The organism is Holdemanella porci, assembly GCF_009696075.1.
Classification (GTDB): Bacteria; Bacillota_I; Bacilli_A; order Erysipelotrichales; family Erysipelotrichaceae; genus Holdemanella; species Holdemanella porci.
The window spans coordinates 1-52,067 of sequence record NZ_VUMR01000008.1 but is presented as its reverse complement, the minus strand read 5'-3'; the positions used below and the strand labels follow the sequence as shown (position 1 = coordinate 52,067).

Below are 52,067 nucleotides of genomic sequence, written 5' to 3'. Positions count from 1 at the left end.
AAGTAGGGAAAGGATAAGCGCTGAAAGCATCTAAGCACGAAGCCTACTCCAAGATGAGATCTCCCATTCGCAAGAAGTAAGACCCCTTAAAGACGATAAGGTAGATAGGCCAGGGATGGAAGTGCAGTGATGTACGGAGTTGACTGGTACTAATCGGTCGAGGACTTAATCAGGAATATGGAATTTCTTCAGAATAGTTGTTCGGTTTTGAGGGATCGAAAGAGAACTCAAGATCCGGTGGCGATAGCAAAGTGGACACACCTGAACTCATCCCGAACTCAGAAGTTAAGCACTTTCACGGCGACAATAGTTGGGCTTGCCCCTGCGAAGATAGCTAGCTGCCGGGTCCTTTTTTTTTAGATTGTTGTTGATTCTTATATATAAATTTGATATTTTCTTTACTAAGGGATATTGTATTTTGGCATTTAAGGAGGCCGTTCATGTATAAAGTGAGTATATTGATTCCAGTATACAATGTGGAAAAATATTTATCGAAATGTCTTGAATCTATTCTTTTACAGACATACAAAAATATAGAAATCATTATTATTAATGACGGAACTACAGATTCATCATTGGATATTGCCGAATTATATGCTTCTAAATATGATTTTATTCATGTATATAGCTATGAAAATGCAGGTATTTCTACAACTCGAAATCGTGCATTAGAAAAGGCAACTGGGGATTATTATTTGTTTGTTGATAGTGATGATTATTTAAATCCGCATATGATCGAAACAATGATAAATGAAGCTATTAAAACGCAAAGTGAGATTGTTACTTGTGGATACTGTATTGAATATAAAGGATTATCAATTCCAGTGAGTCCGATGCGAAAAAAAACTATGGATTCTTTATCTGCATTAAGAGCATTGAGTCAAAATAAAGGTATTAATAATTATCCTTGGGGAAAACTATATGCGGCTTCTTGTTTTAAAGATGTTAAATTTCCAGATGAGAAAAAGGGATTCGAAGATACGTACACAGTTTTTAAAGCAATCTATAATGCAAATCGCGTTTCAATAATACCTAACTGTTATTATCATTACGTTAAACGTCCAGGATCTTTAACAGATCACATGGATCTTGTACAGGCGTATGAAATGCGTGCAGCCTATGAATATCAGGAGCTTTGTTTACATCAATGGTTTCCAAATGAAAATTTTTATTATGATATTAACTTTTATAATAGTGATATGGTAATTCTATATACTTTGATTTTTTTCTATTCTAGAAAAGATCAACCTGTCTATGTACCGGCTGTAATTGATTGGTCAAAAATTAACATATTCTATCGTATTGGATATGTTGTATGGCGTTTAATCGCATGTGTAAAGTTTGGATGGTCTTTAAAATGGCAAGAGAATTAATTCGTAAGGCAACTCTAGAAGATATGCCTGTTTTATTAGAAATCTATGAACGAGCTAGAAAATTCATGGTTTCTACAGGAAATACAAATCAATGGACAAATGGATATCCATCAAGAGAAATATTGACTGAGGATATTGAAAAAAATGAAATGTACGTTTTAGAAGATGAAGATGGCATTCAAGCAAGTTTTGTGTTTTATTGTGGTATTGATCCTTGTTACAATAAAATATATGATGGCCAATGGCTAAATGATGAACCGTATGGTGTTATTCATCGTATCGCAACACGAGGTTTAAAAAAGCATATGGCTGACATCATTTTAGAATATTGTGAATCTAAGATTGATAATATTCGTATGGACACACATATGGACAACAAGCCTATGCAAAATTTCATGTTGAAGCATGGATTTAAACATGTAGGTACAATTTATTTAAAAAATGGACAAAGTCGATTGGCCTTCCATTGTAATTTAAATAAAAATTAGGTAAACTTATATCAGTTTGGGGAGATTATAATTTATGGCATTTGAATCATTAAGTGAACGTTTAAATAAAGCATTTAAAAATATTTCAGGACAGGGAAAACTGACTGAGAAAAATATGAATGACATGTTAAAAGAAGTGCGCATGTCATTATTAGAGGCAGATGTTAATTACAATGTAGTAAAGAGCTTCGTTGAAAATGTAAAAGAAAAAGCACTAGGACAAGAAGTATTAGATTCTTTAAATCCTAGTCAAATGGTTGTTAAAATCGTACATGATGAATTGCAAGTATTATTAGGTGAAGAAGATGCTCGTATTCACTTTAAAAAGCAAGGCATGACTACGGTTATGATGGTTGGTTTACAGGGTACTGGTAAAACTACAGCAAGTGCAAAAATTGCGAATTACTGCAAAAACAAATTAGCACGTCGTGTTTTATTAGTCGCATGTGACGTTGTGCGTCCTGCAGCTATTGAACAGTTGCAGACATTAGGAAAAAGTATTGATGTAGAAGTGTTTACTTGTGGACCAGAAACATCTGCGGTTGAAACAGCAAGACAGGCATTGGCCTATGCGAAAGATCGTCAAAAAGATTTAGTGATTTTCGATACGGCTGGTCGTTTGCACATTGATGAAGCATTAATGCAGGAACTTCAACAAATGAAGGATCTTGTTGTTCCTGATGAAATTTTATTAACTGTAGATGCGATGACAGGTCAAGATATAGTGACTGTCGCAAAAGAATTTAATGAACAATTATCTGTAACAGGATTGATCGTTACAAAAATGGATGGCGATGCACGTGGTGGAGGATTGTTGTCAGTTCGTTCTATCACAAATGTACCTGTATTATTTGTGTCAAATGGTGAAAAAGTAGATGACCTAGAAGAGTTCCACCCAGATCGTATGGCAGATCGTATCTTGGGAATGGGAGATATCGTCACTTTAGTTGAGCAGGCTCAAGATAAATTAGATATTGAAGTTCAGAAAAAAACGGCTGAACGTATGAAACAGGGTGTTTTTACATTCAATGATTTATTAGCACAATTAGGCCAGGTTTCTAAAATGGGATCTATGCAGAAAATGATGAATATGATTCCTGGTATTAATAAGGTAGCTAAAAATTTAGATGATGAAAAAATGAATTCACAGATGAAAAAGAGTGAAGCCATTATTTTATCGATGACAGAATATGAACGTGAAAATCCATCATGTTTAAAAGCATCAAGAAAGAATCGTATTGCCAAGGGTGCAGGAGTTAAAGTCATGGATGTTAATCGTTTGATTAATCAATTAGAACAGATGCAAATGATGACAAAGATGATGAGCGGTAAGGCAAAACTTCCTGATATGTCTGCACTACAGAATATGCAGCGTGGAGGCGGAATGCCTGGAATGTCAAAGCATTCTGGTAGTAAAAAACAGAAACCGAAAAAGAAAAAGAAGAAAAAATAAAAAAAATTAAGGTGTAAAGTAAAAATACTTGACACATCTTTTTATTCATGTTATTCTTTATGAGCTTTAATAAATTAGAAAAGGTAGGAATTTAAATATGGTTAAATTACGTTTAAAAAGAATGGGTAAAAAGGGAGCTCCTTTCTACCGTATAGTAGCTGCTGATTCACGTAGTCCTCGTGATGGTCGTTTTATCGAACAAATCGGTACTTACAACCCAACTAAAGCTGAAGAAAAAGTAACTTTAGACAAAGAATTAGCAAAGAAATGGTTAAGCAACGGTGCACAACCAACTGATACAGTTCGTTCAATTTTATCACACGAAGGTGTTTTAAAAGAAATGCACGAAGCGAAAAGTTCAAAATAATGATTGATTTAGAAAAAACATTATTAGACATTTGTTTACCACTTGTAGATGATCAAAAAGCATTATCTGTAAAAACAATGGCAACTACAAATGATAATGAAATTTTATTGTATGTATATGCCAACAGCGAAGATGTTGCACGCTTAATTGGCCGTAAGGGTATTATGGCTAGCAGTATTCGTCAAATGATGTCTATTGCGGCGCGTGATGTACACAAAAGAATTTCAGTAAAATTTGAAGCGTATTAGGATGTGATTTCACATCCTGATTTTTTTAGGAGGAACATATGATAAAAGTAGCTCAAATCATTAATACGCATGGACTTAAGGGTGAATGTAAAATGTATCTTGTGACAGATGATCCGCAGCATCGTTTTGAAAAAGGTAGAGTATTACATTTAGAAGATGGTCGTACATTAACCGTTGTGCGTTATCGCGAACAAAAGGGTTTTGGCTATTGTTATTTTGAAGGTGTTGATTCAATTGAAAAAGCAGAACAATTGAAAACAAAAAATTTATTTATTGCCCAAGAGGATTTACCTGAACTTGAAGAAGGTCAATATTATTATCATGAATTAATGCATTGTACGGTTTATAATGAAGAAAAAGAAAAACTTGGAGAAGTTGTAGATATTTTAGAAACAGGTGCCAATCTAGTACTTCGCGTAAAATCAAGAGGAAACAGTTTCTTATTGCCTTTTGTACCTGCATTTATTGTTGATGTGAACAAAGAAGCTCATGAAATCACAATTCGTGAAATGGAAGGCTTACGATGAAAATATCTGTATTAACATTATTTCCAGAATACTTTGAACCTTTAATGACAACAAGTATTTTAAAGCGTGCCAAAGAAAAAGATTTATTTGAGTTTGAAACCATCGATTTTCGTCAGTTCACAAAAGAAAAACATGGCCACGTGGATGATACACCATATGGTGGTGGTGCGGGAATGGTATTAATGTGTCAACCTATATTAGATGCATTAGAATCCATTCGTACAGAAAATAGTACAGTGATTTTATTGACACCTCAAGGTAAGACATTTAATCAATCCATCGCAAAGGAATTATCTTTAAAGGAACATTTAATTTTTATTTGTGGTCACTATGAAGGATTTGATGAACGAATTCGTGATTATGTAGATATTCAAATGTCTTTAGGGGACTTTGTATTAACTGGTGGTGAAAGTGCATGTATGGTCATGTGCGATTGCATATTACGTATTTTACCGGGTGTTATTCGCCAAGATTCCAGTGATGATGATTCTTTCTCAAATGGACTTTTAGAATATCCTCAATATACTAGGCCAGAAATCTATGATGGAAAAAGAGTTCCAGATGTATTATTGAGTGGTCATCATGCGAACATCAAGAAGTATAGACATGAAGAGTCTTTAAAAAGAACAGCGATGTATCGTCCGGATTTATTAGAAAATTTAAATTTAAATAAAGAAGATCAAAAAGTAGTCGATTCAGTATTAAAAATCAAAAAATAATTCTTGCGCAAAATCTATTGTCATGGTAATATTAATGGGCGTTTACGCATAGGTAGTTCCGCTGGCACATTGTGTGAATGAACTGATAACCAAATATTAGAAAAGAAGGAGAAAAGAAAATGAACTTAGGATTAGTTAATGAAGTAACAAAATCACAATTGAAGACTGATATTCCAGCATTCCGTTCTGGAAGTACTGTTCGTGTTCACGTTAAAATCAAAGAAGGGGACAAGAGCCGTATCCAGGTATTTGAAGGTGTTGTAATTGAACGTGCAGGTGGAGGAATCTCTGAAACATTCACAGTTCGTAAGATTTCTAACCAAATTGGTGTTGAACGTAAATTCCCTTTACACTCACCAATCATTGACCACATTGAAGTAGTTCGTCACGGTAAAGTACGTCGTAACAAGTTATCTTACTTACGTAACCGTTCGGGTAAAGCTGCTCGTTTAAAAGAAGTTCGTTAATTGTTAAAAAAAAGTCTGATTTTCAGGCTTTTTTTTCTAAATAGCTTTATAATAGATTTATAACATTTAGGGGGTTAGAGATTATATGAAGAATTCAAAGAAAAACGAACTAAGGTACAATGAGGATGACGAACGTACTTTACTAGAAGATATACTTGGATTCATAAAAGTATTTGTAGTAAGTGCAATCGTAATTTTATTGTTTGTGAACTTTGTTGCTCACCCAGTTCGTGTAGATGGAAGAAGTATGTATCCAACATTGAAAGATGGTGAATTTGGATTCACCAATGTTGGAGGCGTATTATTGAATGGTGTAGAACGAGGGGATATAGTCGTTGTAACCATGGAAGAAGAGGGACAGAAAACACATTGGGTAAAACGTGTAATAGGTTTACCAGGTGATACAGTAAGCTGTGTAAATGATGTTGTATATATTAATGGAAAAGTATTGGATGAGACTAAATATATAGATCCGGACTATCGTCAATCATTGGTAGATAAATTTGGTTACTTTAATAAAGTACCAGATGCCGATAATACGAATGTTGTGGATTTTGAAGAAGTGAAATTAAAAGATGACGAATATTACGTAATGGGGGATAATCGTCCTTATTCTAAAGATTCACGCTATGTAGGCCCTGTTAAGAAATCACAGATCTTTGCCAAGAAGATGTTAGTCTTGTTACCAATTTCAGATATAGGAGTGAAAGATTAGTGGCAAACGTACAATGGTTTCCAGGTCATATGACCAAGGCCAAAAGGCAAATGGAAGAGAATTTAAAAAAAGTTGATTTTGTGATTGAGATTCGTGATGCAAGAATGCCAGATGCCAGTAAAAATCCAATGTTGGATCAATTGATTCAAAATAAACCGCGTTTGATTCTTTTGTCAAAAAAAGATAAGGCTGATAAAGAACTTACCAAACAATGGGTAAATGCCTTAGAAACAGAGAATCAAAAAGTATTAGCATTGGATTTTATTCATGAAAATTTCTCAAAACAATTGATTAAGGCATCGAATGAATTATGTATCAATTTAATTGAAAAACAAAAACGTAGAGGAATGAAGCCTAGAGCTTTGCGTGCCATGGTGTGTGGAATTCCTAACGTAGGTAAAAGCACATTTATTAATACGTTTGCGAAACGTAAAGCGGCTCAAACTGGAGATCGTCCAGGCGTGACAAAGAGTCTTCAATGGATTAAGGTAGGTCAAACACTTGAGCTATTAGATACGCCGGGTGTATTATGGCCAAAATTTGAAGATCAACAAGTAGGTCTAAAACTTGCTCTATTGGGTTCAGTAAAAGATCAAGTTGTAAATATGGACGATTTGGCATTATTTGCGTGTGAATATTTAATGCAGGAAAAACCTGAAATCTTTGATACAGTATATCATGTCAAGATTGTGGATACGCCTTATGAAACATTACAGAATATCGCCATAAAACGTGGTTATTTATTAAAGGGTGAAATTGATGAAAATCGTTTGATGTTAAGTTTTGTCAAAGATATCCGTGAAAATAAGTGTGGCTTGATTACTTGGGAGAAACCACATGTTGGATAGACCTTTGGAGCATGATTACTGGGATCAAAATCAAAGTGTACTTGGTATGGACGAAGCAGGGCGAGGCCCTATTGCCGGTCCATTGATGGTAGCAGGAGTTATCTTTCCAAAGGGATATCAAAATGTGTTAATTGATGATTCTAAAAAATTGAGTGAAAAAAAGCGAGAAAAGTTGTTTAAAATAATTATTCAGGATGCTTTGTACTATCAAATTTTAGTTGTAGATGAAAAGACGATTGATAGGAAAAATATCTATCGTGCAACTCAAGAAGCTATGATGGAAATTGCCAATAAAGCACAATGTGATTTTGTGTTGAGTGATGCGATGCCATTACCAGATATTGATAAACCTTATCAAGCTATTGTGAAGGGAGATCAAAAATCATTGTCTATTGCGGCGGCAAGTATTTTAGCGAAAGTTACGCGTGATCGCTGGATGAAAAAGTTGGATGAAATGTATCCACAGTATGGTTTAGCCAAACATAAAGGATATCCGACAAAAGCGCATATTGAAGCTTTAAACAAGTATGGATTACAGGATTTCTATCGAAGAAGTTATGGTCCTGTAAAAAAACTTGAAGAAATTAGACTTTTTTAGTTAAAAGTCTCTTTTTTTTCGTATATGAGTATATGAGAATAAAAAGAGAAGCTATTTTATGGTATGCCATCCAATATGATGGAGATTGGAAGAAAATTGGCAATGCGATAAAGGCACATGAAAACTATTCCATCATTGCATATCCATATCCTTATCTTACAATCGTTGATGAGATGTATCCTGAAGCATTTAAACATTTAAGATATCCGCCATGGATTATTTTTTATCAGGGTAATGTTTGTTTGTTGAAAGAAAAAGGTGTAGGTATAGTAGGAGCTAGAAACTGTTCAGTGCAGGCACTGCAAAATACGGATACAATCGTACAAAGACTCCAATCAAGGTACGTCATTGTATCTGGGCTTGCCAAAGGTATTGATGCCAGGGCCCATTTGAATGCATCAAAAACAATTGGTGTGCTTGGTTGTGGGATCAATGTGATTTATCCAAAGGAAAACACGTTTTTATTTGAAAGGATGAAAAAAAGTGGATTGATCATTAGTGAATATCCCATGCATGTGAAGCCTTTGGCTTATCACTTTCCATGGCGTAATCGCTTGATTGCCGCTTTAAGCAGCAATTTAGTTGTGATTGAGGCAACCTATAAAAGTGGAACAATGATTACTGTGAATGAATGTCTCGAATTGAGTGTTCCTATTTATTGTGTGCCTACAGCTTTTCAAGATGAAAAGTATCAAGGATGTAACTACTTGATTAGTAATGGAGCCAATATTTTGGTGGATATAAAAGACATTGATGATATCTGAGGATTGACAAATTGAAATTTTTAATGTTTTATATAGCGTGAATATGGGGGAAACAAATGAAAAAACATTTAGTTATTGTGGAGTCGCCTTCCAAATCGAAGACGATTGAAAAATATTTAGGAAAAGAATACAGAGTTGTTTCCAGCAAAGGCCATGTATGTGATTTGGCGACAAGCGGAAAAGAAGGTTTAGGAATTGATGTAGATCATGATTTCGAACCTAAATATAAAATTAGCAAAGAGAAAAAAGAAGTAGTGAAAGAATTAAAAGAGTACGCTTCTAAAGCACAAGATATCTATCTTGCCAGTGACCCGGACCGTGAAGGAGAAGCAATCGCATGGCATTTAGCACGTGTATTAGATTTAAATACAGAAGACAATAATCGTATAGTTTTCCATGAAATCACGAAGCCTGCAATTCTTGAAGCTATGAAAGCACCAAGAAAAATTGATATGGACCTTGTGAAATCACAAGAAACACGTCGTATGTTAGATCGAATTATTGGGTTTAAACTCAGCAAATTGCTGCAGAATAAAATCCAGTCTAAATCTGCAGGACGTGTGCAATCTGTGGCGTTGAAATTGATTGTTGATCGTGAAAATGAAATCAAGGCGTTTAAACAAGAAGAGTATTGGACGATTCATGCACAATGTAAAAAGCAGAATAAAGCATTTGAAGCAGATTTAGTGAAGGTTGAAGGTAAAAAGCCTAAAATCAAAGATGAAGAAGAAGCTAAAGCACTTTTGGAAAGGTGCAATGGAGAATATATTGTTTCATCGATTTCTAAAAAACAGAAAAAGAAACAACCTAAACTTCCATTTACAACATCGACTATGCAGCAGGAAGCCAGTACAAAATTAGGATTTGGTGCAAAGAAGACAATGAGTGTAGCTCAAAAAATGTATGAAGGTATTGATCTAGGCGGAAATATGGAAGGTTTGATCACGTATATGCGTTCGGACTCAACACGTTTATCTGATATTTTTGTTTCAGATGCCAAGAAATTCATCACAAATACATATGGTAAAGAATATGTTGGACATGTACATCAAAAGAATGGTAAAAATACGCAGGACGCACATGAAGCCATTCGACCAACAAACATTAATCGTACACCCGAATCCATCAAAGACCATTTAACGAATGATCAATATCGTTTGTATTCACTAATTTATGCGCGTACTTTGGCATCCTTAATGAAAGATGCCGTATATGATGTGACGAGTGTTAAAATCACAAACAACGATTTAGAATTTAGTGCAAGCGGACAAACTATGACTTTTGATGGTTACTACAAAGTATATTCTAAATATGAAAAACAAAGTGATGCTTTACTTCCTAAGTTGGAAGAAAATGAAGTTTTAAAAAATGTAACTCCAACTTCAAAGCAGCACTTTACAGAACCACCAGCACGTTATACAGAAGCACGTCTGATTAAAGATCTTGAAGAAAAGTCAATTGGTCGTCCAAGTACATATGCGACAATTATTGATACCTTACAAAAACGCGGCTATGCCTCATTAGAAAAGGCAAGTGAAACTTCAAAGACGAAGGTATTTATTCCTAGTGAGCAGGGGATTTTGACAAATGAAAAACTACAACAGTATTTCTCAAGTGTCATTAACGTAGAATATACGGCAGATATGGAAAAAACTTTGGATGAAATTGCCGAAGGAAACGAGGACTCTGTATCTTACATGCACAAATTCTATGATAAATTTGCTCCACTTGTAGAAGATGCCTATGAAAAAATGCCAAAGAAGGAATTAGAACGTGTAGGACGTACTTGCCCTGAATGTGGTGGAGAGCTTGTTTATCGTAATGGTCGTTTTGGTAAGTTTATTTCTTGTATTAACTTTCCAACATGTCGCTACACTGAAAATGATGAAGAAGAACTTCCAGAAGAGGCAAAAGAAGAAAAAATCTGTCCGAACTGCGGAGCTAAGATGGTGATTAAAAGAGGGCGTTATGGCCAGTTCTGGGCATGTTCAAATTATCCGGAATGCAAAACTATCGAATCTTTGAAAAAGAAGGCGAAACCTGAGCCAACAGGTGAAATGTGTCCGGAGTGTGGACATGAGCTTGTCAGAAGAAAATCACGTTTTGGGACAACTTTCATTGGTTGTTCAAATTATCCAAAATGTCACTATATAAAAAAAGTACCTAAGAAAACAGAGGAAGATAAATAATGGAACAAGTTACGGTTGTAGGAGCAGGACTTGCCGGGTGTGAGGCAACATGGCAGCTCGTAAAAAGAAATATTCCGGTTCGATTGATTGAAATGCGTCCTAAAAAGGAAAGTCCAGCCTTTCATACAGATCAATTTGCGGAACTTGTGTGTTCGAATTCACTTCGATCCAATGCGATGAATAATGCGGTAGGTATTTTAAAAGAGGAATTACGCCAAATGGATTCATTGATTATGAAATCAGCAGATATGCATGCTGTACCAGCTGGAAGTGCGTTGGCAGTTGATCGTGAGACTTTTTCACAATATATTACTGATACAATCAAAAATCATCCATTGGTCGACGTTGTCAATGAAGAAATGACAGCTTTACCAGAAGGACCATGCATTATCGCAACAGGACCTTTGACAAGTGATTCTCTAGCGAAGGCTATACATGATTTCACTTCTGAAGATACTTTCCATTTCTATGATGCAGCAGCACCTATTATTGAAAAGGATTCGATTGATTTTAGTAAAGCCTACTATAAGTCTCGCTATGACAAAGGTGAAGCAAGTTATATCAACTGTCCGATGAATGCGGATGAATTTGAAGCATTCTATGATGCATTGATTCATGCAGAATGTGTGAATTTGCACGATTTTGAAAAAGAAACATATTTTGAAGGTTGTATGCCCATTGAGGAAATGGCACGACGTGGAAAGAAGACTATGTTGTTTGGGCCATTAAAGCCGGTGGGATTGGAAAAAGACAAGGATTCACATCCCGTTGCCGTAGTTCAGTTACGCCAAGATAATGTAGCTGCAAGTATGTACAATATTGTTGGTTTCCAGACACATTTAACTTGGCCTGAACAAAGAAGAGTTTTCGCTTTGATTCCTGGATTAGAAAATTTGAAAATTACTCGTTATGGTGTTATGCATCGAAATTCTTATTTATCAAGTCCAATTGTTTTAAAAGAAACATATCAATCAAAGAAACGTGATGATTTATTCTTTGCCGGACAATTAACCGGAGTTGAAGGCTATGTTGAATCTTGTGCATCCGGATTGATTGCCGGAATCAATATGTCGTTGTATATGCAAGGTAAAGAACCAATTTGTTTTGGAAATACTTGTGTGATGGGCTCACAAGCATACTATATTACACATTGTGATCCAAAACATTTCCAGCCAATGAATGCAAACTTTGGCATTATGCATCTAAACGAAAAATGTAAGAAACACGAGCGTAAAGAAAAATTTGCTGCTCAGGCACTTTCTCGTATTCAAGAAATCCAGGAACAAGTCAATGGATGAGTTGATTGATCGTTTTCTAAAATATATATATCGAAAGAATACGCAATCAGATAAAACTATCGAATCGTATAAAAATGATTTGAACCAATATAAAGAATATTTATTAAGTCAATCTATGGATTCTTTTGAATTGTGTGACAGATTGACTTTTATGAATTTTCTAGCCACATTGGATCATTTAAAATCAAGTTCGATTGCACGTAAAATGAGTGTATATCGTTCTTTCTATGCGTATTTGGCAGAGTATATGGGTATCAATGAAAATCCTTTATTAGGGATACAGACACCAAAGAAGTCAAAACAAATTCCAGATTTTTTATTTGTAGAAGAAATTCAGGAATTTTTAAATTCTTATAATGACGCCAAAGAAGATCAATATCGCGATCGCATATTATTTACGATGATGTATGCATGTGGATTACGTGTTAGTGAATGTGTTTCTTTGGAATGGAATCAAATTGATTTAAACAATCGAATCGTGCATATTCGAGGTAAAGGGGATAAAGATCGTATTGTACCTTTTTACCAAGGTTTTGAAAAAGAATTGTTGGAATATAAAAATAGTTTTTGGTCAAAATATGCAGTGGATGATCATGTATTTGTGAATTTAAGAGGTAAACAATTAACTTCTCGTGGTATTCAGTATTTAATGGATAAACATGCCAAAGCCATTGGAATGCATATGAAATTGCATCCACATATGTTGAGACATAGTTTTGCGACACATTTATTAGATAATGGAGCGGATATTCGTGTTGTTCAAGAGTTACTAGGACATTCATCTTTATCAACAACACAAATTTATACGCATGTAACTACAGCACAGTTAGTGAAGGCTTATAAAAAAGCGCATCCTTTTGAAAAATAACAACTTGCAAGTTAAAAAGGTTATTGCTATAATGTAAAAGCGCGTGATTGCGCTTATAACACACATCATGGATTCGTTTGCCCGTGCACATCAGTGTTGCATGCGTCTGAAATGATGGAGGAGAAACGGAAAGGTAGGACTATTATGTCAATCGTATCAATGAAGAAAATGTTAGAGAACGGTGTTCACTTTGGTCACCAGACTCGCCGTTGGAACCCAAAGATGAAACCATTCATCTACACAAGTCGCAACGGGGTTTATATCGTAGATTTAAACCAAACTCAAGCACAAATCGAAGCTGCTTACAATGAATTAAAAGCAATTAGTGAACGTGGAGGAAAAGTATTGTTCGTAGGAACAAAGAAACAAGCTGCAGAAGTTGTTGAAGAACAAGCTTTACGTTCAGGATCTTTCTACGTTAACAAACGTTGGTTAGGTGGTTTATTAACAAACTTCCGTACAATCCAAAAACGTATTAAACGTTTAGTAGAAATCGAAGAAATGGAAGCTAGCGGAAAAATCGAAGTTTACACTAAGAAAGAACAAGCTAACTTACATAAAGAAAAAGCTAAATTGGAAGGTTCTTTAGGTGGAATCAAAGAAATGAAGAAACTTCCAGATGCATTAGTTGTTATTGACCCAAAAGAAGAACACAATGCAATCGCTGAAGCTAAAAAATTAGGAATCCCTGTATTCGCTATGTTAGATACAAACTGTGATCCAGAAGATGCTGATTTTGCAATCGCTTCTAATGATGATGCAGTTCGCTCAATCAAATTAGTTACAACAATCTTAGCAGACGCTATCGTTGATGCTAAGGGTGGTCTATTAGAAATGGCTTACTTAGAAGAAACTGAAGATGATGTAACTATGGAAGACGTAATCAAAAATGTTGAAGCACAAATCGCTGAAAACGAACGTCGTCGCCGTCAAAGAAATGAAGAACGTAGAAAACGTAACTTAGAACGTAAAAACCGTCGTCCTTTCAATAAGAAAAATGATGACGTAAAACCAGCTGCAAAAGCTGAAGAAGCAAAAGCTGCTGAATAATAAAAAAATATAGGAGGATGCTAAAATGGCTATCACTGCTGCTCAAGTAAAAGAATTACGTGAAAAAACAGGTGCTGGTATGATGGATTGCAAAAAAGCCTTAACTGAATGTGAAGGTGACATTGCAAAAGCTGTTGACTGGTTACGTGAAAAAGGAATCGCAAAATCTGCTAAAAAAGAAGGACGTATCGCTGCTGAAGGTTTAACTCGTGTTGCTGTTAGTGGAAACACTGCTGTATTATTCGAAGTTAACTCAGAAACAGACTTCGTAAGTAAGAACGAACAATTCTTAGGTTTAATGGATACTTTACAAGAAGCAATTCTTGCAAACAAACCTGCTACAACTGAAGAAGCTTTAAATGTTCAAACTGCTGAAGGAACTATCAATGATTTAATCATCAACGCTACAGCTACTATCGGAGAAAAGATTTCTTTCCGTCGTGTTGCTGTTGTTGAAAAAGCAGATGATGAAATCTTCGGTTCATACATGCACATGGGTGGATCAATTTCTGCTGTTGTAGTTGTTAAAGGAACTCAAGATGCTACTGTAGCTAAAAACTTAGCAATGCAAGTTGCTAGTATGGCTCCAAAATATGTATCTCAAGCTGAAGTACCAGGTGAAGAAGTTGAACACGAACGTGAACTTCAATTACAAATGATGAAGGCTGATCCTAGCATGGCTAACAAGCCAGAAAAAGTATTGGCAGGAATCTTAAAAGGAAAAGTTGACAAACACTTTAAAGACCAATGCTTATTAGATCAAGAATATTTCTTAGAACCTAAAACTAAGGTTTCTCAATTCTTGAAAGACAACAAAGCTGAAGTAGTAACTTTCGTACGTTTCCAAACTGGTGAAGGTATCGAAAAACGCGAAGAAAACTTTGCTGAAGAAGTTGCTGCTCAAATGGCTAAGTAATTTATCTTTTACTTTAAAACCCTTGGAAATTCCAAGGGTTTTTCTTTTTAAATAGCGTAATATAGTGTATAATTGTTGTGACAATTCAATAAGGAGCAATATTATGTATAAACGTGTTTTATTAAAATTAAGTGGCGAAGCTTTGTCTAGCCCTGAAGCTGCTTTTGATCCAGAAATCTTAAAAAGATTGGCAAAAGAGTTAAAAGAAGTACAAAAATTAGGGGTAGAATTAGCAATTGTTGTCGGTGGTGGTAACTTCATCCGTGGTAAGATGATGGCTGAAATGGGAATGAACCGTGCTCAAGCCGATTATATGGGTATGTTAGGTACTGTAATCAACGCTTTAGCTGTTCAAAATGCATTAGAACAAGAAGGCGTTCAAACACGAGTACAGACAGCTGTTGAAATGCAAAAGGTTGCAGAACCATTCATCTTAAGACGTGCTTTACGTCACTTGGAAAAAGGAAGAATCGTTATTTTTGGAGCTGGTACAGGTTCTCCATACTTCTCAACAGACACAACGGCAGCATTACGTGCATCTGAAATTAATGCAGATGTTATCTTGATGGCAAAAAATGGTGTTGATGGGGTTTATGATTCAGATCCAAAGAAAAATCCAAATGCTAAGAAATACGACACACTAAATTATATGGACGTATTAAACGAGGGATTACAAGTCATGGACTCAACAGCTATTAGTATGTGCATGGATAATGATATTGATTTAGTTGTTTTCAATATGAATGAACCTGGTAATATTGTCAAAGCAGTTCGCCGTGAAGTTAACGGTACAACAATCACTAAAAAGAAATAAGGAGAATTAAAATGAGTGATATTTTATTAAATGCAGAAGAAAAAATGATGGGTGTTATTGATAATTTAGAATCAAATCTTCGTCATATCCGTACTGGACGTGCCAGTGGGCAAATGTTAGAACGTGTACAAGTTGAATATTATGGTGCAATGACACCAATCAACCAGATGGCACAGATTTCTGTTGTTGAAGGTACACAACTTGTTATTAAACCTTATGATCGTTCAATCATTAAAGATATTGCACACGCAATTCAAGCTGCTAACTTAGGATTGAATCCTCAAGCAGAAGCAGATGTCATTCGTATTCAAGTTCCTCAATTAACTGAAGATCGTCGTAAAGAATTAGCTAAAGATGCACAAAAATATGGTGAAGAAGCTAAGATTGCGATTCGTAACGTACGTCGTGATGCGAACGATGCTATTAAAAAAGATAAAGAACTTCCAGAAGACGAACAAAAACAAACATTAGAAGAATCACAAAAATTAACAGACAAATATATTAAAGATGTTGATTCAATTTGTGAAGCAAAGAAAAAAGAAATATTAAATGTCTAAGTCCAAACTTGATTTGGACTTTTTTAAAAAGGAGGTTTTTATGGCACCAAAAACAGTAGCTATAATTATGGATGGTAACGGTCGTTGGGCAAAAAAAAGAGGCTTACCAAGAACGGCAGGACACAAAAAGGGTGCGGATACAATTCGTACTGTGGCTCTAGCTGCACAAGATATGGGAATTCAAAAATTGATTCTATATGCTTTTTCAACAGAAAACTGGAAAAGACCAGAAGATGAAGTTTCCTATTTATGTAAATTACCAGGACTATTCTTTAATAAATATATTAATGAATTGATGGAAAAGAACATTCGTGTAACTTTTGCCGGTGAATTAGAAAAATTCCCACAAGCAACACAAAATGTAATTAATAAGGCTGTAAATATGACTAAGGATAATACTGGATTAGAATTATGCTTAGCCATTAATTACGGTTCGCGAAGAGAAATGTTACTTGGTATGAAAAAATATGCGGATGAGGTTGCTCAAGGTAAACGTGAAAACGATTTAACTGAGGAAGAGTTCTCAAAATATTTATTTGTACCAGAAGACATTGATCTGATGATTCGTACAAGTGGAGAACTTCGTATTTCGAATTATTTGTTGTGGCAACTCGCCTATACGGAATTGATTTTTACACCAGTCACATGGCCTGATTTTGATGAAAAAGAATTAAAAGATTGTCTAGACGAATTTGCTTCAAGAGATCGCAGGTTTGGAGGCTTAACTTCATGAAACAAAGAATAATTACCGCCATTGGTATCATTCTTGTTGTAGCACTACCGGTAGCTTTTGGAGGATATTGGTTAGAAGCTCTTGCCTTATTTATTGTTTGTACAGGTGCATATGAATGGATGCATATTCAGCCAGATTTTAAAAACTGGCCTAAATATGTTCTTCCACTCAGTGCTTTAGCTGTCGTTTTAACAAGAGTTTTACCGGATAAATACTTTTTCGTTGTGATGACACTGATTGTTGTATTTTTATGGAGTCTTGTTGTTTTTGTTGAAAACTTCTCAATCATAGATGCCTTTGTGTGTATTTCATACGTTATAATTTTCTCCCTCGTATATCATGCGGTAGGACAAATCGCAAACGTTCATCAGTACCTATGGACGATTGTTTTTGCAACATACGGAAGTGATACGGGAGCTTATTTTGTGGGTCGAGCTATTGGAAAGCACAAAATGAATCCTAGAATCTCACCTAAAAAGAGTTGGGAAGGTTTTGTAGGAGGAATTGTATTTGGTTTTGCATTAAGCTTTGTGGTTAGTTTTAGCTACGTATCAAACTTAAACCCAGTTTTGAATACGTTCTTATGTTTAGTATGCCCTATTACTGCAGAACTTGGAGATTTGTGCTTTAGTGCTATTAAACGTTATTTTGCTGTAAAAGACTTCTCTAATCTTTTACCAGGGCATGGTGGCGTTTTAGATCGTGTGGATTCACTATTATTGAATATCATGGTATTTAATGTTTTATATACAATCATTCTCTAAGGGGGAATAGAATGGATTTTATTATTGGTATAATAGCATTTGTCGTGATGCTAAGCGTGATTGTCATTTTACATGAGTTAGGACATTTTTTAGTTGCTAAACATTTTGGGGTTTACTGTAAAGAATTTTCTATTGGTATGGGACCATGTCTTTATCAAAAACAAGGAAAAGAGACTGCTTTTTCAATTCGCGCCATTCCTTTTGGCGGCTATGTAATGATGGCTGGTGAAGAAGATGGCTCACAAAGTGAAGAAGATAGCTGGCTAAAGGATGTTCCGGAAAATAGACGCTTAAACGGTATTGAAAAATGGAAACAAGTCTGCATCATGATGGCTGGTATTGTGATGAATATTTTATTGGCATGGATCATATATATGGGTGTGGCCCTAGCTCAAGGCTATGTAATAGAAGATGCAAAACCAGTTGTCTATGTAGTCGAAGAGGACTCTGTGGCACAAAAAGCAGGTCTAGAAAAAGATGATCACATCGTTAAAGTTCAAAGTGAAGATGGAAACAGTATTCAACCTAAAACACAAAATGAAATTTTAGAGTTTATTCAATATCATCATGATACATTGACATTAACTATAAAGCGTGATGGCACAACATTTGAAACTACACTAACTCCATCTTATGATAAAGATATAGAAGGCTATACACTTGGCTATAAGGCGATTGCATATGCGAAGAAGATTCCTTGGTATCAATCTTTATGGATTGGCTGTCAAAATACCTGGGATAGTGCAATAACTATATTTAAATCTTTGAATATGATCATTCACGGACAGGGATTAGAAAACTTATCGGGTCCCGTTGGCATTTTAAATGTCACTAGCAAATCTGTACAATATGGATTGGACATGTATTTTAGTTTGTTTGCGATGATTTCATTAAATATTGGAATCTTTAATGCTATTCCCATTCCAGCACTTGATGGCGGAAGAATCTTGATTTTATTGATTGAAAAACTAATTGGTCGAAAAGTTTCTACAAAAGTAGTAGAAAATATCATCATGGCAAGTTTTGTACTCTTGATGTTGCTGTTTTTATACGCGACATATAATGATATCATACGATTGTTTTAAAAAAAGAACCTATATTTTGGAAAATCCAAGATATAGGTTCTTTTTACATAAAATAAAGAATAGCTAATAAGTGACAAATACTAGCTAAAATGATGAAGATATGCCATACAAAATGAAAATATCTTTTTTGTGGTTTTGAATAAAAGAAAGTACCCATGGTGTACATAAAACCACCTAAGGCAATCAAAATGATAAATATAGGTTGAGTTTCTTTGATTAGCGTAGGTAAGATAAAGATAGCTAACCAACCCATGACCATATAGATTACCATTGAAAGTTTAGGATAACTTTTCGTCGCAATCGATTTCAATAAGATTCCAGCAATTACCATAACCCATTCGATAGCTAAAATTGTATATCCTTTCCAGTTGTTCATAAGATTTAGACAAATGGGCGTATAAGTACCTGCGATAGCCAATAAGATCATGATGTGATCTAATTTTCTAAATACATATTTGTGTGTTGTTTCATGCGGCATGCTGTGGTAAAGACAAGACCCTGTAAACATAAAGAGCAGACAAATCAAGAATACTGCTGTTCCAAGTGTTTTGATTACTCCGCCTTGTAAATAAGCACGAACACTATAGTATGGAAGTGCAAATAGAATCAAAAGTGCCATAACTCCATGTGTGATACAGTTTCCTACTTCTTCACCAAAACAAAGTGGATAAACATACCGCATACTATCTTTCTTGTTCATACACATACTATAATATAATAATAAATAATATACAATCTAGAAAATGATACTAGATATATTTTATGTGATTTTTTTGATATAATACACTAGTTAGAGTGGAGGGTCTTGATGTTTTTAAAACGTATTGAATTACAAGGCTTTAAAAGCTTTGCAGATAAAACAGTGATTCAATTTGATCAAGATATTACAGGCATTGTAGGACCAAACGGATGTGGTAAAAGTAATGTGAATGATGCCATTCGTTGGGTACTAGGTGAACAGAGTGTTAAATCACTTCGTTCAGGTACTAATATGTCAGATATTATCTTCTCAGGAAGTGAATATAGAAAACCTGTAAACATGGCACGCGTTACATTGGTATTTGACAATTCAACACGTGTTTTTGATTCGGATTTTGATGAAATCGAAATAACACGACAAATTTTACGTGCCAATAATGAAGCAAGTTATTTTATAAATAAAACACCATGCCGATTAAAAGATATTAATGATTTAGTCATGGATACAGGATTAGGAAAAGATTCCTTAAGTATTATTACGCAGGGAAATATTTCTTCTTTTGCGGATGCCAAGCCAGAAGATAGACGTTCTTTATTTGAGGAAGCTGCGGGTGTCGCAAAGTATAAAAAGAGAAAAAAGGTGTCATTGTCTAAATTAGAGCAGACAAAAGAAAATCTAGATCGTTTGCAGGATATTCTAGATGAGCTTGAAAGACAAATTGGACCTTTGGAAAAACAAGCTAAAAAGGCAGAAAAATATATTTCTTTAAGAGATAAACTTTCTAAAATTGAAATTAGTGTATTGGTTGAGGATATTGATCAATATAATGATAAAATCAATCAGATCAATAAAGAATTGTTTGATATGCAAGCTATGCATACATCAGAAAATGCGGAGCTTTTAAAGCAGGAAAATCGCTTAGAAAGCATTCGAAAAGAAATGTATGCTCTAGATAAACAAATCAATGAGCTTCAAGGAAAATACACAAAAGCGATGGAAGAAAATTATCAGCTTGAAAGACGTAAAATCGAGCAGGATGAAAAGCGTAAGTATATGTTGCAGGTAGCGGATAAACAAGCTCGTCAAAAAGAATTGCAGGCTATGCTTGAAGAAGCACGATTCGAATATCAGGATCGTCATCAGCGTTTAATGCAGGCGCAACAAGATTTAAATAACCGTCGTAATATTGTGAATGATTTGAAAACAAAAATTTCTAAGGCTCGTTATGAATCGGATAAGGCAAACAATATATTGATACAGCTACAAAATCGTAGACAAGTATTGGAAAATATGATGAAGCAGCCTTTTGCACATCAACAAGGTGTGCGTTCTGTAATGCAGACAAAAAACTCTTTATCTGGTGTTTATGGAGTTGTCAGTGAATTGTTGATTGCACATGCCGATAAAGCATTGGCGGTAAATGCAGCATTAGGTGGAAGTATCTATCAAATCATCACTAAAAATGAGGCAGATGCAAGAAATGCCATTTCATTCTTGAAACGAAACCGTAGTGGACGTGCAACTTTCTTACCATTAAGTGTATGTCATCCTAGAAAAATGAATGAACAAGTGATCACGATTGCTTCAACAAGTCCAGGCTTTTTAGGCTTTGCGAGTGAATGTGTTGACTGTAAAGAGATCTTTGATCCAGTTAAAGAACGATTGCTTGGTAATGTGATTGTGGTGGATACATTGCAGAATGCGAATGAAACTGCGAAACGATTACGTTATGCATATAAAATTGTTACCCTAGATGGTGATATCGTACATACAGGTGGTAGCATGACGGGTGGTGTTACGAAGAATCAAAGTACACCAGTCACAATGCGACAGGAATTAGAAACAATCAATTCAAAAATCGAGGGGCAAAAAATCAAAGCCGACAATTGTTTGGATGAAACAGAGATTCTTACGCAGAAACTTCAAAAAGAAAACGATGCGATTGTAACTTTACAGATTGAATTGGCTAAGCTAGAAAATATTTGTGCGACTAAAAAGGCAAAATATGATTCGATTTTAGCTGAATATCAGGAGTTAGGTGTAGATATTGAAGATAGTGGTGAATTAGCACAAGATGATCTTGTTGTACAAATGTCTAAGATGCATGCTGTATTGGATTCATTGTCTCTAGAGATTCAAAGCTTGCGTCAGACTCGTTTTGATAAAGGAAATGAAGCAGAACAACTTGAAAATCAGATTCGTTTAGTTCGTAGAGAAATGAGTTCTAAACAATCGCAGATCCATAACTATGAAATGGAAGTTGTGAAAATCAAAACGCAGTTAGAGAACGCATTGAATCGCTTAAGCACAGATTATGAAATGACATATGAGTACGCGTTAACTAAAAAAGAAGATGTCGAACTCGAAAGTGCTAAAGAAGAAGTTATTCAACTTCGTCAAGCAATTTCTCGTTTGGGAAATGTGAATTTGGATGCACCAAACGAATATAAAGAAGTCAAAGAACGTTTTGATTTTATGACAAGCCAAAAAGAAGATTTAGAAAAGGCAAGTCAACAAATATTGGCAGCTATTGATGAGATGGATAAGACAATGATCAGTCAATTTACTGAGATGTTTAATAAAATTAATGCTGAACTAGATGGCGTATTCAAGGCTATGTTTGGTGGAGGACGTGCTAGTCTTTCTATGGTGGATCCAGAAGACGTATTGAATACGGGTATTGATATTGATGTTCAGCCTCCTGGAAAAATGGTTAAAAATATCCAGACATTCTCGGGTGGAGAAAAAGCTTTGATTGCGATTAGTGTATTGTTTGCGATATTAAAGGCTCGTACAATGCCTTTATGTATCTTTGATGAGGTAGAAGCTGCATTAGACCAGGCAAATGTTGAGCGTTTTGCTCGTTATTTATCTCATTATCGTGGTCAATCTCAATTTATTGCGGTAACACATAGACCAGGAACTATGGAACAGTGTGATACGTTATATGGGGTTACAATGCAAAAAGATGGTGTTAGTAAAGTGTTAAAAGTGCAATTGAAAGATGCAGTACATATAGCTAAGGAGGAATAGTAATGTCGGTCTTTTCGAAAATAAAAGAAGCTTTCGTAAAAAGTGAAGATAAAGATAAATATTTATCAGGCCTTGATCGTTCAAAGAAAAGCTTTGGAGATCGTATGCGTGCTTTATCCAATAACTTTCATGGAATTGATGATGACCTATTAGAGCAAATTATGGTTATTCTACTTGAGAGTGATGTGGGTATTCATACAGCACAAAAAATTGTGGATGCGTTTGAATCAAATGGAAAACATGTTAAAGAATATGATTCCATGTTAGATTATTTGGTTTCAATTCTTTATGATTTCTATGATGAATCAAACGATGAACCAATTAAAATGAATGAAGAAGGGCCAACTGTTATTTTAATGGTTGGTGTAAATGGTAGTGGTAAGACAACTACAAGTGCAAAATTAATTCAATACTACAAGGAACAAGGTAAGAAAGTCGCGGTTGCTGCAGCCGACACATTCCGTGCTGGAGCTATTGATCAAATTGATACTTGGGCAACACGTTTAGGTGTGCATTGTGTTAAAGGAAAAATGAACCAAGACCCAAGTTCCGTATTAGTTGATGCTTGTCGTTATGCCAAAGAAAATGGTATTGATATTTTGATTTGCGATACAGCGGGTCGTCTACAAAATAAAACAAATTTAATGAATGAATTAAGTAAGATGCACCGTGTTGTACAAAGAGAAATTGAGGGAGCACCACAAGAAGTCTGGTTAGTTTTAGATGCGACAACAGGTCAAAACGGTATTTCACAAGCAAAAGTATTCTTGGAAGCAACTGATGTAACAGGTATCGTTTTAACGAAGATGGATGGTACGGCAAAAGGTGGAGTTGTACTCGCAATTCGTGATCTACTACACTTACCAGTTCGTTTTTTAGGTCTAGGAGAAAAGCCTGCTGATTTAAGACCATTTGATATCAATGCCTTCTTGATGGGAATCACAAAGGGTATGGAAGAATAATGATTTCAAAATTAGATGCGAATGATTTATTAGATGTGTATGGAGACTTGTTGACTAAGCGTCAAAGAGAGATATTATCTCTTTACTATGAGGAAGATTTCTCTTATACTGAAATAAGTGAGGAACTAGAGATTTCTCGTGCAGCCGCAATGGATTCGGTACATCGAGCTACGAAATTACTGGAAAAATATGAAGCAGCGATTGGCTATGTTGCTAAGAAAAAATTATTGGATTCATGGATTTTACATCATGAAGATGTTGAACAAATCGAAATATTAAAAGAAATTTTTTAGGAGGATCAAAAAATGTCGATTGTTATGAGTGTTAATGCAGGAAGTTCATCTTTGAAATTCCAAGTTTTCAAAATGCCAGAAGAAGAAGTTCTAGCACAAGGAAACGTAGAACGTATTGGTTTAAACGATTCTATTTTTGGAATGAAAGCCAATGGAGAAAAAATTGAAGAGATCTTAGATATCAAAGATCATGCAGTGGCTGTAAAAAAATTAATGGAAGCATTAATTGAACACAAAGTTGTAAATAGTTTGGAAGATATCAAAGCGATTGGTCATCGTGTTGTTCATGGTGGAGAATATTTCTCTCATTCAGTACCTGTAGATGCAGATGTTGAAGCTAAAGTAGAAGAATTATGTGCATTGGCTCCATTACACAACCCAGCTGCATTAGTTGGATATCGTTCATTTAGAGATGCTTTACCAGAGTGTAAACACACATTCGTATTTGATACAGCATTCCACCAAAGTATGCCAGAAGAAAACTATATTTTCCCTCTTCCATATGAATATTATACTAACGATAAGGTACGTCGTTATGGTGCTCATGGAACAAGTCATGAATATTTGACAAAACGTTTGGCTGAGCTTCAAGGAAAAACACAAGAAGAAATGAATATCATCACTTGCCACTTAGGAAATGGTGCTAGTATTACAGCGGTTAAAAATGGTAAATCATATAAAACATCAATGGGATTCACACCTCTTGGAGGAATCATGATGGGAACTCGTTGTGGAGATATTGATCCTGCAATCGTTCCATTCTTAGAAAATAAATATGGATATACACCAGATGAAATGGATACAATCATGAATAAAAAATCGGGTATGTTAGGCGTAAGTGGAATCTCTAGTGATGGTCGTGACATTGAAGCCGCTGTCAAAGAAGGAAATCCACGTGCTATTTTAACTCAAAACGTATATGTAAATCGTATTGTTGAAGTTGTATCAGGATACTACGGATTAATGGGTGGTGCTGATGCGATTGTTTTTGCCGGTGGTATCGGTGAAAATGATTGTGCAATGCGTCAAAGAATCTGTGATGGATTATCAGCATTTGGTGTTGTTGTAAAACCAGAAGACAACGATGGAGTTCGTGGCGTTGAAAAATTATTAAGTTCTCCTGAATCAAAAATGCAAGTTTGGTTATTGCCAACAAACGAAGAATTAGTCATTGCACGTGATGCTTACAAGGATTTGATGGCTAATGCCTAATGATATCTTAGAAAGCGTAAAAGATTTTAATACAATCACAATTTTTCGCCATGTTTTTGCCGACATGGATGCGATAGGATCACAATTTGGCTTAAAGTACTATTTAGAAAGTGCTTATCCAAATAAAAAAATCTATTGTTTAGGTAATGATTGTCCAGTTTCACAAAGAAACAACGTACACATGGATGTTGTAGATGATGAAGTAGTAGCTTCCAGCTTGGCAATTGTTTTAGATACTTCAAATGCTGCACGCATTGATGATGACAGGTATCAATTGGCTAAAAAATCAATTCGTATTGATCATCACGTACAAGTAGAAACCATTTGTGATGAAGAATGGATTGATGATAAGGCAAGTGCCACATGTGAGTTATTAGCTTTGTATTTACAAGAAAAAAAGGCTAACATTCCTCTACAAAGTTCTCTGATGTTATATCTTGGATTAACAGCGGACAATATTCGTTTTACGACAAATAATGTTCGCCCAGCTACATTTGATGCCGCAAAATATTTATTCGAACAAGGTGTAGATGTCACAAAAGTGGAACAATTGAACTTTTCAAAATCCATGGAAGACTATAAATATGAAACTGTTGTACGTAATCATACAGTGTTTAAAAACAAGTTCCTTTATTCAATTCTAGAATGTGAAGATTATGAAGAATTTGGTTTAAGCTTTACAGATGCTAAAGACAAAGTCTATTGTTTAGCAGGTATCGATTGTGTTGAAATGTGGGCATTGTTTACGCGTATGGAAGATCGTGTACATTATAGTGCGTCTTTACGTTCAAGAAATATTCCAATTCGTAATGTTGCCATGGAATTTGGTGGTGGTGGTCACGAATGTGCAAGTGGAATCAAAAACTTAACACGTGATCAAGTCAATCAAATTATTGAAATTTTATCAAATCGAGAGGTAGCTTAAGAAGCTATCTCTTTTTCTTATGGTATAATATTTTAGAAAGAAAGGTGGGATTTCATGGTTCACTTACATATGCGAAGTTCATACTCTTTACTTGAATCACCTATTCGTTTAGAAAATATGATTCTTCATCAAAAACAACTCGGATATAATCATGTTTGTTTAACCGATCATAATGTGATGTATGGAACGATGGAGTTCTATCAATTATGCAAAAAGCACAATGTACATCCGATTATTGGTTTAGAAGTTGATTCCATCTATAATGAGGAGCCATTTCATTTTATTCTTCTAGCGAAGAATGATATGGGTCTACAGAATTTATATAAATTAAGTTCGATCATAAAAGGAAATGTATCTTTTGAAGAAGTTACAAAGTATGCCATAGATTGTGTGGTATTAACTTCCAGCGATGGGAAAGATACATTCAGTGCATATATTGAACATCAAGATTTAGAAAAGTTAAGTGCATTTGTAGAATTGTGTAAAAAATCTTTTTCAGATTTCTATATTTCTGTATCTATGAATGATTCGGGTAAAAAAAGAGCCGATAATCGAATTTTAAAACAACTTGATTGTAAACGTGTGGCTCTATCTCGAATTCTGTATGAGAATAGTGAAGACGTAAAATCTTTACAAGTATTAAGGGCTATTGCCAAACAAACGAATATTGAAAATCAAGGTTTGGACGTACAATTTCAAAGATATTTAAGAAGTCAACAGGAAATGGAAGCGTTGTATGATGAAAGTGAATTGATCGCTACAGAAGAAATCGCAAGAATGTGCAATATTCAAATGGCTTTTCAAAAGTCCAAACTTCCTGTATTTAAAAATAAACTTCAGATTGATTCTAGAGACTATTTGATCAAGCTTTGTAAAAAGGGGTTAGAAAAACGTTTAAATGGAAATTTAAACCCTACCTATATCAAACGTTTAGAATATGAATTAAATGTCATAGTCACTATGGGATTTACCGATTATTTTTTGATTGTATGGGATTTTATTCGATATGCCAGAAGTCAAGACATATTTGTAGGTCCAGGGCGTGGTAGTGCAGCCGGTTCTTTAGTAGCTTATTGTTTAGGTATTACACATATTGATCCAATTCAGAATAATTTATTGTTTGAAAGATTTCTAAATCCATCACGTGTTTCCATGCCGGATATCGATACGGATTTTCCAGATGATAGAAGAGATGAAGTGATTCAATATGTTCGCAAACTCTATGGACAGGATCATGTGAGTCATATTGTAACATTCAATACATTACAAGCAAGACAAGCCATTCGTGATGTAGGGCGTGTTATGAATATTCCGGCAAGAATTGTGGATGAACTTTCTAAGATGTTAAAGAATACATCTAAAATTACGTTGATGCAGGCCTATAATGAGAATGTTTTATTTCGAAAAAGGATCCAGTCAGATCAAAAATTAACTGAATTATTTAAGATGTGTGTAAACGTTGAAGGATTACCACGACACACCTCTTTGCATGCGGCAGGAATTGTTCTTTCAGATCAGCCTATTGTGAATGTCTGTCCACTTGTCAGTGTCGATGGAGATATTCAGGCTACACAATTTGCAGCGGAATATTTAGAAGATTTGGGTTTGATCAAAATGGATTTTTTGGGCATACGTAATTTAACGACGATTCATGAAATTGTCACAAATCTAAAAGAACAAAAACATATTTCTTTGGATATGATGAAAATCAATTTAAAGGATGCGAAAACATATCAATTATTATCGTTTGGAAACACTTTAGGTGTATTTCAATTGGAATCTAGTGGAATTACATCTTTACTACAAAAGATACAACCCAACAAATTTGAAGATATCAGTGTTGTACTTGCTTTATATCGTCCTGGAGCGATGCAGCATATTGATACATATATTGAAAGAAAAAAGGATCCTTCAAAAGTCGTGTATCCTCATCCTTTACTAGAACCAATCTTAAAGGAAACCTATGGTATCATGATTTATCAGGAACAAGTTATGCAGACAGCCCAAGTGATTGGCGGATTTAGCTTGGCACAAGCAGATACACTAAGAAAGGCTATGTCGAAAAAGAAAGTGGATGTCATGCAGAATTTAAAAGAGCAATTCATTTTAGGAGCTCGAAAGAATCGTATTAAGGATTCTGTTTCCAATGAGATATTTTCCATTATGGAACAATTTGCCGGTTATGGATTTAATAAATCACACAGTTATGCCTATAGCTTAGTAGCTTATCAAATGGCTTATTTAAAGGCAAATTATCCCTTATATTTCTATCAGAGCCTTTTAAATAGTGTCATTGGTTCAGGTATAAAAACTTCACAATATATTTATGAATGTAAACGAAGAAATATCGTTGTGAATGGGTGTGATATTAATCATTCAAAAGCTTTCTATACGATTGAACAGAATTCAATTCGTATGCCGCTACAAGTTTTAAAAGGTGTAGGGAAAACAATTTATCCAACGATTTTAGAACATGCACCATATATAGATTTATTTGATTTTCTTGCCAAGGCAAGTATGTATAAGATCAATGAATCTACGATTCGAATTTTAATTGATGGCGGAGCATTGGATTGTTTTGGATATAATCGTGCAACTCTTAATGAGAACTTAAGAAAACTGATTGATTATGTAAATATTGTGCGAATTGAAGATCCGAACAATTTACGTTTCGATTTTAGTATTGTCTCTCGTCCAGGCATTCAAAGAATCAAAGAGAATCCAATACAAAAAGCCCAAAAAGAGCAATATGTATACGGTTTCTATGTGAGTGAACATCCTGTGCAGTCTTTACGTATGCATAACTATCCAAATTGTATACCATTGTTAAATGCAGTAAATAAAGATGGATATATGAATATTTTAGTGCGTATTGCGTCTTTTAGAACGCACAAGACAAAGAAAGGTGATTGGATGTGCTTTATGAGTGTCGAGGATGAAGCTGGTAAAATGGATGCGGTTATGATGCCTCGTTTGTATGAACAACAAAAAGAAAACATTCAAAAAGATCGTATTTGTCTGATTCAAGGAAAGAAGGATCGACCATCATCGATTGTAGTGAATAAAATAGAGTGGATTGAGGTGTAAAAAATGATCACAAAACGAAATGATTTATTATCTAAAAAAGTGATTCAAGGCTTAAAAAACAGACATATGAATGGGTATTATGTGCATTCTAAACAAGAAGCTTTGGATTTGGCATTTGAAATAATGAAGCCGGGCTCAAGTGTCGGCTGGGGAGGCTCAGATACTTTAAATAAGATTGGTATCAAGGAAGAGCTTTATAAAAGAAATTTCAAAGTCATTGATCGAGATCAGGCAAAAAATGCCGAAGAAAAGTACAAGTTGGAAAGAGATTGTTTTTATGCAGACTACTATTTAATGAGTAGCAATGCGATGACAGAAGATGGAATTTTAGTCAATATGGATGGGCATTGTAATCGTGTGTCATGTTTATGTTTTGGGCCTAGACATGTCATAATGATCGTAGGTATGAATAAGGTGACAAAAGATTTAGATAGTGCAATTTCTAGAGTAAGAAATGTGGCTGCACCCATTAATAATCAACGTTTTAGTGGAAACAGACCTTGTCAATTAACAGGTAGTTGTGCAAATTGTTTAGCCCAAGGCTGCATTTGTGATCAGCTGGTCATCACAAGAAACAGCATGGAACCCGATCGTATTCATGTCATCTTAGTGGATGAAGTATTAGGATATTAGAATGAAATGGCTAGATAATTTAGCCATTTTTGTATTTTGAAATACATAAATGAAGATATGTATAATTATGGTGATGAATTTCTTGCATTATTTGTAGTTTCATGTTTTAATCTTTATGCGTAAAAAAATTATCCAGAGTTGAAGTAGAGAGTTAGCTCGTTGACTTCACGCCAACCTGACGATATGTTAAGGTGGTCCTGCTAACAGCGATAAGAAGTATAAAGATTTGTAACATACTTCTTAAAGTATGTTTTTTTTATGGATAAGTAAGAGAAGAGGAGACAAAATGAAAGACTATATTTTTACAAGTGAAAGTGTTACTGAAGGTCATCCAGATAAAATTTGTGACCAAATTGCCGACGCAATCGTAGATGCTGCATTAGCTCAAGACCCATATTCAAATATGGCTGTTGAATGTACAATTAAAGATGATTTTGTGTTAATTTATGGTGAATGTAATACAAAGGCAGAATTGGATTATGAAACAATCGCATTGAATGAAATCAAACGTATTGGATACACAGAAGAATATCATGTACATACTGTTGTGAATCAACAAAGTCCTGAAATTCACAATGCCGTAAATCGTGATGAAGTATGTGCTGGTGACCAAGGTATTATGTTTGGTTATGCCTGTGATGAAAATGATGAGTATATGCCATTAACTATCTATTATGCACACCTTTTAGCTCGTCAATTGACAAAAGTACGTCGTGCTCATCCAGATTTATTAAAACCAGATGGAAAAACACAGGTATCTGTTGAATATGAAAATGATGAAATCAAACGTATTGATACAATCGTTGTTTCAACTCAACATTCAAAAGATATTACACAAGAAGAAATTAAAGAATTGATCATGAATGAAGTGATTAAACCTTGCATTGATGAAAAATATTTAGATGAAAACACAAAATATTTAATCAACCCATCTGGAAGCTTCGTTGTAGGTGGATCATGGGGAGATTCAGGAACGACAGGACGTAAAATCGTATGTGATACATATGGTGGACGTGGACGTATTGGAGGAGGATGCTTCTCTAGTAAAGACCCTACGAAAGTAGACCGTAGTGCTGCTTACTACTCTCGTTATGTAGCTAAAAACATTGTTGCCAATGGCTTAGCTCGTCGTTGTGAAGTTGAAGTTGCGTATGCAATTGGTAAAGCACAACCTGTATCTTTATGTGTAGACACTTTTGGAACAGGTAAGTTTGATGATGAAAAACTATTAGAAATCGTTAAGAAAAACTTCAATTTTGAAGTAGGAAACATCATTTCCGAATTGGATTTAAGAAAGCCAGTTTACCACAAAACATCATGCTATGGACATTTTGGTGATCCTCAATTTACTTGGGAAAAGGTTAAAAAATTGGAATATTAATTGTTTAGAACTACAAATCTTGTAGTTCTTTTTTTCACTAAAAAGTGCAAAAAAATGGGACGGACTTGTTAATAATGGCAAATTTAAACAAATTAATATGTTAAATTGTGGGAAATACGGATATTCTTTTGACACTTACGAGAAAATAGTGTAGCCTCTTTAATTGTGTGAGCAATGAGGAGGCCCATAACAATGAAAAAATTAATGCAAGTATTTGCGAGTGTGATGATTGCTACATCTACATTTGGAGGTGTTACAAGTGTTGCAGCAAAAGAAAACACACCAGCTTATAAAATTGAATATCAGAATGCTGATTCAATGCAGTCTGTATTTACAAAAGAATTGCATAAAAAATATGCGAATGTAAAGTTTAAAAAGAAAACAAAAAATGTATCTGTATATGAATCAAAAAACTACAAGGTAAAAGTAAAAGATTTAGATATTGATACGGTTGGTAAACAAACAGTTTCTATTGAAGGGAAAAACAAAAATACAAATGAAAAGCACAGTGCTGAAGTAAGTGTCAAGGTAGAAGATACAACAGCGCCTGTAATTACTTGTGAGGATACAATTACAGTGGAACAAAATGAAGCATTTGATATCAATCGCTATGTTTCATTAAATGAAGAAGGAACTGTGACTTTGACTGAAAATGTAGATACAACAAATACAGGAACTGTTACAACGTCCATTAAAGCGAAAGATAAAGCGGGAAATGTAAGTGAAAAAAATATTACGGTAAATGTAGAAAAGAATTTCTACCAAAGAATTGCCGATGCAGCATTAGCTCAGATTGGTGTATATCAAGACTGTACAATGTTAGTGACAAATTCACTTGCTGCTGTAGGAATTAATTTCCATGGTGCACCAGCAGCTTATTTAAGCTTAGGACCTTTGACAAATAATCCAGTTCCAGGAGATATTTGTGTCTATCAAGGACATGTCGCATTATATATTGGTAATGGTCAGGCTGTTCATGGTGGATGGTATGGAAATCAGACAACAATTTATAGTGTTGAATGTAACCAACCATTTATTGGATATGTTCATGTAAATCGTTAATGAGATGAGAGTGATCTCATCTTTTTTTACACAGAAAAAAAAGAAGGCAACTAGATTGCCTTCTAAATGGACATATTAGTCTCTTCCGTTAAATGCGTATTTATATAAGTCGAAGATCAATTCTTTAGTACATGGACGTGGGTTACCACCTGTACATACGTCAGCCATAGCTGAATCTGTTAATGTAGGTAAGTCTTCTTCTTTAACACCGATTTCTTTTAAACTTTGAGCAATTCCACAATCTTTACTTAATTGAATAACGGCATCAATAGCAGCTTGACGATATTCTTCTTGAGACATTTCATCAACACCTTCAACTCCCATTACACGAGCGATTTCTCTAAATTTTTCACCAGTGTAATCTTTGTTGAATTCCATAACGTATGGAAGTAATGTAGCACAAGCAACACCGTGAGGGATTCCGTAGAATGCGCTTAATGGGTGAGCCATACCGTGGTCAACACCTAAACCAACGTTAGAGAATGCCATACCTGTCATATATTGTCCTAGTGCCATGTCTTCACGTCCTTTTGGATCGTTAGCACATGCAGCACGTAAGCTTCTTGAAATGATTTCGATAGCTTTTAAGTTTAACGTATCAGCAAGTTCCCAAGCAGCTAAAGTTGTGTATCCTTCAATAGCGTGAGTTAATGCGTCAAGACCAGTACTTGCAGTTAAGCCCTTTGGCATACTTGACATCATTTCTGGATCGATAATCGCAACAACTGGAATATCGTGAGCATCTACACAAACGAATTTTCTTCTCTTTTCAGTATCTGTAATTACATAATTGATTGTAGTTTCTGCTGCAGTACCTGCTGTAGTTGCAATAGCGATAACTGGGACAGATTTGTTTTTAGTTGGAGCAACACCTTCCAAGCTAACAACATCTTCAAATTCTGGGTTTGCCAAGATGATTCCAATACCTTTACAAGTATCTTGTGGGCTTCCACCACCAATAGCGATTAAATAGTCTGCACCGGCATCTTTAGCTGCCTGTACACCATTTTTAACTTGTTCAACAGTTGGGTTTGCCTTAACCTCATCATAGATTTCATAAGGAAGTCCAGCTTCATCTAATAAGTCTGTGACTTTAGTAGCTACACCAAATTTGATCAAGTCTTTGTCTGTAACAACTAAACCTTTCTTTAATCCACGTGCTTTAACTTCTGTAACCACTTCTTTGATGGCTCCAGCACCATGATAACTTGTTTCATTTAAAATAAAACGATTTGCCATAAGTATTATTTCCTCCTCATATACTTGTTAATTTTATTTTACGAGTACAAGCGCTTACATACAAGTTACAAATTGATAATAATGTCACATATAAGTGTTTTAGTGCATATTATCCAATATTTGTGCTAAAATTTTAAGAAAGTTTTGGAGGGATTTTTGTGGAAAATTTATTATTTAGCCTAAATGCAACGATTCCCGTCTTTCTATTGATGGTTGTCGGTTATTTCTTGAATAAAATGAATATTCTAGATGATACATTGGCATTAAAGTTGAATTCATTTGTCTTTAAAGTATCATTGCCACTATTGTTGTTTGTCGATGTGTCTAAATCTAATTTTAAAGATCTTTGGGATACAAAGTTTGTCGTATTTTGTGTTGTATCTACTCTAATTAGTATTCTATTATCGATATTATTTTCATTGCGATTAAAAGATAAAGCGATTCAAGGTGAATTTATTCAAGCTTGTTACAGAAGTAGTGCTGCCTTATTAGGACTTGCATTAACATCAAATATTTATCCAGATGTAGGTGTTGCACCATTGATGTTGATGAGTGTTGTATTTGTTTATAACGTAGTATCTGTTGTGATTCTATCTTTCTTTAAGGCTGAACAATCGAAGGTTGATTATAAGAAAACATTCATTGGAATTATAAAGAATCCACTAATTCTAGGCATTGTGATAGGTGTACTTGTTAGTATATTACCGTTTAAACTGCCACAAGTTATCAATAAAACAATTTCTATGATTGCAAGTACGGCAACACCACTGGGTTTAATGGCGATGGGAGCCACTTTTGATTTTGATCAGGCGAAAGGAGAATTGAAACCATCTTTATTTTGTACATTTATGAAGTTAATTGGTTTTTGTACGATCTTCTTACCAATTGCAGCTTTATTAGGATTCAGAAATCAAGCCTTAGTTGCCATTTTGATTATGTGTGGTTCAAGTACAACCGTATCTGGTTTTGTGATGGCTAAAAGTATGGGGCATAAAGGTGTTTTAACATCAAGTGTTGTGATGCTGACAACATTGCTTAGTGCTTTTAGTATTACATTCTGGTTAACGATATTAAAATCGTTTGGATTGATTTAGTTGACCTAAAGTTCACTTTAGGGTGTAGAATAGTATAAAGATTTTAGGGAGGAAAAGAATGGAATTGTTTTTAGAATCATTCCCAAAGATATTTATTTCGGGAATTGTAATGACATTACCTTTGGCAATCATTTCTTTTGTTCTAGCTATGGTGTTGGCCATTTTTTGTGCCTTGATACAATATGCGAAAGTTCCGGTTATGAAGTATGTTGTTCAATTCTATATTTGGATATTTAGAGGAACACCTATGCTTGTACAATTATTTATTATGTATTTTGGGATGCAATCGATTGGTGTGAGAATATCGGCTATTACGGCAGCGATTATTGTATTTTCATTAAATACAGGCGCGTATTGTGCAGAAACCATTCGCGGATCGATTGAAAGTGTACCACAAGGACAAATGGAAGCTGGACTATGTGTAGGAATGAGCTATATGCAGATTATGACGCATATTATTTTACCGCAAGCTTTTCGAAGTGCATTTCCATCATTGTTTAATAACTTGATTTCACTTGTAAAAGATACGTCTTTAGCTGCCAATATCACAGTTACAGAAATGTTTATGCAGACAGAAAGAATTGCCGGAAGAACTTATCAGTTTATGCAGTTATACATAGAAGTGGCTTTAGTTTATTTGATTTTCTGTACAGTTTTAACTTGGCTGCAAGCTTGGGGTGAAAAGAAGCTGAATTATTATCAGGCGGGGAGATAGAGTATGGCTTTATTAGAAATTAAAGATATTCATAAATCATTTGGAAATTTAAATGTTTTGAATGGAATGGATCTTACGGTCAATAAAGGCGATGTCATTGCGATATTAGGTCCTTCAGGATCAGGTAAGACAACTTTACTTCGCTGTATTAATTATTTAGAGACAGCTGATGCAGGAACTATGATTTTTAATGGAAAATCTTATGATTTATCAAATACATCAAAGAAGGATGTTGCCCATCTTAGAAAGCATACAGGGGTTGTATTTCAAAATTACAATTTATTTGCGAATAAAACAGCCCTACAAAATGTAACATTAGGTCTTACTGTAGCGCGAAATATTTCTAAAGAAGAGGCCAATGTGATTGGTATGCAGATGCTTGAAAAAGTAGGAATGAAAGATCGTGCGTCTCATTATCCTTCACAATTATCGGGTGGACAACAACAGCGTGTCGCAATCGCAAGAGCTTTAGCAACAAATCCAGACATTATTTATTTTGATGAACCGACTTCAGCTCTTGATCCAGAGTTGATTCAAGAAGTTTTAAGTGTTATGAAAACACTGGCTAATGAAGGAATGACTATGGTTGTGGTCACGCATGAGATGGCTTTCGCGAAGAATGTTTCTAGTCATGTGATTTTAATGGAAAAAGGGAAAATTGTTGAAGAGGGCAGTTCAAAGAATTTCTTTGAAAATCCGAAACAAGAACGAACAAAAGATTTTTTAAGGAAAGAGGAAATGTAAGATGAGAAAATTGTTAGCAGGTTTATTAAGTGCAACTATGGTATTTACTTTAGCAGGATGTGGATCTAGTAAGGATCATTTAGATGCAATTCAAGATAAAGGCGAAATCACAATTGGTTTAGAAGGAGATTGGCAACCATTTTCTTATCATGATAAGGATGATCAATTGATAGGTGTTGATGTGGAAGTCGCTAAGAATATTGCCAAAAAATTAGGCGTAAAAGCCAATATTGTGGAAGGCAAATGGGATGGATTATTAACTGGATTATCAACGGGTACGTATGATTTAGTTATTAATGGTGTCGATATCACAAAGGAAAGAGAAAAGAAATTTGATTTTTCTACACCTTATGCGTATGATCACACAGTCTTAGTTGTTCGTAATGATAATACGACAATTACTTCGTTTGATGATTTAAAAGGAAAGACAACTGCCAATTCGATTGGATCTACTTATATGGAATTGGGTGAAGACTATGGGGCTACTGTAAAAGGCGTAGATGATTTAACGAAATGTATGGATCTTGTAAAGAGTGGTGGTGTGGATGCGACAATCAATGCAGCTACTTCTATCAATGATTATCTTCAGACGACAAAGGATAGTTCATTTAAAATTGTTGATCAATCTAAAGAATCTACACCCTATGCCATCCCAATGGTAAAAGGGGATGATAATACCTCTTTAAAGAAAGCTGTAAATAAGGCTTTAAAAGAACTAAAAGAAGATGGAACTTTATCTAAGATTTCTATCAAGTATTTTGGTGAGGATCTAACGAAAGAATAAGCGGCTAAGCCGTTTTTCTTTTTGTTTAAAATATAAAAATAATTTATAACTAGATATAAATAAATAGAATTTGAATATAGCACTTGTTCTTTGTACAATAGACTCAACTTTTAGGAGGAACTATTTTATGTCAGAATTAAAGAATCAAATTTCTCAATTTATAGATACAAACGCAAAAGTATATCAAGATATTTCTTTGGCTATTCATGCCAAGCCAGAAGTTAGTGACTTTGAATATTTTGCTTCTCAAACCTTGAGTGAACAATTAAAAAAAGAAGGCTTTGAGATTGAATTACCAGCGGCAGGACATCGTACAGGCTTTGCGGCAACCTACAAAAGTAATAAACCAGGTCCTACGGTTGTTTTTCTAGCAGAATATGATGCTCTTGCAGGTTTAGGCCATGGATGTGGACATAATGTGTTTGGTGCTACTTCTTCTCTTGCGGGTGCTGCTTTAAAAAGTGTCGTGGATCAAATTGGCGGAGAAGTACGTGTATATGGTACGCCTGGAGAAGAGGGTGGACAAAATGGAAGTGCCAAAGGTTCTTTTGTGAAGAAGGGATATTTAAAAGATGTGGATTTTGCCCTATGCGTGCATCCAGGTTCAGGTCCAGAAGATGGATTAAGTACGCGTAATTATGCATGTGCACCTGTAGATATTGAATTTTGGGGAAAACCGGCGCATGCAGCAGGATGTCCTCAAGATGGAATCAATGCGTTGGATGCGCAGATCTTAACATATGCAGCCATTGGTGTTTTACGACAACAACTAACAGATCGCATTCGTATTCATGGTGTAATTGTTGATGGGGGAACAGCTCCCAATGTCATTCCAGAATACACAAAGGCCAAATATTATATTCGAGCTGCCGATATTGATACGTTGCATGAGTTATATGAAAAAGTAGAGAATATTGTGAAGGGCTCCGCTTTACAGACGGGTTGTACATCGAGTATGAAGTTGTATCAAAATCTTGTAGAAAATATGGTGTTAACACCTTCTTTAGATGCAATCTATGAAAAATATATTACAGAACTTGGCAATACTGTAAAACATGTAGAAGACGTGGTAATGCCAGGAAGTAGTGATGTGGGTAACATTAGTCAGGTTGTACCTACGATTCAGCCACATATTAGTATTACAGATGTACAGATTGCAGGACATAGTCAAGATATGGTCAATGCTTCATGTAGTCAAAAGGCAATGGATGCGATTGTCAAAGGGGCAAAAGCATTGGCTTTTACGGCACTCGAATTATTTGAAAATCCAGAAGAACTTGCGAAAGTTAAAGAGGATCATGCTTGGCATGTAGAACATCAAAAAGAGAATTAATTATGTAACATTTAAAGGGCTTTTCAAGCTCTTTTATTTTATGGAATCTTGAAAATCAACAAATATTCATTAAAATTATATAAATAAAGGAGACTGAAAATGACGCTTCAACAATTACTTTATGTATTAACGGTGTCAGATGAGAAATCTATGAATAAGGCGGCTGAAAAGCTTTTTGTGTCTCAACCTACTTTAACGTCTGCCATTCAATCACTTGAAAAAGAACTGGATATTCAAATCTTTAATCGTACAAGTCATGGAGTCACTGTGACGCAACAAGGACAAGAATTTTTAACATACGCAAGACAGTTGTACCAACAATATGAATTATTAAAAAATCGTTATGAAGATGTAAGTTTACGAAGAAATAAGTTTCGTGTTTCGTGCCAGCACTATTCATTTGCGACCAAAGCATTTGTGGATACAGTGAAGAAGTATGGGACTTCTAAATATGATTTTGCGATTAGCGAAACAAAGACGATGCATGTTATTGAGGATGTAGGTAATTCTTTAAGTGAGATAGGAATCTTATATTTATCCAACTATAATCGTCGTTTTATGATGAAACAATTTGATGAGTGGAATTTAGAATTTCATAAATTAGCCAATTGCGATGCCTTTGTGTATTTGTATAAGGGGCATCCTCTTGCCAAGAAAAAATCAATTACGTATGAAGAATTATTGCCATATCCAAATATGACTTTTGATCAAGGGGATAATCCTTCGATGTATACGGCAGAGGAGATATTGGTTGAAAATGAATTTCCAAGAAAGATTCAAGTGAATGATCGTGCTACGATGCTGAATTTAATGAGAGGACTGAATGGATATACTTTATGTTCTGGAATTATTAGTCGTGATTTGAATGGGGATGACTATGTAGTTGTGCCTTATGAAGCGAATGTAGAGAATCCCAATTCTATGATGGAAATTGGGTATATCACAAGGAAAAATACAGTGTTGAGTGAGATTGGTAGTACGTATATTCAAACGATGAAGGATTATTTTAGTAATAAATAATTTTTATAACTGCTTCAAAAATTTAACAATTAGACAATAACATAACCTTCTTGTAGAATACAAACATGCAAGGAGGAAACGAAAATGAAAACAATGATGATGTCAATGATGCAAATGTATATGTTAAAAAATGTGACCCGGTTTTCAATTCGTTTGTCGCTTATTTAAGTGTGCGATTGCCGGGGAAAAGTCCTCGGCTTTTTTTGTTAGATTGGAGTGTTATAAATGATTAATATAGAACATTTGGATAAAACCTATCATTTAAAGAATGCAGACGTACATGCCGTAGATGATGTTTCACTACATATTGAAAGTGGGCAAATCTATGGGGTGATTGGATATTCTGGTGCTGGTAAAAGTACTTTGGTTCGATGCTTGAACTTTTTAGAGATTCCAGATTCTGGAAGTATTGAAATTGAAGGGTTTGGAAAAGTAAGTGCAAATCAAGGAAGTTTAGATATAAGTCAAAAGAAATTAAGAGAGTTAAGACGATCCATAGGAATGATCTTTCAACATTTTAATTTATTAGATCGAAGCACTGTATTTGATAATGTGGCGTACCCATTAAAATATACGGGGTTATCAAAGAAAGAAATTGAGACTCGTGTGGATGAATTATTAGATCTTGTAGATTTGGCAGATAAAAAATATGTGTATCCATCACAATTATCGGGTGGACAAAAACAGCGTGTAGCCATCGCAAGAGCCTTATCAAACAATCCTAAGGTGTTACTTTCTGATGAAGCAACTTCTGCCTTAGATCCAGATGCGACAGAATCCATTCTAAAGTTATTGAGGGATTTAAATAAAAGATTAGGAATAACAATTATCTTGATCACACATGAAATGAGTGTGATTAAATCTATCGCAAACCGTGTGGCAGTTATGGAGAATGGTAAGGTTGTTGAAGAAGGAGATGTATATGATATCTTCGCCAATCCTAAAGAAGAGATTACCAAAAAATTTATCAACTCGTCTTCTGCATTATCGAATATTACGAAGTTGATTGAGAATAAGACAATTATTCCTACAGATAGTAAATTAGTTAAACTTACATTCACTAGAGATAGTGTTGGTAGTGCAACCATTTCAAAAATATCTCGTGAATATAATGTGGATGTAAATATCATGTTGGCCAATGTAGATGTCATTAATGCGGATGCTTTGGGTGGCATTATTGCTTCAATTGAAGGGGCTAAAGAAAATGTACAGCGTGCCATAGATTTTCTACATGAATCTAATGTAAAAGTGGAGGTGATTCATCATGCCTAAATTTATAGTGGATTTCTTTCCAAATGTTGCCAATTATTGGGATATATTTTTAACAGCATTGACTGCAACGTATCAAATGTTTTTCATCGCAGGCTTGATTACATTACTAATTGGAGGTGCTTTTGGAATTTCATTGATTGTAACAAAGACAGATGGGATTAAGCCAAATCGGATTATTCATTTTATTTTAGAAGTTATCACGAATGTGTTTAGAGCCGTACCATTTATCATCCTGTTGATTTTCTTGATTCCGTTAACACGAAGTATTGCGGGTACTTCGATTGGAGTCAAAGGGGCTGTTGTTCCATTAGTCTTTGGAGCGGTTCCATTCTACACAAGACAAGTCGAAACGGCATTAGCGGATGTAAATCCAGGAAAAATAGAGGCCGCTAGAAGCATGGGAAGCTCAACACTAGGAATTATCTTTCGTGTTTATCTGCATGAGGCGTTACCGGATTTGATTCGTGTAACAACCATTACGGCTATTTCATTGATTGGATTAACAACTTCTGCAGGTGCAGTTGGTGCTGGTGGAATTGGTTCGTTCGCAATTAATTATGGACAAAACTTACATTATCAAGATGTTGTGAATTTATGTGTGATCTTATTATTGATCATTGTTTCGTTGATTCAATTATTGGGGAATACATTGTCAAAAGCAACAACGAATAAAGAATTATTTCATAAATAAAAGAGGGAGAAAAGGATTATGAAGACAAATAAAATATTTAAAACATTTTTAACAGCAGGCTTAGTAGCTACAACATTACTTACAGGATGTTCATCAAAGTCATCAAGTGAACCTGTAAAAATTGGTATTCCAAGTGATGCCACAAATGGTGGAAGAGGGTTATTGCTTCTAGAAAAAGCTGGCTTGATTGAAGTGGATGACAAGGCTGGTTGGACTCCAGAATTGAAGGATGTTACGAAGTATAAATACAATATTGAAATTGTTCCTACACAAGCCAATACATTAGTTTCGACTTTGGATGATTTTGGAGCAGCCACAATCAATGGAACATATGCGATTCCAGCTGGATTAAAACCTAAAAAGGATGGTTTAATTACGGAAGTACAAGAAGTAGGAAGTGATAATCCATTTATTAATGTGATCGTTGCGCGTACTGCCGATAAAGATAATGAGGATTATCAAAAAGTAATAAAGGCATACCAAAGTCAGTTGGTAGCTGAATACATTCTAGAAAAGAATAAAGGAGCAAGTGTTCCTGCATTTGAATATGATAAAGATTATACAGTCAATAAAAATTTTGTGAGCGATATTGAAGGATATCAATCAAGTTCAGATGGAAAGAAAGTTATTAAGATTGGTACTTGTGGTTCTGCCGATACATTTAGAGCGGTACAAAAAGTATTAGATGATGAAAATTCTGGAATCTATTTAGATGTAGTTGTATTTGATGCATATAACTTACCAAATGAAGCTTTAAATAATGGCGAAATTGATTTGAACTCATTTCAACACAAAGCGTATTTAGAAAATGAATGTAAAGCACAAGGATATGATTTAACAGCGATTGGTGATACAAGTTCTGCCCCATTGACTTTATATTCAAAGAAAGTGAATTCTTTAAAAGCATTAAAAGAGTTAGCTGGTAAAAAAGAAGACTAATAAGAAAAGCCGATTTTTCGGCTTTTTACTTTATACATTGTTTAATATCTTCCTTTAGCTCATCACTAAACTCATCTAGATCATCCATGGTGATTGCTTCATCGCGCAATAATCCTAACAAAATGATAAACATATTTGAACGAGATACATCTCTTGCCAAAACACCAGGACTTTTATAATCCTCATAAATTTTCTTACGAAGAGTATAGTATTTATCAAAAGATGATGCATCTGAATTTAGTATGTCCTTATATTCTTCAATCAATCTATCCATATAGGCTTCTTGCCAGCCACCCAATTTCTTTTTAAATAATTTCCAATCTTTTTCCATGTTGACCTCCCTATTGAAATAAAGTTTGAATGATTTGATGAACCGTCATAGAATTCAATTTATCGACATCTTTTAATGTTTTTGAATTCCAGTGAAATAAAGATACATTACTTGGTTCAGTAAAACTAGAATCGACAGTGCAATTTGGATAACGACTGTACCAGTCTGGATAATACGTTTCCATGATTTTTTGTGCATATCCGACAGCTTGTGAATTTGAATTTCCATTTTGGTCATATGTACCTGAAATTTTAACTCCAGGAGGACTAGAGTGAGCAATCAATAAACTGCCATCTTCACATACGGCAAATACAATATAAACATGAGCATTCGCCATAGAGACAATATCACCTGGTTTTGCGTTTTGAATTGAATCTTTGTAGCTTCCTAACTTCATATTCGCAAATGTTTTTGTCATTTCTTCAGCCTTTAATACATAGCCATCGCCATGATTGGATTTGGTTTCGAGAGTATTGTAGATAGTCCAACCGACATAGCCTGAACAATCGAGTCCTTTATGGATTTCATACATATAGTTTTCATAATTGTATGAACTATCTTGTGTATCATAGAAGGATTTCCATTCCTTAGATAAGCCCAAAGTTAACGCTTCAGTTCCGGAACCTGTTTGCGCTTCGTTCCAGCCTCCACCATAAATATAGAGTGTTTGACCAACGGGTTTTAACGCGTTCTTTAAAAAATCAGTTGTAGTATGAATGGGTTTTGATTGAACTTTTGTTTCTTCTGTTTTATGACATGAAGATATTCCAAAGATAATTACACACAGTATTAAGATAGGCAATAAAATACGGTCATAGCGAATTTTTCTTTTTTTCATTATTTCTTGCCCTCTTCTATCAATTCATCAATATAAGAATCATCAATGTCAAAGCCTAAATAACATAGGCCACGATAGATGAAGTTAATATCATTTAAATGAAGGATTTGATTCATCAATTCCTTTTTCTTGTCATTAATCAAAGACATGTCATAATCACTTGTATTGCCACAAGGATGCAGACACGTTTTACATCCTGGTGATATTTTGTCTTTTTCTTTGTGTACTAAATCAATTAGATCTTGTGTTACCGTATGATTTTTTAAATGTTGAAGACAATCCATGATGATTGAGTCTGTATGTTCTGTTTTTGGATTTGAATCCACAGTTTTTGAAAGTCCAATTAAAGCGGACCATAATTTAGTTTCCATCAGATTTTACCTCCACATTAAAATAAGTATCTGGATAGGGTTCATCCTTTAAAGTATAGTGCCACCACTCGGATTCTAAAGGGATAAATCCATTGTCTAACATTAAATTTCTAAGTGTCTTGCGATTGTTTATTTGATGATTCGTTAATCCTTTTGTGTATAATGGACTAGAAATATCGCCAAAGTAATCAAAGTAAGATCCCATATCTAATTCTTTTCCTGTTTTTTCATCAACTAAAGTTAAATCGACAGTGCTACCTCTGGTGTGCGCTGATTTTTCAATGATAAAGTCATTCTCAAAAAGATATTTTTTGGGATATTTTGGATAGAAAATGGATTTCATTTTATCATCCTCAGTATCTTTCCAAGTCATGAAATGATCAAGGGCACTTTGAGGTCGATAGGCATCCCATATCTTTAATCGATATCCCATTTGTCTTGCCTTTGAATTGATTACTTTTAATTGCTCCACCAATTCTTTTGTTCCTAACGCTACCGGATCTATATAGCCATCAATGATTTCACCGATGAAATTGTAAGTTGTGCAATAGCGAATATCCAAAAGAATATCGGGGATTTCTTTTTGTATATTTAATAATTTCATGTATATATTCTAATATATTTGTTTATGTTAATCCACTTATGTTTTGTGTATAATACATGTTAGAAATGAGGTAATAAACATGAAATTTAGTGATATTGATTTTTCTGCCATTTCAAGAATGATGGACAATATGAGCGATGAAGAAAAGAATAAGTTAAATGACATGGCTCAAAATATGATGAATAATATGAAACAAAACGAAGAGCCTGAAGAAGAAACGGACTTTTATGAAGCTTTAAATATAAATGAAGAAGATTATGCAGATTTTCCGGGAAGTGTCTTAGATCAAATCGAAGCAGGAAGTGATTTGGAAGTCTATTATGAAGATGTAAAGGATGCAGATTTTAGTGCGAGTGCCTTATTTTATGCGAAAGCCACTTTGAACATGTTACGAAAATATATCTACCCTATCTTTAAGAATTTCTTTGATGGATTTAATAATCCTTCAACGACAACCATCTATTCCTATTTATATCCTTTAATGAATGAGGACAACATTCATAAGTTGTTTGATGAAGCGTTTGGTACGCCAGAAGGATGGATGGAACTTAAAAATGCTCTTCAACAAATCTATATTATTTTAAATCGTGCAGAGTATGATTTTGTGAGTTATGAAGATTTACAATTATTAAAAGATATCTTGTTTAATCAGGAAGTATTATTAAAAATCAAAAATATATGAAAAAACTAAAAATAAATAATTGTTTAGAACCAATAGATGAATGGACATATGAATCGTATGTGAGTGATTATGTTTTTGAGAATGTTTGTATTGAAGAAAACTTAGATAATATCACGATGGATGGGTGTAAATTTAGCAAGTGTCAAATGAATGATTGTAGCTTTAGCTTTATTGAATGTATGGATATTATTTTTGATCACTGTGAATTTGTAAATGTACACTTGAATCAATGTAGTTTAAGCCGTGTTCATTTCATTTCTTGTCGAATCAGTGGGATGGAACTTTCACAAAGCTTAGTTCAAGACACATTATTTCAATTATGCAAAGGACATTATTGTGACTTTGGTGGCAGTACATTTAAAGATTGTGCATTTGACATCAATGATTTAACGGGTTCAGAATTTGTTCAATGTAATTTTAAAAATACTTCATTTGATAAATGTATATTAAATTCAACCAAATGGTTTAACACAAAATTAAAAGAGCTTGATTTCTCAAGCTGTGAAATTGAAAACATTGCTGTGTCGAGTGATAAATTAACAGGTGTTGTCGTGAATTCATCCCAGGCACTTGAATTTGTGAGACTTTTAGGTATTGTAGTTAAAGATTGACATATTGTTTCAATCTTTCGGGCATGGATTCAATCAACATATTGACTAGCGTTTCTATATCTAGATACATATTTTTTTCAACCCATAACTTAGTCATTTCAATAGATCCATGACAATACATTTGAAGTAGAAAGTCTAGTTGTGGATCAATTGTTGTTTTTGTTTCGATTTTCTTTTTGTAGAAATCATAGATACAGCGATAGTCATAGTTTGTCAAAGAATTGTAGTCATCTTCTTTAAAGGCTTCTTTAAAGAATGTGTTTTGGCTTTGGATAAAAGTGAATTTTTTAATCAAAGCTTCTTTTAAAGTGGTTTGATCAGCCATTTCTTTAAAAGAGTCTAGGCATAGCTTTTCAAAATACCAATTCACTAGATCTTCTTTATCTTCAAAATTACGATAAAATGTTTGTCTTGTTAGATTTGCTTCTTTTGTGATCTGCGTGACTGTAATCTTGTTTAATGATTGTGTCTTTAATAGAATTAATAGCGCATTTGCGATCGTTAGTTTTGTATCGTTCATACTACTATTATATGTCATGACAATTGACTTTAAAAGAGGACTAGCTTAAAATTAAAAAAAAAGAGTTAGAGGAGTAATGAATATGCAGTTAGGCGAATCGATGGAAGATTATTTAGAAGCCATATTAGTTTTATCAAAATGTTTAGATCATGTTCGTAGCGTTGATGTCGCAAGTTATTTGGGTTTTTCTAAGCCTAGCGTCTCACATGCCGTAAAATTATTGTCTGAGCAAGGATTAATTGCTTTAGATGTTAGTAAATTTTTAACTTTGAGTGAAGAAGGAAAGAAAATCGCAGAAGAAACATATGAGCGTCATACTTTCTTTTCAGAAATGCTACAAAATATTGGGGTACCTAAAAATATTGCGACAGAAGATGCTTGTCGTATTGAACATGTGATTTCGCAAGAATCTTTTGAGGCAATTAAAAAGTATTATCAAAATAATAAAGACTAGCTATAGATTGTATCTGTAGCTTTTATTTTGAAAGGAGCAAGGAAAATGAGACCAGAAATATTAGCACCCGTAGGAAGTATGGAAGCATTAAATGCAGCATTAGCAGCCGGATGTGATGCTGTTTATTTTGGCTTGCCTAGTTTTGGGGCTAGGGCATTCGCAAATAATTTTGACTTAGAAACTACAAAAGAAGTTATTGAAAGATGTCATTTGTGTGGCGTAAAAATATATATTACGATGAATACAATATTATATGAGGATGAAATGGAAGATGCCTACAATATGGCAAAGATGGTTCATTCTTTTGGTGTAGATGCTTTGATCATTCAAGATTTAGGATTTATTCATCTTTTGCATCATAGACTACCCAATTTGGTGCTGCATGCTTCTACTCAGCTTTCAGTTTCTAACCCTTATCAAATTGAACAACTAAAAAAATTAGGTGTTCAACGTGTTGTTTTAGCTAGAGAATGTACAAAAGAAGAAATTCAAGCATGTGTAGATACAGGAATTGAAGTGGAAGTTTTTGTGCATGGAGCTTTATGTATTTGTTATTCAGGACAATGTTATTTTTCAAGTGTACATTATGGACGAAGTGGAAATCGTGGAATGTGTGCACAGCCATGTCGAATGAAATACACCCTTTATGAAGATGGAAATAAAGTGGATACGCATGGAGAATATGTATTAAGTCCAAAAGATCTATCTTTGATTGATGAAGTGAATACATTAGCGGATATGGGGGTTTGTTCGTTAAAAATTGAAGGGCGAATGAAGAGTGCTCCATATGTTTATGAGAGTGTTTCACAAGTCAAAAAGGTATTAGAGAATATGGAACGAAATGTTGAGGACAAACAAAACTTACGTGTTACATTCAATCGAGAATATACTGTAGGCCATATGTATAGGGCTAGTGGCAAAGAATTAATGAATAGTAAAACTTGTAATCATCAAGGAATTGAAATTGGCAAGGTTGTAAAGGTAAATAAAAATAAGATTTGTATTCAATTAAGTCAAGATTTGCATCAAAATGATGGAATTCGTTTTGAAAAAGAGAACTTAGGTTGTCATGTGAATTTTATGTATGATAAGAAACAAAAGTTGATTTCTTTCATGCCTAAAAATAATACAGTTCTAATCGAAGGACCAGTAGGGGTTCATGTAGGTAGTATTGTTCGTAAAACAATGGATTCTGAATTGAATAAAACAATTGAGAAAGAAATTCGTACATCCAATCGTCAAAGCAAGGTTAATGCGATAGTAACTTGTAGTGCAGTTGGAAAGCCGATGGTAATGGAAGTGTATAAGGATTCGACAAGCGTTTGTGTTTCTACTGAAATTGATAGTGTACAGGCTTTAAAGCGTGCAACGGATGAAGAAACGTTAAACAAACAGTTTTCTAAGACAAAAGATAGTTGGGCAAGTTTTGATCATATTGAATATCATTTGGGTAAAGATATTTATTTTCCGATTTCAGTTATGAACCAACTTCGTAGGGATGCTCTTGAGAAAATGAAAGAGGCTTGTTTAAAACAGGAGCCGCTTGTTGAAAAAGAATATAGTTATATTCCACAAGAGAGTAAAACCTCATTTGATTTGTTTGAAATTAATTCAATGAATCAAAAGGTTGATGATTCTTCTTGTTATGTGAGTGAAATGTTTAACAGTAATCAAATCTTAGAAAAATCAAATATAAAGAGTGTTGATGGATTTGTGAATGCGCATCTAGGTAAAGGAAAAATTGTAGATTCATTAAATGTTTCCAATTCGTATAGTGTGGCTGCTATCTTAGAAATGGGATATGAAAGCTGTGTAATCAGTGATGAGTGTGACAAGTATCAGGTTGAAAAAATTATGAAGGCTTTTTCAAGTCGTTATCATTTTGATGCTCCAGTCTATAAGACTTTATATCAGAAACGACGCTTGATGACGATGAAACATTGTCCTGTAAATACGGCTTTAAAAGATGGTAAGAGAATGAATTGTGGTTTGTGCCATCATCATCGTTATGAGCTTGAAGGCTTAGATGGAAAGCGTGTCTTTTTGCTTGGAGATAAAGATTGTCACATGCGATTGTATGATGTGAATATTATGGATGAAATTGAAAATCGAAAAGATTATGAATCGTATGGTATAAAACATTTTAGATTTGTGTTTACTGATGAGAACCAAGAGGAAGTTAAAACCGCTTTCAGAGCCTATAATCGTTGATTTTAGATGGCTTGCGTGCTATTATTTTATTAGCTTAAGGCTTAGAGGAGGATATTTTAATTATGCCTATTATTGTTGATGTATATGCTCGTGAAGTTCTAGATTCACGTGGAAATCCAACTGTTGAAGTTGAAGTAACTACAGAATCTGGTGCTTACGGACGTGCTATGGTACCAAGTGGTGCAAGTACAGGTGTTCGTGAAGCTTTAGAATTACGTGATGGAGATAAAGCTCGTTACTTGGGAAAAGGAACAACTAAAGCTGTTGAAAACGTAAACACTAAAATTGCTCCAAAAATTATCGGTATGGATTGCCGTGACCAAGTATTAATTGACAAAACAATGTTAGAATTGGATGGAGACCCATTCAAGAAAAATTTAGGTGCTAACGCTACTTTAGGTGTTTCTATGGCTTGTGCTTTAGCCGCTGCTGATTTCTACGGAGAACCTTTATACAAATACTTCGGTGGATTCAACGGAAAAACATTGCCAGTTCCTATGTGCAACGTTATCAACGGTGGATCACACGCTGACTCTACAGTAGATTTCCAAGAATTCATGATTATGCCAGTTGGTGCTAAGAGTGAAAAAGAAGCTGTTCGTATGGCTGCTGAAACTTTCCACGCCTTAAAATCTGTATTAAAGAAAAAAGGATACAACACTAACGTTGGTGATGAAGGTGGATTCGCTCCAAGCTGTAAAGATGGAAACGAAGAACCTCTTGAATTATTAGTTGAAGCTATGGAAGCTGCTGGATATGTTCCAGGAAAAGACATGAAGATCGCAATGGACGTTGCTGCTAGTGAATTCCACAACACTGAAACTGGATTATATGAATTGAAAAAATCTGGTCAAGGAACTAAGACTAGTGATGAAATGATTGACATGTACGAAGAATGGATCGCTAAATACCCAATCATCTCTATCGAAGATGGATTAGGAGAAAGCGACTGGGACGGATGGAAAAAATTAACTGACCGTCTAGGAGACAAAGTACAATTAGTTGGTGACGACTTATTCGTAACTAACCCTTCAATCCTTTACGAAGGAATCGAAAAAGGAATCGCTAATGCGATCTTAATCAAAGTTAACCAAATCGGTACTTTAACTGAAACATTCGACGCTATCGAAATGGCTAAGAAACATGGATACACTTGCATCGTATCTCACCGTTCAGGAGAAACTGAAGACACTACAATCGCTGACATCGCTGTTGGATTGAACGCAGGACAAATCAAGACTGGTTCATTAAGCCGTACAGACCGTATTGCTAAATACAACCGTTTAATGCGTATTGAAGACGAATTGAACCAACGTGGAACTGTTAACGTTGCTGAATACCTTGGAGACAAGACTTTCTACAACTTACCAGCTGTTGAATTCAAAAAGTAGTATTTCACTAAGAACTTTAGCTAATTAAGACCCTTCGGGGTCTTTTTTTTTGTGACGTTTCGTATTACTATTAAGCAAGTAAAAGGAAGTGCTATATGGTTAGGACAATTGTATGTGATTTAGATGGATCTTTAATGAATCCAAGTAGTGGAATCTATGTAAATGAAGCTGTTAAAGAAGCATTGATTGAAGTTGAAAAAAAAGATGTCTTAGTCGTATTAAATTCAGCTCGATGCTTTCAAGGCGTATATCCATTGTCTAAACAGATTTTGATGCAAGATTTTGGTGGATATGTCATTAGTTGTAATGGAGCCCATTGTTTTGATGTGAAAATGAAAAAGACGATGTTTGAGTATGTAATCTCAAATAACGATGTTTCATTTATTTGGCAATATGCTCAAAAGCATAATTTAGGCGTTGGATATAGTCAACCCGATTATTTTGTGGCAAATAAAATGACACATGGATTTGAACTGGATATGCATAATTGTGATGTGGATTACATTTTAACGAATCACATGGAAAAATATTTAAAGGGTTCTGTGTGGAAAGTGTCTGTATCGGATTCAAAATCACGAATGGATTCAATTTATGATGAAATGAAATCGATTATTGAATTAAATTGTAATGTAAAAGTTGTGCATAGTACAGATACGATGATTGACATTATTCATAAGGATTGTGGAAAGTTAAATAGTGTGAACCGCTTGTTGAAGAATCTTGAAATCTCTTGGAAAGATGTCAGTTCCATCGGAGATGGTTCAAGTGATGCGCCTGTATTAGAAGCATCTGGTCTTGGTGTTACTCTTGAAAATGGTTGTGAAGCATGTAAAAAAGTCGCAAATAAAATTGTTCCTTCATGCTATGAAGATGGCTGTATAGAATGGTTAAAGGAGTTGTAGAATATGAGAGTAGTCGATATGCATTGTGATACGATTCTAGAATTATTGAGTCGTGATTTAAAGGGTAAAGAGGCAAGTTTGTATTCGAATGATTTGTCGATTGATTTAGAAAAAATGAAAAAGGGGAATTATTTATTGCAGAATTTTGCGTTGTTTACAGATCAAAAAGAACTAGCGATTCCTGAGCAACAGACAATGCGCTTGTATGATGAATATTGTACACAAATGGATAAGTATGCAGATTGTATTGCACCTGTATATACGTTTTGTGATATTGAAAAAAATGATAAAGAAGGAAAATTATCGAGTTTGTTGACACTTGAAAATGGTGGTGTTTGCTTCAATGATTTAGCGATGTTAAGAAACTACTATCGCATGGGTGTAAGAATGATTGCCTTAACATGGAATTATGAGAATGGAATTGGTTATCCAAACCTTTCTATGAAAGATATGAATGGAAATCGACCTAACTATAAGCGTAGTGTAGATACAGAAAGAGGATTGACAGAGTTTGGAATTTCATATGTAAAAGAAATGGAAAGACTAGGCATGATCATTGATGTTTCTCACTTAAATGATGCTGGTTTCTATGATGTATTGAAATATACGACAAAACCATTTGTGGCTTCACACTCAAACGCAAGAAGCGTATGTAATGTAGCCCGTAATATGAGTGATGATATGATTCTTCAATTGGCAAAACGTGGTGGTGTCATGGGACTTAATTTCTGTGGCAGTTTCTTGGCTGATCGTGATGATCATAAGAGTTGTGTAGAAGATATGGTGAAACATATTCTATATATCAAAGATCTTGCTGGAATTGATGTGATTGGATTAGGTACAGATTTTGATGGTATTTCATGTCCTTTAGAAATTGAAAATGCTTCTATGATGAATTTATTAGAAGAAGCTTTATATAAGGCAGGGCTAACACAAGAAGAAGTAGAAAAAATCTTCTATAAGAATGTATTAAGAGTTTATAAAGAAGTGTTGTAAATGGATCGGCTGATCCATTTTTTGTTTTACGCTTTTGGCTTTAGCCAGTTGAGTACGAAGTACGAAACGACAAAACCACCTGCTATGCGGGTGGTGTCAAAAAATGTTATACAAAATAATCACCATTCTTTCTATAATGAAGGTGTTCAAGCTATCAAAATAAGAAAGAATGGTGATTATAATGGCTAATAAAGCA

General features: G+C 34.6%; 54 protein-coding genes and 2 rRNA genes. 49 read left to right on the top strand and 7 right to left on the bottom strand.

Going from position 1 to position 52,067, the window contains the following annotated elements; translation table 11 throughout:
• The 24 genes from FYJ55_RS02880 to rseP all read left to right on the top strand — a co-directional run.
• Positions 1-173 (top strand): 23S ribosomal RNA (locus tag FYJ55_RS02880); the annotation flags it as partial.
• A 60-nt stretch (positions 174-233) separates the two neighbouring features.
• Positions 234-347: ribosomal RNA gene (gene rrf, locus FYJ55_RS02875) — 5S ribosomal RNA — on the top strand.
• A 93-nt stretch (positions 348-440) separates the two neighbouring features.
• Positions 441-1,373, top strand: coding sequence for a glycosyltransferase family 2 protein (locus FYJ55_RS02870; RefSeq protein ID WP_154555557.1), 933 nt, complete (start codon positions 441-443; stop codon positions 1,371-1,373).
• Complete coding sequence (locus FYJ55_RS02865) at positions 1,358-1,861, top strand: GNAT family N-acetyltransferase (protein WP_154555556.1); 504 nt, start codon at positions 1,358-1,360, stop codon at positions 1,859-1,861. The genes FYJ55_RS02870 and FYJ55_RS02865 overlap by 16 nt, the downstream gene beginning before the upstream one ends.
• A gap of 34 nt (positions 1,862-1,895) precedes the next feature.
• Complete coding sequence (ffh, locus tag FYJ55_RS02860) at positions 1,896-3,314, top strand: signal recognition particle protein (protein ID WP_154555555.1); 1,419 nt, start codon at positions 1,896-1,898, stop codon at positions 3,312-3,314.
• A gap of 97 nt (positions 3,315-3,411) precedes the next feature.
• Positions 3,412-3,681, top strand: coding sequence for a 30S ribosomal protein S16 (gene rpsP, locus FYJ55_RS02855; protein WP_117571593.1), 270 nt, complete (start codon positions 3,412-3,414; stop codon positions 3,679-3,681).
• Positions 3,681-3,929, top strand: a complete 249-nt coding sequence (locus FYJ55_RS02850) for a KH domain-containing protein (RefSeq protein WP_117995726.1) — start codon at positions 3,681-3,683, stop codon at positions 3,927-3,929. The genes rpsP and FYJ55_RS02850 overlap by 1 nt, the downstream gene beginning before the upstream one ends.
• Before the next feature lie 38 nt (positions 3,930-3,967).
• Complete coding sequence (gene rimM, locus FYJ55_RS02845; protein WP_154555554.1) at positions 3,968-4,456, top strand: ribosome maturation factor RimM; 489 nt, start codon at positions 3,968-3,970, stop codon at positions 4,454-4,456.
• Complete coding sequence (gene trmD, locus FYJ55_RS02840; protein ID WP_117925412.1) at positions 4,453-5,175, top strand: tRNA (guanosine(37)-N1)-methyltransferase TrmD; 723 nt, start codon at positions 4,453-4,455, stop codon at positions 5,173-5,175. Before rimM ends, trmD begins: the two co-directional genes overlap by 4 nt.
• Before the next feature lie 119 nt (positions 5,176-5,294).
• Positions 5,295-5,642, top strand: a complete 348-nt coding sequence (rplS, locus tag FYJ55_RS02835; RefSeq protein WP_117571589.1) for a 50S ribosomal protein L19 — start codon at positions 5,295-5,297, stop codon at positions 5,640-5,642.
• Positions 5,643-5,727: 85 nt separating this feature from the next.
• Positions 5,728-6,357 (top strand): signal peptidase I, encoded by a 630-nt coding sequence (lepB, locus tag FYJ55_RS02830; RefSeq protein WP_154555553.1) that lies wholly within the window; start codon positions 5,728-5,730, stop codon positions 6,355-6,357.
• Entirely contained in the window at positions 6,357-7,205 is an 849-nt protein-coding gene (gene ylqF, locus FYJ55_RS02825) for a ribosome biogenesis GTPase YlqF (protein ID WP_270499468.1), read from the top strand. Before lepB ends, ylqF begins: the two co-directional genes overlap by 1 nt.
• Positions 7,195-7,803 carry a ribonuclease HII gene (locus tag FYJ55_RS02820; RefSeq protein ID WP_154555552.1) on the top strand — a complete coding sequence of 203 codons (609 nt, stop codon included), beginning with the start codon at positions 7,195-7,197 and terminating at the stop codon, positions 7,801-7,803. Before ylqF ends, FYJ55_RS02820 begins: the two co-directional genes overlap by 11 nt.
• Positions 7,804-7,835: 32 nt before the next feature.
• Positions 7,836-8,567 carry a DNA-processing protein DprA gene (gene dprA, locus FYJ55_RS02815; RefSeq protein ID WP_154555551.1) on the top strand — a complete coding sequence of 244 codons (732 nt, stop codon included), beginning with the start codon at positions 7,836-7,838 and terminating at the stop codon, positions 8,565-8,567.
• A gap of 56 nt (positions 8,568-8,623) precedes the next feature.
• The gene (topA, locus tag FYJ55_RS02810; RefSeq protein ID WP_154555550.1) at positions 8,624-10,756 is read left to right on the top strand and encodes a type I DNA topoisomerase; all 2,133 of its coding nucleotides are present in this window, start codon (positions 8,624-8,626) and stop codon (positions 10,754-10,756) included.
• Positions 10,756-12,054 (top strand): methylenetetrahydrofolate--tRNA-(uracil(54)-C(5))-methyltransferase (FADH(2)-oxidizing) TrmFO, encoded by a 1,299-nt coding sequence (gene trmFO / locus FYJ55_RS02805; RefSeq protein ID WP_154555549.1) that lies wholly within the window; start codon positions 10,756-10,758, stop codon positions 12,052-12,054. The genes topA and trmFO overlap by 1 nt, the downstream gene beginning before the upstream one ends.
• The gene (gene xerA, locus FYJ55_RS02800; RefSeq protein ID WP_154555548.1) at positions 12,047-12,922 is read left to right on the top strand and encodes a site-specific tyrosine recombinase/integron integrase; all 876 of its coding nucleotides are present in this window, start codon (positions 12,047-12,049) and stop codon (positions 12,920-12,922) included. Before trmFO ends, xerA begins: the two co-directional genes overlap by 8 nt.
• A gap of 144 nt (positions 12,923-13,066) precedes the next feature.
• The gene (gene rpsB / locus FYJ55_RS02795; RefSeq protein ID WP_154555547.1) at positions 13,067-13,972 is read left to right on the top strand and encodes a 30S ribosomal protein S2; all 906 of its coding nucleotides are present in this window, start codon (positions 13,067-13,069) and stop codon (positions 13,970-13,972) included.
• Between the two features lie 25 nt (positions 13,973-13,997).
• Positions 13,998-14,888, top strand: coding sequence for a translation elongation factor Ts (tsf, locus tag FYJ55_RS02790; RefSeq protein WP_154555546.1), 891 nt, complete (start codon positions 13,998-14,000; stop codon positions 14,886-14,888).
• Positions 14,889-14,991: 103 nt separating this feature from the next.
• A complete protein-coding gene (pyrH, locus tag FYJ55_RS02785) occupies positions 14,992-15,702 on the top strand; it encodes a UMP kinase (protein ID WP_003865905.1) in 711 nt (236 codons plus the stop codon).
• 11 nt (positions 15,703-15,713) lie between these two features.
• Positions 15,714-16,259, top strand: a complete 546-nt coding sequence (gene frr / locus FYJ55_RS02780; protein WP_154555545.1) for a ribosome recycling factor — start codon at positions 15,714-15,716, stop codon at positions 16,257-16,259.
• A gap of 40 nt (positions 16,260-16,299) precedes the next feature.
• Positions 16,300-16,992, top strand: coding sequence for an isoprenyl transferase (locus tag FYJ55_RS02775; RefSeq protein WP_229771052.1), 693 nt, complete (start codon positions 16,300-16,302; stop codon positions 16,990-16,992).
• Positions 16,989-17,756 carry a phosphatidate cytidylyltransferase gene (locus tag FYJ55_RS02770; RefSeq protein ID WP_154555543.1) on the top strand — a complete coding sequence of 256 codons (768 nt, stop codon included), beginning with the start codon at positions 16,989-16,991 and terminating at the stop codon, positions 17,754-17,756. Before FYJ55_RS02775 ends, FYJ55_RS02770 begins: the two co-directional genes overlap by 4 nt.
• Positions 17,757-17,767: 11 nt before the next feature.
• Positions 17,768-18,841: an RIP metalloprotease RseP gene (rseP, locus tag FYJ55_RS02765; RefSeq protein ID WP_154555542.1), complete on the top strand. Its 1,074-nt coding sequence runs from the start codon at positions 17,768-17,770 to the stop codon at positions 18,839-18,841.
• Positions 18,842-18,884: 43 nt separating this feature from the next.
• On the opposite strand, the gene trhA is transcribed toward rseP, so the two are convergent.
• Positions 18,885-19,541: a PAQR family membrane homeostasis protein TrhA gene (gene trhA / locus FYJ55_RS02760; protein ID WP_154555541.1), complete on the bottom strand. Its 657-nt coding sequence runs from the start codon at positions 19,539-19,541 to the stop codon at positions 18,885-18,887.
• A gap of 108 nt (positions 19,542-19,649) precedes the next feature.
• Here trhA and FYJ55_RS02755 point away from each other — a divergent pair, with 108 nt between their 5' ends.
• The 9 genes from FYJ55_RS02755 to FYJ55_RS02715 all read left to right on the top strand — a co-directional run bounded on the left by FYJ55_RS02755 (position 19,650) and on the right by FYJ55_RS02715 (position 32,129).
• On the top strand, positions 19,650-22,574 hold the full coding sequence (locus FYJ55_RS02755) for a chromosome segregation protein SMC (protein WP_154555540.1): 2,925 nt from the start codon (positions 19,650-19,652) through the stop codon (positions 22,572-22,574).
• Positions 22,575-22,576: 2 nt separating this feature from the next.
• Positions 22,577-23,536, top strand: coding sequence for a signal recognition particle-docking protein FtsY (ftsY, locus tag FYJ55_RS02750; protein WP_154555539.1), 960 nt, complete (start codon positions 22,577-22,579; stop codon positions 23,534-23,536).
• Positions 23,536-23,829, top strand: coding sequence for a sigma factor-like helix-turn-helix DNA-binding protein (locus FYJ55_RS02745; protein ID WP_118115131.1), 294 nt, complete (start codon positions 23,536-23,538; stop codon positions 23,827-23,829). The genes ftsY and FYJ55_RS02745 overlap by 1 nt, the downstream gene beginning before the upstream one ends.
• Before the next feature lie 12 nt (positions 23,830-23,841).
• Positions 23,842-25,041, top strand: coding sequence for an acetate/propionate family kinase (locus FYJ55_RS02740; protein ID WP_154555538.1), 1,200 nt, complete (start codon positions 23,842-23,844; stop codon positions 25,039-25,041).
• Positions 25,034-25,966, top strand: a complete 933-nt coding sequence (locus FYJ55_RS02735; protein WP_154555537.1) for a DHH family phosphoesterase — start codon at positions 25,034-25,036, stop codon at positions 25,964-25,966. The genes FYJ55_RS02740 and FYJ55_RS02735 overlap by 8 nt, the downstream gene beginning before the upstream one ends.
• Positions 25,967-26,020: 54 nt before the next feature.
• Positions 26,021-29,053 (top strand): DNA polymerase III subunit alpha, encoded by a 3,033-nt coding sequence (locus FYJ55_RS02730; RefSeq protein WP_154555536.1) that lies wholly within the window; start codon positions 26,021-26,023, stop codon positions 29,051-29,053.
• A 3-nt stretch (positions 29,054-29,056) separates the two neighbouring features.
• Positions 29,057-29,686 (top strand): lactate utilization protein, encoded by a 630-nt coding sequence (locus FYJ55_RS02725; RefSeq protein WP_154555535.1) that lies wholly within the window; start codon positions 29,057-29,059, stop codon positions 29,684-29,686.
• Positions 29,687-29,972: 286 nt separating this feature from the next.
• Entirely contained in the window at positions 29,973-31,067 is a 1,095-nt protein-coding gene (metK, locus tag FYJ55_RS02720) for a methionine adenosyltransferase (protein ID WP_154555534.1), read from the top strand.
• A gap of 192 nt (positions 31,068-31,259) precedes the next feature.
• The gene (locus tag FYJ55_RS02715; RefSeq protein ID WP_229771051.1) at positions 31,260-32,129 is read left to right on the top strand and encodes an NlpC/P60 family protein; all 870 of its coding nucleotides are present in this window, start codon (positions 31,260-31,262) and stop codon (positions 32,127-32,129) included.
• A 75-nt stretch (positions 32,130-32,204) separates the two neighbouring features.
• Here the strand turns inward: FYJ55_RS02715 and fucO are convergent, their stop codons facing one another.
• Positions 32,205-33,368 carry a lactaldehyde reductase gene (fucO, locus tag FYJ55_RS02710; RefSeq protein WP_154555533.1) on the bottom strand — a complete coding sequence of 388 codons (1,164 nt, stop codon included), beginning with the start codon at positions 33,366-33,368 and terminating at the stop codon, positions 32,205-32,207.
• Between the two features lie 158 nt (positions 33,369-33,526).
• On the opposite strand from fucO, the gene FYJ55_RS02705 reads away from it, so the two are divergent.
• The 9 genes from FYJ55_RS02705 to FYJ55_RS10965 all read left to right on the top strand — a co-directional run bounded on the left by FYJ55_RS02705 (position 33,527) and on the right by FYJ55_RS10965 (position 41,960).
• Positions 33,527-34,462, top strand: a complete 936-nt coding sequence (locus tag FYJ55_RS02705) for an AEC family transporter (protein WP_270498755.1) — start codon at positions 33,527-33,529, stop codon at positions 34,460-34,462.
• 58 nt (positions 34,463-34,520) lie between these two features.
• A complete protein-coding gene (locus tag FYJ55_RS02700; RefSeq protein ID WP_154555532.1) occupies positions 34,521-35,177 on the top strand; it encodes an amino acid ABC transporter permease in 657 nt (218 codons plus the stop codon).
• A 3-nt stretch (positions 35,178-35,180) separates the two neighbouring features.
• Complete coding sequence (locus tag FYJ55_RS02695) at positions 35,181-35,921, top strand: amino acid ABC transporter ATP-binding protein (RefSeq protein ID WP_154555531.1); 741 nt, start codon at positions 35,181-35,183, stop codon at positions 35,919-35,921.
• Position 35,922: 1 nt separating this feature from the next.
• Positions 35,923-36,705 (top strand): transporter substrate-binding domain-containing protein, encoded by a 783-nt coding sequence (locus tag FYJ55_RS02690; protein ID WP_154555530.1) that lies wholly within the window; start codon positions 35,923-35,925, stop codon positions 36,703-36,705.
• A 127-nt stretch (positions 36,706-36,832) separates the two neighbouring features.
• Positions 36,833-38,038, top strand: coding sequence for a M20 family metallopeptidase (locus FYJ55_RS02685; RefSeq protein ID WP_154555529.1), 1,206 nt, complete (start codon positions 36,833-36,835; stop codon positions 38,036-38,038).
• A 99-nt stretch (positions 38,039-38,137) separates the two neighbouring features.
• The gene (locus FYJ55_RS02680) at positions 38,138-39,058 is read left to right on the top strand and encodes a LysR family transcriptional regulator (protein WP_154555528.1); all 921 of its coding nucleotides are present in this window, start codon (positions 38,138-38,140) and stop codon (positions 39,056-39,058) included.
• Between the two features lie 225 nt (positions 39,059-39,283).
• Entirely contained in the window at positions 39,284-40,330 is a 1,047-nt protein-coding gene (locus tag FYJ55_RS02675) for a methionine ABC transporter ATP-binding protein (protein ID WP_154555527.1), read from the top strand.
• A complete protein-coding gene (locus tag FYJ55_RS02670) occupies positions 40,323-41,021 on the top strand; it encodes a methionine ABC transporter permease (protein WP_154555526.1) in 699 nt (232 codons plus the stop codon). Before FYJ55_RS02675 ends, FYJ55_RS02670 begins: the two co-directional genes overlap by 8 nt.
• An 18-nt stretch (positions 41,022-41,039) precedes the next feature.
• On the top strand, positions 41,040-41,960 hold the full coding sequence (locus tag FYJ55_RS10965) for a MetQ/NlpA family ABC transporter substrate-binding protein (RefSeq protein ID WP_229771050.1): 921 nt from the start codon (positions 41,040-41,042) through the stop codon (positions 41,958-41,960).
• A gap of 25 nt (positions 41,961-41,985) precedes the next feature.
• Here FYJ55_RS10965 and FYJ55_RS02660 read toward each other — a convergent pair whose 3' ends face one another.
• The 4 genes from FYJ55_RS02660 to FYJ55_RS02645 are packed head-to-tail and all read right to left on the bottom strand — an operon-like array spanning position 41,986 to position 44,104.
• Positions 41,986-42,291 carry a multidrug transporter gene (locus FYJ55_RS02660; RefSeq protein WP_154555525.1) on the bottom strand — a complete coding sequence of 102 codons (306 nt, stop codon included), beginning with the start codon at positions 42,289-42,291 and terminating at the stop codon, positions 41,986-41,988.
• A 10-nt stretch (positions 42,292-42,301) separates the two neighbouring features.
• Positions 42,302-43,129, bottom strand: a complete 828-nt coding sequence (locus FYJ55_RS02655; RefSeq protein WP_154555524.1) for a hypothetical protein — start codon at positions 43,127-43,129, stop codon at positions 42,302-42,304.
• The gene (locus FYJ55_RS02650) at positions 43,129-43,500 is read right to left on the bottom strand and encodes a hypothetical protein (protein ID WP_154555523.1); all 372 of its coding nucleotides are present in this window, start codon (positions 43,498-43,500) and stop codon (positions 43,129-43,131) included. The genes FYJ55_RS02655 and FYJ55_RS02650 overlap by 1 nt, the downstream gene beginning before the upstream one ends.
• Entirely contained in the window at positions 43,490-44,104 is a 615-nt protein-coding gene (locus FYJ55_RS02645) for a M15 family metallopeptidase (RefSeq protein ID WP_154555522.1), read from the bottom strand. Before FYJ55_RS02645 ends, FYJ55_RS02650 begins: the two co-directional genes overlap by 11 nt.
• Before the next feature lie 79 nt (positions 44,105-44,183).
• Here FYJ55_RS02645 and FYJ55_RS02640 point away from each other — a divergent pair, with 79 nt between their 5' ends.
• Positions 44,184-44,786, top strand: a complete 603-nt coding sequence (locus FYJ55_RS02640) for a hypothetical protein (RefSeq protein ID WP_154555521.1) — start codon at positions 44,184-44,186, stop codon at positions 44,784-44,786.
• A complete protein-coding gene (locus tag FYJ55_RS02635; RefSeq protein WP_154555520.1) occupies positions 44,783-45,397 on the top strand; it encodes a pentapeptide repeat-containing protein in 615 nt (204 codons plus the stop codon). The genes FYJ55_RS02640 and FYJ55_RS02635 overlap by 4 nt, the downstream gene beginning before the upstream one ends.
• Here FYJ55_RS02635 and FYJ55_RS02630 read toward each other — a convergent pair.
• Positions 45,387-45,917: a TetR/AcrR family transcriptional regulator gene (locus FYJ55_RS02630; protein ID WP_154555519.1), complete on the bottom strand. Its 531-nt coding sequence runs from the start codon at positions 45,915-45,917 to the stop codon at positions 45,387-45,389. The two genes, FYJ55_RS02635 and FYJ55_RS02630, sit on opposite strands and share 11 nt — an antisense overlap.
• A gap of 82 nt (positions 45,918-45,999) precedes the next feature.
• Between FYJ55_RS02630 and FYJ55_RS02625 the strand changes: the two genes are divergently transcribed.
• The 5 genes from FYJ55_RS02625 to FYJ55_RS02605 all read left to right on the top strand — a co-directional run bounded on the left by FYJ55_RS02625 (position 46,000) and on the right by FYJ55_RS02605 (position 51,871).
• Entirely contained in the window at positions 46,000-46,371 is a 372-nt protein-coding gene (locus FYJ55_RS02625; protein ID WP_154555518.1) for a metal-dependent transcriptional regulator, read from the top strand.
• 45 nt (positions 46,372-46,416) lie between these two features.
• Positions 46,417-48,582: a peptidase U32 family protein gene (locus FYJ55_RS02620; protein ID WP_154555517.1), complete on the top strand. Its 2,166-nt coding sequence runs from the start codon at positions 46,417-46,419 to the stop codon at positions 48,580-48,582.
• 62 nt (positions 48,583-48,644) lie between these two features.
• The gene (eno, locus tag FYJ55_RS02615; protein ID WP_117573123.1) at positions 48,645-49,973 is read left to right on the top strand and encodes a phosphopyruvate hydratase; all 1,329 of its coding nucleotides are present in this window, start codon (positions 48,645-48,647) and stop codon (positions 49,971-49,973) included.
• A gap of 95 nt (positions 49,974-50,068) precedes the next feature.
• On the top strand, positions 50,069-50,875 hold the full coding sequence (locus tag FYJ55_RS02610) for a Cof-type HAD-IIB family hydrolase (RefSeq protein WP_154555516.1): 807 nt from the start codon (positions 50,069-50,071) through the stop codon (positions 50,873-50,875).
• A 3-nt stretch (positions 50,876-50,878) separates the two neighbouring features.
• Positions 50,879-51,871 (top strand): dipeptidase, encoded by a 993-nt coding sequence (locus tag FYJ55_RS02605; RefSeq protein WP_154555515.1) that lies wholly within the window; start codon positions 50,879-50,881, stop codon positions 51,869-51,871.
• The last annotated feature ends 196 nt before the right edge of the window (positions 51,872-52,067 follow it).

Excerpts from the sequence above, each read along its gene's own strand:
- rseP (WP_154555542.1), top strand. The coding sequence starts at position 17,768 with ATGGATTTTATTATTGGTATAATAGCATTTGTCGTGATGCTAAGCGTG.
- FYJ55_RS02770 (WP_154555543.1), top strand. The coding sequence starts at position 16,989 with ATGAAACAAAGAATAATTACCGCCATTGGTATCATTCTTGTTGTAGCA.
- FYJ55_RS02745 (WP_118115131.1), top strand. The coding sequence starts at position 23,536 with ATGATTTCAAAATTAGATGCGAATGATTTATTAGATGTGTATGGAGAC.
- FYJ55_RS02660 (WP_154555525.1), bottom strand. The coding sequence starts at position 42,291 with ATGGAAAAAGATTGGAAATTATTTAAAAAGAAATTGGGTGGCTGGCAA.
- FYJ55_RS02630 (WP_154555519.1), bottom strand. The coding sequence starts at position 45,917 with ATGAACGATACAAAACTAACGATCGCAAATGCGCTATTAATTCTATTA.
- ftsY (WP_154555539.1), top strand. The coding sequence starts at position 22,577 with ATGTCGGTCTTTTCGAAAATAAAAGAAGCTTTCGTAAAAAGTGAAGAT.
- FYJ55_RS02775 (WP_229771052.1), top strand. The coding sequence starts at position 16,300 with ATGGCACCAAAAACAGTAGCTATAATTATGGATGGTAACGGTCGTTGG.
- topA (WP_154555550.1), top strand. The coding sequence starts at position 8,624 with ATGAAAAAACATTTAGTTATTGTGGAGTCGCCTTCCAAATCGAAGACG.
- rpsB (WP_154555547.1), top strand. The coding sequence starts at position 13,067 with ATGTCAATCGTATCAATGAAGAAAATGTTAGAGAACGGTGTTCACTTT.
- xerA (WP_154555548.1), top strand. The coding sequence starts at position 12,047 with ATGGATGAGTTGATTGATCGTTTTCTAAAATATATATATCGAAAGAAT.
- trhA (WP_154555541.1), bottom strand. The coding sequence starts at position 19,541 with ATGAACAAGAAAGATAGTATGCGGTATGTTTATCCACTTTGTTTTGGT.
- rpsP (WP_117571593.1), top strand. The coding sequence starts at position 3,412 with ATGGTTAAATTACGTTTAAAAAGAATGGGTAAAAAGGGAGCTCCTTTC.
- FYJ55_RS02605 (WP_154555515.1), top strand. The coding sequence starts at position 50,879 with ATGAGAGTAGTCGATATGCATTGTGATACGATTCTAGAATTATTGAGT.
- FYJ55_RS02715 (WP_229771051.1), top strand. The coding sequence starts at position 31,260 with ATGAAAAAATTAATGCAAGTATTTGCGAGTGTGATGATTGCTACATCT.
- FYJ55_RS02640 (WP_154555521.1), top strand. The coding sequence starts at position 44,184 with ATGAAATTTAGTGATATTGATTTTTCTGCCATTTCAAGAATGATGGAC.
- FYJ55_RS02680 (WP_154555528.1), top strand. The coding sequence starts at position 38,138 with ATGACGCTTCAACAATTACTTTATGTATTAACGGTGTCAGATGAGAAA.
- frr (WP_154555545.1), top strand. The coding sequence starts at position 15,714 with ATGAGTGATATTTTATTAAATGCAGAAGAAAAAATGATGGGTGTTATT.
- FYJ55_RS02650 (WP_154555523.1), bottom strand. The coding sequence starts at position 43,500 with ATGGAAACTAAATTATGGTCCGCTTTAATTGGACTTTCAAAAACTGTG.
- FYJ55_RS02730 (WP_154555536.1), top strand. The coding sequence starts at position 26,021 with ATGGTTCACTTACATATGCGAAGTTCATACTCTTTACTTGAATCACCT.
- FYJ55_RS02755 (WP_154555540.1), top strand. The coding sequence starts at position 19,650 with ATGTTTTTAAAACGTATTGAATTACAAGGCTTTAAAAGCTTTGCAGAT.
- FYJ55_RS02670 (WP_154555526.1), top strand. The coding sequence starts at position 40,323 with ATGCCTAAATTTATAGTGGATTTCTTTCCAAATGTTGCCAATTATTGG.
- FYJ55_RS02635 (WP_154555520.1), top strand. The coding sequence starts at position 44,783 with ATGAAAAAACTAAAAATAAATAATTGTTTAGAACCAATAGATGAATGG.
- lepB (WP_154555553.1), top strand. The coding sequence starts at position 5,728 with ATGAAGAATTCAAAGAAAAACGAACTAAGGTACAATGAGGATGACGAA.
- FYJ55_RS02655 (WP_154555524.1), bottom strand. The coding sequence starts at position 43,129 with ATGAAAAAAAGAAAAATTCGCTATGACCGTATTTTATTGCCTATCTTA.
- FYJ55_RS02690 (WP_154555530.1), top strand. The coding sequence starts at position 35,923 with ATGAGAAAATTGTTAGCAGGTTTATTAAGTGCAACTATGGTATTTACT.
- FYJ55_RS02695 (WP_154555531.1), top strand. The coding sequence starts at position 35,181 with ATGGCTTTATTAGAAATTAAAGATATTCATAAATCATTTGGAAATTTA.
- rimM (WP_154555554.1), top strand. The coding sequence starts at position 3,968 with ATGATAAAAGTAGCTCAAATCATTAATACGCATGGACTTAAGGGTGAA.
- FYJ55_RS02850 (WP_117995726.1), top strand. The coding sequence starts at position 3,681 with ATGATTGATTTAGAAAAAACATTATTAGACATTTGTTTACCACTTGTA.
- FYJ55_RS02675 (WP_154555527.1), top strand. The coding sequence starts at position 39,284 with ATGATTAATATAGAACATTTGGATAAAACCTATCATTTAAAGAATGCA.
- FYJ55_RS02735 (WP_154555537.1), top strand. The coding sequence starts at position 25,034 with ATGCCTAATGATATCTTAGAAAGCGTAAAAGATTTTAATACAATCACA.
- FYJ55_RS02820 (WP_154555552.1), top strand. The coding sequence starts at position 7,195 with ATGTTGGATAGACCTTTGGAGCATGATTACTGGGATCAAAATCAAAGT.
- ffh (WP_154555555.1), top strand. The coding sequence starts at position 1,896 with ATGGCATTTGAATCATTAAGTGAACGTTTAAATAAAGCATTTAAAAAT.
- FYJ55_RS02625 (WP_154555518.1), top strand. The coding sequence starts at position 46,000 with ATGCAGTTAGGCGAATCGATGGAAGATTATTTAGAAGCCATATTAGTT.
- FYJ55_RS02865 (WP_154555556.1), top strand. The coding sequence starts at position 1,358 with ATGGCAAGAGAATTAATTCGTAAGGCAACTCTAGAAGATATGCCTGTT.
- FYJ55_RS02870 (WP_154555557.1), top strand. The coding sequence starts at position 441 with ATGTATAAAGTGAGTATATTGATTCCAGTATACAATGTGGAAAAATAT.
- tsf (WP_154555546.1), top strand. The coding sequence starts at position 13,998 with ATGGCTATCACTGCTGCTCAAGTAAAAGAATTACGTGAAAAAACAGGT.
- FYJ55_RS02725 (WP_154555535.1), top strand. The coding sequence starts at position 29,057 with ATGATCACAAAACGAAATGATTTATTATCTAAAAAAGTGATTCAAGGC.
- fucO (WP_154555533.1), bottom strand. The coding sequence starts at position 33,368 with ATGGCAAATCGTTTTATTTTAAATGAAACAAGTTATCATGGTGCTGGA.
- FYJ55_RS10965 (WP_229771050.1), top strand. The coding sequence starts at position 41,040 with ATGAAGACAAATAAAATATTTAAAACATTTTTAACAGCAGGCTTAGTA.
- metK (WP_154555534.1), top strand. The coding sequence starts at position 29,973 with ATGAAAGACTATATTTTTACAAGTGAAAGTGTTACTGAAGGTCATCCA.
- FYJ55_RS02685 (WP_154555529.1), top strand. The coding sequence starts at position 36,833 with ATGTCAGAATTAAAGAATCAAATTTCTCAATTTATAGATACAAACGCA.
- FYJ55_RS02645 (WP_154555522.1), bottom strand. The coding sequence starts at position 44,104 with ATGAAATTATTAAATATACAAAAAGAAATCCCCGATATTCTTTTGGAT.
- FYJ55_RS02740 (WP_154555538.1), top strand. The coding sequence starts at position 23,842 with ATGTCGATTGTTATGAGTGTTAATGCAGGAAGTTCATCTTTGAAATTC.
- trmFO (WP_154555549.1), top strand. The coding sequence starts at position 10,756 with ATGGAACAAGTTACGGTTGTAGGAGCAGGACTTGCCGGGTGTGAGGCA.
- trmD (WP_117925412.1), top strand. The coding sequence starts at position 4,453 with ATGAAAATATCTGTATTAACATTATTTCCAGAATACTTTGAACCTTTA.
- FYJ55_RS02610 (WP_154555516.1), top strand. The coding sequence starts at position 50,069 with ATGGTTAGGACAATTGTATGTGATTTAGATGGATCTTTAATGAATCCA.
- FYJ55_RS02700 (WP_154555532.1), top strand. The coding sequence starts at position 34,521 with ATGGAATTGTTTTTAGAATCATTCCCAAAGATATTTATTTCGGGAATT.
- pyrH (WP_003865905.1), top strand. The coding sequence starts at position 14,992 with ATGTATAAACGTGTTTTATTAAAATTAAGTGGCGAAGCTTTGTCTAGC.
- dprA (WP_154555551.1), top strand. The coding sequence starts at position 7,836 with ATGAGAATAAAAAGAGAAGCTATTTTATGGTATGCCATCCAATATGAT.
- eno (WP_117573123.1), top strand. The coding sequence starts at position 48,645 with ATGCCTATTATTGTTGATGTATATGCTCGTGAAGTTCTAGATTCACGT.
- FYJ55_RS02620 (WP_154555517.1), top strand. The coding sequence starts at position 46,417 with ATGAGACCAGAAATATTAGCACCCGTAGGAAGTATGGAAGCATTAAAT.
- rplS (WP_117571589.1), top strand. The coding sequence starts at position 5,295 with ATGAACTTAGGATTAGTTAATGAAGTAACAAAATCACAATTGAAGACT.